General features: G+C 68.7%; 53 protein-coding genes and 8 pseudogenes (1 of these 61 only partly in view). 26 read left to right on the forward strand and 35 right to left on the reverse strand.

Going from position 1 to position 55458, the window contains the following annotated elements; translation table 11 throughout:
• Nucleotides 1-92: 92 nt before the first annotated feature.
• Nucleotides 93-1097: a serine hydrolase gene (locus ABZ192_RS36450; RefSeq protein ID WP_356928758.1), complete on the reverse strand. Its 1005-nt coding sequence runs from the start codon at nucleotides 1095-1097 to the stop codon at nucleotides 93-95.
• A 397-nt stretch (nucleotides 1098-1494) separates the two neighbouring features.
• Here ABZ192_RS36450 and ABZ192_RS36455 point away from each other — a divergent pair.
• Nucleotides 1495-1657, forward strand: a pseudogene (locus ABZ192_RS36455) (hydrophobic protein).
• A gap of 300 nt (nucleotides 1658-1957) precedes the next feature.
• On the opposite strand, the gene ABZ192_RS36460 reads toward ABZ192_RS36455, so the two are convergent.
• The 5 genes and pseudogenes from ABZ192_RS36460 to ABZ192_RS36480 all read right to left on the reverse strand — a co-directional run bounded on the left by ABZ192_RS36460 (nucleotide 1958) and on the right by ABZ192_RS36480 (nucleotide 5892).
• Nucleotides 1958-2977: a rod shape-determining protein gene (locus tag ABZ192_RS36460; RefSeq protein WP_356928759.1), complete on the reverse strand. Its 1020-nt coding sequence runs from the start codon at nucleotides 2975-2977 to the stop codon at nucleotides 1958-1960.
• A gap of 382 nt (nucleotides 2978-3359) precedes the next feature.
• Nucleotides 3360-3455: pseudogene (locus ABZ192_RS36465) on the reverse strand (ATP-binding protein); the annotation flags it as partial.
• Nucleotides 3454-3726 (reverse strand): annotated as a pseudogene (locus ABZ192_RS36470) (transposase); the annotation flags it as partial. The pseudogenes ABZ192_RS36465 and ABZ192_RS36470, both read right to left, overlap by 2 nt.
• Before the next feature lie 181 nt (nucleotides 3727-3907).
• Entirely contained in the window at nucleotides 3908-4597 is a 690-nt protein-coding gene (locus tag ABZ192_RS36475; RefSeq protein WP_356928760.1) for a response regulator transcription factor, read from the reverse strand.
• Nucleotides 4594-5892 (reverse strand): histidine kinase, encoded by a 1299-nt coding sequence (locus ABZ192_RS36480; protein ID WP_356928761.1) that lies wholly within the window; start codon nucleotides 5890-5892, stop codon nucleotides 4594-4596. Before ABZ192_RS36480 ends, ABZ192_RS36475 begins: the two co-directional genes overlap by 4 nt.
• A gap of 221 nt (nucleotides 5893-6113) precedes the next feature.
• On the opposite strand from ABZ192_RS36480, the gene ABZ192_RS36485 reads away from it, so the two are divergent.
• From ABZ192_RS36485 to ABZ192_RS36520, 8 genes are all read left to right on the forward strand, one after another.
• Nucleotides 6114-6806 carry an ABC transporter ATP-binding protein gene (locus ABZ192_RS36485; protein WP_356928762.1) on the forward strand — a complete coding sequence of 231 codons (693 nt, stop codon included), beginning with the start codon at nucleotides 6114-6116 and terminating at the stop codon, nucleotides 6804-6806.
• Nucleotides 6803-9223 (forward strand): FtsX-like permease family protein, encoded by a 2421-nt coding sequence (locus tag ABZ192_RS36490; RefSeq protein ID WP_356928763.1) that lies wholly within the window; start codon nucleotides 6803-6805, stop codon nucleotides 9221-9223. The genes ABZ192_RS36485 and ABZ192_RS36490 overlap by 4 nt, the downstream gene beginning before the upstream one ends.
• Before the next feature lie 342 nt (nucleotides 9224-9565).
• Complete coding sequence (locus ABZ192_RS36495; RefSeq protein ID WP_356928764.1) at nucleotides 9566-9754, forward strand: hypothetical protein; 189 nt, start codon at nucleotides 9566-9568, stop codon at nucleotides 9752-9754.
• A 106-nt stretch (nucleotides 9755-9860) separates the two neighbouring features.
• Nucleotides 9861-10013, forward strand: a complete 153-nt coding sequence (locus ABZ192_RS36500) for a hypothetical protein (protein WP_356928765.1) — start codon at nucleotides 9861-9863, stop codon at nucleotides 10011-10013.
• A gap of 86 nt (nucleotides 10014-10099) precedes the next feature.
• Nucleotides 10100-10300, forward strand: a complete 201-nt coding sequence (locus ABZ192_RS36505) for a class F sortase (protein ID WP_356928766.1) — start codon at nucleotides 10100-10102, stop codon at nucleotides 10298-10300.
• 26 nt (nucleotides 10301-10326) lie between these two features.
• Entirely contained in the window at nucleotides 10327-10650 is a 324-nt protein-coding gene (locus ABZ192_RS36510; protein WP_356928767.1) for a hypothetical protein, read from the forward strand.
• Between the two features lie 876 nt (nucleotides 10651-11526).
• Nucleotides 11527-13431 (forward strand): sensor domain-containing diguanylate cyclase, encoded by a 1905-nt coding sequence (locus ABZ192_RS36515; RefSeq protein WP_356928768.1) that lies wholly within the window; start codon nucleotides 11527-11529, stop codon nucleotides 13429-13431.
• A gap of 591 nt (nucleotides 13432-14022) precedes the next feature.
• Nucleotides 14023-14229, forward strand: coding sequence for a terminal protein Tpg-like protein (locus ABZ192_RS36520; protein ID WP_356928769.1), 207 nt, complete (start codon nucleotides 14023-14025; stop codon nucleotides 14227-14229).
• 244 nt (nucleotides 14230-14473) lie between these two features.
• Here the strand turns inward: ABZ192_RS36520 and ABZ192_RS36525 are convergent, their stop codons facing one another.
• Both ABZ192_RS36525 and ABZ192_RS36530 read right to left on the reverse strand, forming a co-directional pair.
• Nucleotides 14474-14683 carry a DUF2180 family protein gene (locus ABZ192_RS36525; RefSeq protein ID WP_306970188.1) on the reverse strand — a complete coding sequence of 70 codons (210 nt, stop codon included), beginning with the start codon at nucleotides 14681-14683 and terminating at the stop codon, nucleotides 14474-14476.
• A gap of 1367 nt (nucleotides 14684-16050) precedes the next feature.
• Nucleotides 16051-16503 (reverse strand): Lrp/AsnC family transcriptional regulator, encoded by a 453-nt coding sequence (locus ABZ192_RS36530; protein WP_086562847.1) that lies wholly within the window; start codon nucleotides 16501-16503, stop codon nucleotides 16051-16053.
• A 147-nt stretch (nucleotides 16504-16650) separates the two neighbouring features.
• Here ABZ192_RS36530 and ABZ192_RS36535 point away from each other — a divergent pair, with 147 nt between their 5' ends.
• Nucleotides 16651-17679: a DMT family transporter gene (locus tag ABZ192_RS36535; protein ID WP_356928770.1), complete on the forward strand. Its 1029-nt coding sequence runs from the start codon at nucleotides 16651-16653 to the stop codon at nucleotides 17677-17679.
• A 186-nt stretch (nucleotides 17680-17865) separates the two neighbouring features.
• On the opposite strand, the gene ABZ192_RS36540 is transcribed toward ABZ192_RS36535, so the two are convergent.
• The 4 genes from ABZ192_RS36540 to ABZ192_RS36555 all read right to left on the reverse strand — a co-directional run bounded on the left by ABZ192_RS36540 (nucleotide 17866) and on the right by ABZ192_RS36555 (nucleotide 20944).
• Nucleotides 17866-18210 (reverse strand): hypothetical protein, encoded by a 345-nt coding sequence (locus tag ABZ192_RS36540; protein ID WP_356928771.1) that lies wholly within the window; start codon nucleotides 18208-18210, stop codon nucleotides 17866-17868.
• A gap of 156 nt (nucleotides 18211-18366) precedes the next feature.
• A complete protein-coding gene (locus ABZ192_RS36545; RefSeq protein WP_356928772.1) occupies nucleotides 18367-19473 on the reverse strand; it encodes a terpene synthase family protein in 1107 nt (368 codons plus the stop codon).
• A complete protein-coding gene (locus tag ABZ192_RS36550) occupies nucleotides 19470-20342 on the reverse strand; it encodes an ABC transporter permease (RefSeq protein WP_356928773.1) in 873 nt (290 codons plus the stop codon). Before ABZ192_RS36550 ends, ABZ192_RS36545 begins: the two co-directional genes overlap by 4 nt.
• Entirely contained in the window at nucleotides 20339-20944 is a 606-nt protein-coding gene (locus tag ABZ192_RS36555) for an ABC transporter ATP-binding protein (protein WP_356928822.1), read from the reverse strand. Before ABZ192_RS36555 ends, ABZ192_RS36550 begins: the two co-directional genes overlap by 4 nt.
• Nucleotides 20945-22095: 1151 nt before the next feature.
• Here ABZ192_RS36555 and ABZ192_RS36560 point away from each other — a divergent pair.
• Nucleotides 22096-24570 carry a SpoIIE family protein phosphatase gene (locus tag ABZ192_RS36560; RefSeq protein WP_356928774.1) on the forward strand — a complete coding sequence of 825 codons (2475 nt, stop codon included), beginning with the start codon at nucleotides 22096-22098 and terminating at the stop codon, nucleotides 24568-24570.
• Between the two features lie 14 nt (nucleotides 24571-24584).
• Here the strand turns inward: ABZ192_RS36560 and ABZ192_RS36565 are convergent.
• Nucleotides 24585-24806, reverse strand: a pseudogene (locus ABZ192_RS36565) (LacI family DNA-binding transcriptional regulator); the annotation flags it as partial.
• A gap of 248 nt (nucleotides 24807-25054) precedes the next feature.
• On the opposite strand from ABZ192_RS36565, the gene ABZ192_RS36570 reads away from it, so the two are divergent.
• Both ABZ192_RS36570 and ABZ192_RS36575 read left to right on the forward strand, forming a co-directional pair.
• On the forward strand, nucleotides 25055-25309 hold the full coding sequence (locus ABZ192_RS36570; RefSeq protein WP_356928775.1) for a hypothetical protein: 255 nt from the start codon (nucleotides 25055-25057) through the stop codon (nucleotides 25307-25309).
• Between the two features lie 444 nt (nucleotides 25310-25753).
• The gene (locus tag ABZ192_RS36575; RefSeq protein WP_356928776.1) at nucleotides 25754-26020 is read left to right on the forward strand and encodes a peptidase inhibitor family I36 protein; all 267 of its coding nucleotides are present in this window, start codon (nucleotides 25754-25756) and stop codon (nucleotides 26018-26020) included.
• Between the two features lie 182 nt (nucleotides 26021-26202).
• Here the strand turns inward: ABZ192_RS36575 and ABZ192_RS36580 are convergent, their stop codons facing one another.
• Nucleotides 26203-26724: a hypothetical protein gene (locus ABZ192_RS36580; RefSeq protein ID WP_356928777.1), complete on the reverse strand. Its 522-nt coding sequence runs from the start codon at nucleotides 26722-26724 to the stop codon at nucleotides 26203-26205.
• A 399-nt stretch (nucleotides 26725-27123) separates the two neighbouring features.
• Between ABZ192_RS36580 and ABZ192_RS36585 the strand changes: the two genes are divergently transcribed.
• Entirely contained in the window at nucleotides 27124-27363 is a 240-nt protein-coding gene (locus ABZ192_RS36585; RefSeq protein WP_356928778.1) for a hypothetical protein, read from the forward strand.
• Here the strand turns inward: ABZ192_RS36585 and ABZ192_RS36590 are convergent.
• From ABZ192_RS36590 to ABZ192_RS36605, 4 genes and pseudogenes are all read right to left on the reverse strand, one after another.
• Nucleotides 27360-27683, reverse strand: coding sequence for a hypothetical protein (locus ABZ192_RS36590; RefSeq protein ID WP_356928779.1), 324 nt, complete (start codon nucleotides 27681-27683; stop codon nucleotides 27360-27362). The genes ABZ192_RS36585 and ABZ192_RS36590 overlap by 4 nt on opposite strands.
• Nucleotides 27684-28111: 428 nt before the next feature.
• Nucleotides 28112-28339, reverse strand: coding sequence for an integrase core domain-containing protein (locus ABZ192_RS36595; RefSeq protein ID WP_356928823.1), 228 nt, complete (start codon nucleotides 28337-28339; stop codon nucleotides 28112-28114).
• Nucleotides 28340-28366: 27 nt separating this feature from the next.
• Nucleotides 28367-28983 (reverse strand): annotated as a pseudogene (locus ABZ192_RS36600) (IS3 family transposase); the annotation flags it as partial.
• Complete coding sequence (locus ABZ192_RS36605) at nucleotides 28919-29278, reverse strand: transposase (protein ID WP_356928780.1); 360 nt, start codon at nucleotides 29276-29278, stop codon at nucleotides 28919-28921. The pseudogene ABZ192_RS36600 and the gene ABZ192_RS36605, both read right to left, overlap by 65 nt.
• 282 nt (nucleotides 29279-29560) lie before the next feature.
• On the opposite strand from ABZ192_RS36605, the gene ABZ192_RS36610 reads away from it, so the two are divergent.
• Nucleotides 29561-30781, forward strand: coding sequence for an IS110 family transposase (locus ABZ192_RS36610; RefSeq protein WP_356928781.1), 1221 nt, complete (start codon nucleotides 29561-29563; stop codon nucleotides 30779-30781).
• Nucleotides 30782-30801: 20 nt separating this feature from the next.
• Here ABZ192_RS36610 and ABZ192_RS36615 read toward each other — a convergent pair whose 3' ends face one another.
• Complete coding sequence (locus tag ABZ192_RS36615; protein ID WP_356928782.1) at nucleotides 30802-31458, reverse strand: maleylpyruvate isomerase family mycothiol-dependent enzyme; 657 nt, start codon at nucleotides 31456-31458, stop codon at nucleotides 30802-30804.
• 190 nt (nucleotides 31459-31648) lie between these two features.
• Here ABZ192_RS36615 and ABZ192_RS36620 point away from each other — a divergent pair, with 190 nt between their 5' ends.
• The gene (locus ABZ192_RS36620) at nucleotides 31649-33100 is read left to right on the forward strand and encodes a transposase (protein ID WP_356928783.1); all 1452 of its coding nucleotides are present in this window, start codon (nucleotides 31649-31651) and stop codon (nucleotides 33098-33100) included.
• Between the two features lie 370 nt (nucleotides 33101-33470).
• On the opposite strand, the gene ABZ192_RS36625 is transcribed toward ABZ192_RS36620, so the two are convergent.
• Entirely contained in the window at nucleotides 33471-33884 is a 414-nt protein-coding gene (locus ABZ192_RS36625; protein ID WP_356928784.1) for a hypothetical protein, read from the reverse strand.
• Between the two features lie 287 nt (nucleotides 33885-34171).
• Nucleotides 34172-34537 (reverse strand): hypothetical protein, encoded by a 366-nt coding sequence (locus ABZ192_RS36630; RefSeq protein ID WP_356928785.1) that lies wholly within the window; start codon nucleotides 34535-34537, stop codon nucleotides 34172-34174.
• Between the two features lie 289 nt (nucleotides 34538-34826).
• Here ABZ192_RS36630 and ABZ192_RS36635 point away from each other — a divergent pair, with 289 nt between their 5' ends.
• Complete coding sequence (locus ABZ192_RS36635) at nucleotides 34827-35027, forward strand: hypothetical protein (RefSeq protein WP_356928786.1); 201 nt, start codon at nucleotides 34827-34829, stop codon at nucleotides 35025-35027.
• A gap of 318 nt (nucleotides 35028-35345) precedes the next feature.
• On the opposite strand, the gene ABZ192_RS36640 is transcribed toward ABZ192_RS36635, so the two are convergent.
• The 3 genes and pseudogenes from ABZ192_RS36640 to ABZ192_RS36650 form a co-directional block, all read right to left on the reverse strand.
• Nucleotides 35346-36257 (reverse strand): aminoglycoside phosphotransferase family protein, encoded by a 912-nt coding sequence (locus ABZ192_RS36640; protein WP_356928787.1) that lies wholly within the window; start codon nucleotides 36255-36257, stop codon nucleotides 35346-35348.
• A gap of 105 nt (nucleotides 36258-36362) precedes the next feature.
• The gene (locus tag ABZ192_RS36645; protein ID WP_356928788.1) at nucleotides 36363-36719 is read right to left on the reverse strand and encodes a transposase; all 357 of its coding nucleotides are present in this window, start codon (nucleotides 36717-36719) and stop codon (nucleotides 36363-36365) included.
• 40 nt (nucleotides 36720-36759) lie between these two features.
• Nucleotides 36760-37098 (reverse strand): annotated as a pseudogene (locus ABZ192_RS36650) (helix-turn-helix domain-containing protein); the annotation flags it as partial.
• Between the two features lie 497 nt (nucleotides 37099-37595).
• Here ABZ192_RS36650 and ABZ192_RS36655 point away from each other — a divergent pair.
• From ABZ192_RS36655 to ABZ192_RS36665, 3 genes are read left to right on the forward strand one after another with little or no spacing between them, the layout of a single operon-like run.
• Nucleotides 37596-38510 carry a tyrosine-type recombinase/integrase gene (locus ABZ192_RS36655; protein ID WP_356928824.1) on the forward strand — a complete coding sequence of 305 codons (915 nt, stop codon included), beginning with the start codon at nucleotides 37596-37598 and terminating at the stop codon, nucleotides 38508-38510.
• Nucleotides 38401-38733 (forward strand): transposase, encoded by a 333-nt coding sequence (locus ABZ192_RS36660; protein WP_356928789.1) that lies wholly within the window; start codon nucleotides 38401-38403, stop codon nucleotides 38731-38733. The genes ABZ192_RS36655 and ABZ192_RS36660 overlap by 110 nt, the downstream gene beginning before the upstream one ends.
• Nucleotides 38730-39248: a DUF6262 family protein gene (locus ABZ192_RS36665; RefSeq protein ID WP_356928790.1), complete on the forward strand. Its 519-nt coding sequence runs from the start codon at nucleotides 38730-38732 to the stop codon at nucleotides 39246-39248. The genes ABZ192_RS36660 and ABZ192_RS36665 overlap by 4 nt, the downstream gene beginning before the upstream one ends.
• Before the next feature lie 921 nt (nucleotides 39249-40169).
• Here the strand turns inward: ABZ192_RS36665 and ABZ192_RS36670 are convergent.
• On the reverse strand, nucleotides 40170-40397 hold the full coding sequence (locus tag ABZ192_RS36670; protein ID WP_356928791.1) for a hypothetical protein: 228 nt from the start codon (nucleotides 40395-40397) through the stop codon (nucleotides 40170-40172).
• A 240-nt stretch (nucleotides 40398-40637) separates the two neighbouring features.
• Between ABZ192_RS36670 and ABZ192_RS36675 the strand changes: the two genes are divergently transcribed.
• Complete coding sequence (locus ABZ192_RS36675) at nucleotides 40638-41096, forward strand: N-acetyltransferase (protein WP_356928792.1); 459 nt, start codon at nucleotides 40638-40640, stop codon at nucleotides 41094-41096.
• 335 nt (nucleotides 41097-41431) lie between these two features.
• Here the strand turns inward: ABZ192_RS36675 and ABZ192_RS36680 are convergent, their stop codons facing one another.
• Together ABZ192_RS36680 and ABZ192_RS36685 are read right to left on the reverse strand one after the other, a co-directional pair.
• Nucleotides 41432-41608, reverse strand: coding sequence for a hypothetical protein (locus ABZ192_RS36680; RefSeq protein ID WP_356928793.1), 177 nt, complete (start codon nucleotides 41606-41608; stop codon nucleotides 41432-41434).
• A 418-nt stretch (nucleotides 41609-42026) separates the two neighbouring features.
• Nucleotides 42027-42506, reverse strand: coding sequence for an ATP-binding protein (locus tag ABZ192_RS36685; protein ID WP_356928794.1), 480 nt, complete (start codon nucleotides 42504-42506; stop codon nucleotides 42027-42029).
• Between the two features lie 162 nt (nucleotides 42507-42668).
• Between ABZ192_RS36685 and ABZ192_RS36690 the strand changes: the two genes are divergently transcribed.
• The gene (locus ABZ192_RS36690) at nucleotides 42669-43031 is read left to right on the forward strand and encodes an STAS domain-containing protein (RefSeq protein WP_356928795.1); all 363 of its coding nucleotides are present in this window, start codon (nucleotides 42669-42671) and stop codon (nucleotides 43029-43031) included.
• Between the two features lie 656 nt (nucleotides 43032-43687).
• Nucleotides 43688-43912: a DUF5133 domain-containing protein gene (locus ABZ192_RS36695; protein WP_356928825.1), complete on the forward strand. Its 225-nt coding sequence runs from the start codon at nucleotides 43688-43690 to the stop codon at nucleotides 43910-43912.
• A 72-nt stretch (nucleotides 43913-43984) separates the two neighbouring features.
• Here ABZ192_RS36695 and ABZ192_RS36700 read toward each other — a convergent pair.
• From ABZ192_RS36700 to ABZ192_RS36710, 3 genes and pseudogenes are all read right to left on the reverse strand, one after another.
• Nucleotides 43985-44434 (reverse strand): annotated as a pseudogene (locus tag ABZ192_RS36700) (GvpL/GvpF family gas vesicle protein); the annotation flags it as partial.
• Nucleotides 44431-44841: a gas vesicle protein GvpJ gene (gene gvpJ / locus ABZ192_RS36705; RefSeq protein WP_356928796.1), complete on the reverse strand. Its 411-nt coding sequence runs from the start codon at nucleotides 44839-44841 to the stop codon at nucleotides 44431-44433. The gene gvpJ and the pseudogene ABZ192_RS36700, both read right to left, overlap by 4 nt.
• Nucleotides 44842-44937: 96 nt before the next feature.
• Nucleotides 44938-45549: a TetR/AcrR family transcriptional regulator gene (locus ABZ192_RS36710; protein ID WP_356928797.1), complete on the reverse strand. Its 612-nt coding sequence runs from the start codon at nucleotides 45547-45549 to the stop codon at nucleotides 44938-44940.
• 112 nt (nucleotides 45550-45661) lie between these two features.
• Here ABZ192_RS36710 and ABZ192_RS36715 point away from each other — a divergent pair, with 112 nt between their 5' ends.
• Both ABZ192_RS36715 and ABZ192_RS36720 read left to right on the forward strand, forming a co-directional pair.
• Nucleotides 45662-46546, forward strand: coding sequence for an NAD(P)-dependent oxidoreductase (locus tag ABZ192_RS36715; protein WP_356928798.1), 885 nt, complete (start codon nucleotides 45662-45664; stop codon nucleotides 46544-46546).
• 68 nt (nucleotides 46547-46614) lie between these two features.
• A complete protein-coding gene (locus ABZ192_RS36720; RefSeq protein ID WP_356928799.1) occupies nucleotides 46615-47607 on the forward strand; it encodes an immunity 49 family protein in 993 nt (330 codons plus the stop codon).
• Nucleotides 47608-48283: 676 nt separating this feature from the next.
• On the opposite strand, the gene ABZ192_RS36725 is transcribed toward ABZ192_RS36720, so the two are convergent.
• Complete coding sequence (locus ABZ192_RS36725) at nucleotides 48284-49969, reverse strand: ribonuclease J (RefSeq protein WP_356928800.1); 1686 nt, start codon at nucleotides 49967-49969, stop codon at nucleotides 48284-48286.
• Nucleotides 49970-50671: 702 nt separating this feature from the next.
• The gene (locus ABZ192_RS36730) at nucleotides 50672-50938 is read right to left on the reverse strand and encodes a hypothetical protein (protein ID WP_356928801.1); all 267 of its coding nucleotides are present in this window, start codon (nucleotides 50936-50938) and stop codon (nucleotides 50672-50674) included.
• 109 nt (nucleotides 50939-51047) lie between these two features.
• Between ABZ192_RS36730 and ABZ192_RS36735 the strand changes: the two genes are divergently transcribed.
• Complete coding sequence (locus ABZ192_RS36735; RefSeq protein WP_356928826.1) at nucleotides 51048-51278, forward strand: e9imm peptide; 231 nt, start codon at nucleotides 51048-51050, stop codon at nucleotides 51276-51278.
• 130 nt (nucleotides 51279-51408) lie between these two features.
• On the opposite strand, the gene ABZ192_RS36740 is transcribed toward ABZ192_RS36735, so the two are convergent.
• The 3 genes and pseudogenes from ABZ192_RS36740 to ABZ192_RS36750 form a co-directional block, all read right to left on the reverse strand.
• Nucleotides 51409-51504 carry a DUF6207 family protein gene (locus ABZ192_RS36740; RefSeq protein WP_356928802.1) on the reverse strand — a complete coding sequence of 32 codons (96 nt, stop codon included), beginning with the start codon at nucleotides 51502-51504 and terminating at the stop codon, nucleotides 51409-51411.
• 74 nt (nucleotides 51505-51578) lie between these two features.
• A pseudogene (locus tag ABZ192_RS36745) lies at nucleotides 51579-51850 on the reverse strand (hypothetical protein).
• An 832-nt stretch (nucleotides 51851-52682) separates the two neighbouring features.
• Nucleotides 52683-55458, reverse strand: partial view of a CHAT domain-containing protein gene (locus tag ABZ192_RS36750; RefSeq protein ID WP_356928803.1) — the 3' portion only. The gene runs 752 nt beyond the window's last position; only the last 2776 of its 3528 coding nucleotides appear in the window; its start codon lies beyond the right edge, outside the window — the gene reads right to left on this strand; it ends in the stop codon at nucleotides 52683-52685.

Raw genomic sequence — 55458 nt, forward strand, 5'->3', positions numbered from 1 at the left:
GACAAGCGCGACTACATCTTCAACGGCACCCTGACCGTCACCGCGATCGTGATCTGGCTCCGCGACACCGTCCAAGAGCCATCAGAAACGGCCTAACGGAGCCCTACTGGCCTTCTGGCGCTTGTGCCAGTCGGCCTGTGACGGCCATGGCCGCTGGTCGCGTCGATCGCCGCTCTTACCGCCCGTTCGATCAGCGAGATGCCGCCCTGCTTCGACGCGTTGCCGCTGCTGAGGACCGAAACCAGGTACCGGTGCCCGTCCACCGTGACCAGTCCGATGCTGTTGATGACCCACAGCCCGGTTGTGGTCCGCTGCACCCAGCCGTTCTTGAGTGACCATTGGGAGGACACGGCCGACACCCCCCAGTCCTGGCCCTCCGCGATGTCGCCCATCAGCTCCCGGATGTAGGCCTGGGATTCCGGGTTCAGCCCTTCGCGCGTGCGGACGGAGTTCGCCGACGCGTAGGGGAAAACCGACTCCAGCAGCCGGATTTGGTCCTTGGCTGTCGTCTGTGTGAGGCCCCAGTGAACGCCGGGGCCGCCATGTGTCGAGGAAAGCCCCAGCTGTTCGTTCGCCGCGTCGAGGCCTTCTCCCTTACCAATCGCCCGCCACAGGAGGTTCGCCGCGTCGTTGTCGCTCGTTTTGATCATCGCCTCGGCGGCCTGCCGCTCCTCGGCTGTGAGTTCGCGGCCCTCATCCTGCGCCTGGAGCAACAACGCCGCGAGAATGTTCACCTTGCTGATGCTCGCCGTGTTGAACGACGCGTCGCCCTGGTAAGACGCGATCTTCCGGTCAGCACAGTTGAGGTCGCGCACGACCACAGCCAACCGGGTCTCATCGTCCCTCAGTACCGGCTCGAGCGCCCGCGCGAGAGCCGCGCCGAGATTTTCTGACGGTTGCCCCGCCAATGCGGCGGCTGGCGCCTGGCTGGGCGTGGGGGACGTCTGCACCTCGTCGAGCGTGCCGGTGGAAGAACATGCGGCGAGCGACGCCATGACCGCGGCGGTGGCGCAGGCCGCCAGTGCGTGCGGGCGCAAGGCGACGCAACGGGGTCTTCTGAGCTCCTCATACGCCGCGTTGCGCTGTCCATCGGGCATGGCGGGCAGACCTCGGTATTCCTGTGGAGGGAGAGGACAGTAGACCCGACAAATATGACATATCGGTCATGCGTGCAGTGATCAACAGCACGGCACGGCGTGTCGCTCCCGAGGAGTCCGCCATGTCCGCAACCGCTGCCTCATCTCCGCGACCATGCGCGCCGCACGCTCACGAAGCTCAGCAGGGTAGGGGGACGGACGTGCGGTGACTCGATCACCTCAGGGACTCGAGCCTCCATCGGACCCGGAGCGGTTCACAACGTCGGCGCCCACCCGAGAGAGGGACTTCAGCGGCCAGTCAGGATGCCCCAACCTGAAGATAAGAGACGAATAAACCCTGAGTGTGTGCGGCGGCGACGGCCGGGCAGACGGCGAGTCGGGGGCAGGTGATCATGTTCTGCTGCTGCTCGTTCTCCTGCTCGCCCTGATCCTCTTCGGTGCCGGATTCGCCCTGAAGCCCTGTGGTGGATCACCGTCATCGTCCTGGTGATCTGGCTGCTTGGCTTCGTCCCCGCTCCACCGGATCCAGCGGGAAGCGAGGCCGCTGGTACCGCTGGTAGACAGCACCGCGAACCGTCGACACGCGGCTTGGGGCCGTACCGAAGACGGTGTGGCCCCAAGCCGCGCTGACTGCCGCGAACCTCCACCGCGGCCAGACCGGCGGTGAAGGCCGCGGATGACGGGACCGCGTGCGCGGTCCCAGGAGGTGCTCGCCGCGCCCTGGGGAATCGCCTCGGCGGACCGTACCCGCTGGGCGGAGCGATCCCCTGTGACGCACTTGGCGACGCACTTGTCGCCACAAGGTGCTGTACACAATGACCCGATCACAACAGGACCAACGGCGGAATCGAAGTGTCGCCTCATCTTCGCGGCTGGGCGTCCAGCACCTGCTGGAGCGCCTCGAACTCCTCGACGCACTTTCCGGAGCCCAGCGCCACGCTGTCCAGCGGGTCCTCCGCGATGTGGACCGGCATGCCCGTCTCGCGGCGCAGCCGCTCGTCCAGGCCGCGCAGCAGCGCTCCGCCCCCGGTCAGAACGATTCCCCGGTCCATGATGTCGCCGGACAGCTCCGGCGGGCACTTGTCGAGGGTGGTCTTGACGGCGTGGACGATGGCGTTGACCGGCTCCTCGATCGCCTCGCGTACTTCGGCCGCGGAGATGACGACGGTCTTCGGCTGCCCGGAGACGAGGTCCTGGCCGCGCATTTCGGTGTGCTCGTCGGAGTCGAGGTCGTACGCCGAACCGATCGCGATCTTGACCTTTTCGGCCGTGCGCTCACCCAGCAGCAGCGAGTACTCCTTCTTGACGTGCTGGACGATCGCGTTGTCCAGTTCGTCGCCCGCCACACCGATGGACTGGGCGATGACGATGCCGCCGCAGGAAATGACCGCCACGTCCGTGGTGCCGCCGCCGACGTCGACCACCATGTTGCCCGTGGCCTCGTGGACCGGCAGGCCCGATCCGATGGCCGCGGCCATCGGCTCCTCGATGATGTGCACCCGACGGGCGCCGGCCTGGGACGACGCCTCGATGACGGCACGGCGCTCGACACCGGTGATGCCCGAGGGCACACAGACCACGACCCGCGGACGAGCCAGATACCGCCGCTTGTGGATCTTCAGGATGAAGTAGCGCAGCATCCGCCCCGTGATCTCGAAGTCGGCGATCACGCCGTCCTTCAGCGGACGCACGACAACGATGTTGCCGGGCGTGCGCCCGATCATCTTCTTCGCTTCGGCGCCCACCGCGAGGATGCCGCCAGTGTTGGTGTTGACTGCGACGACGGACGGCTCGTTGAGCACGATCCCACAACCACTGACGTACACCAGCGTGTTGGCGGTCCCGAGGTCGACAGCCATGTCACGGCCGATGAACGACATTGAGTTCCCCATCAGGACTCGTCTGCCCTTTCCACGATTTCTGCAGGGCCTTTCGGTCGGCGAGGCGGGTGCTGTTGCTCTCGCCCACTCGCCCTCCACATCACCGGACCGTATCGGCGTGCCCACCGCGGCGAGCCGCTCCCACGCCGCCTGCCCCACTTGTCACCTCAGCGGCTGATCAGCCCAGGTCTGGGCATGGGGGGGCGTGGTCAGGCACTCTTCGGCAGTGCTGCTCGCGCGTCGCAGGCCGACCAGAGCGTGCCTGCCCTGTCTTTCGGACCCGGCCGGGGCCTCCTCGCGGCTCGAGGGGGGTCGCGAACGGCCCGGCACGCAGCCACAGCCGTGCGCCTCGCCCGGGTCGTCCATGGGTGATGCCGCCGGCGATGCGTTTGCCGACCGGCTCCCGCTGCGCTGCGAAGCCCTGGGCGACGGCCATGACGATCTCCAGGCCGTGTTGCCCGACCGGTCCCGCGTCGGAAGTCCAGGCGGTCCGCCGCCCGTAACCGGTCCAGCAGCACCTGCTGGAGCTCCTCCCACACCCCGGCCTCCTGCAACTCGGCCAGCCGCCGCCAGCAGGTAGGCCCCGAGCCGAAGCCCAACTCCTGCGGCAGGTACTCCCACTGGATCCCGGTGTACAGGACGAACAGCACGCCCTGCAGCGTCCTGCGGTCATCGATCCGCTTGCGCCCCGGGTACCGGAACCGCCGCTCATGATTCGGCAACAGCTGCACGATCAGGGCGAGATACAGGGTGGCCCCTGCATACGCGGAGGCCGCCAGCCAACTTGCGGATGCGGGCGGCGGCGGACCTGACCCTCTCCTTCAACAGAAGGTGCTGGTTGTCGATCGCATGCCCGGATGGCCGTGGCTTTGCACGTTGAGGTAGATCTCGTCGATCAGGTCGAGGTCCCCGTAGCAGCCCTCGACCAGTTCAACCAGGCGCCTCGCCCGGGGCGATCAGCCCCGTCTCGTAGGCGAAGACGACGGCCTGGACGCGGTCGCGCAGGTCCAGCTTCGAGAGGATACGGCCGACGTGGCTCTTGACCGTGGTCGGGCTGAGGAACAGCCGGGAGGCGAGTTCGGCATTGCTGAGGCCCGTCGCGAGCAGGCGGAGCACCTCGAGCTCGCGCGGGGTCAGGCCGGACAGATCGCGGTGCGGGGCGATGGTCTGCGGTTCGTCGTGACGGGCGAAGCGCTCGATCAACCGGCGAGTGATCGTGGGCGCGAGGAGAGCGTCGCCCGTCTGCACCAGGCGTAAGGCGGAGACCAGATGTTCGGGGGTGACGTCCTTGAGCAGGAAGCCGCTGGCGCCGGCCGTGAGCGCGGCGTAGACGTAGTGGTCGAGGTCGTATGTGGTGAGGATGATGACCCGCGTTTCGGCCGGGCCGGCGTCGCCGATGATGCGCCTGGTGGCCTCGATGCCGTCCATCTCCGGCATGCGGATGTCCATGAGGACGACGTCGGGCCGCGTACGGCGAACCGCTGCGACAGCCTCGGCCCCGTCGGCGGCCTCAGCCGTCACGTCGATGCCGTCCGCAGCCAAGATCATCTTGAAACCGGTGCGTACGAGGGCTTGATCATCGGCGATGACGGCGCGCAGAGGTGCCCGGTCCGCGGTCATACCGCGCTCCGTGGGATGCGGGCCGTCACCCGGTAGCCGTCGGTCGGCATCGGTCCGGCCGTCAGCTCACCCTGGTAGACGGCCAACCGCTCGCGCAGCCCCATGTGGCCACGGCCGTTGCTCTGCACCGGCGGGGAATCCTCAGTGCCGCCGGTGTCCGTGATCTCGATCTCCAGACAGGCGTCGGTGTAACCAATGGCGACGGACGCCTGCGCACCGCGCGCATGTTTGATCGTGTTGGTCAGCGCCTCCTGTACGACGCGATACGCCGCGAGGTCCACCCCCGGTGGCAGAGGATCCGGCGGCAACGACACCCCGACGCTCACGGGCGTACCGGCGGCGCGTACTCGTGCGACGAGCGCGTCGAGCTGTGCGAGTCCCGGCTGGGGCTCCAGGCCCTCGGGCTTCTCGTGGTCCGGGGCGGCCAGCAGGCCCATCACGTGGCGGAGTTCGGCCATGGCGGCCCGACCGCCCGCCTCGACGGCCAGTAGTGCCTCCTTCGACTGCTCGGGCGCCATGTCCATCACCTTGCGGGCCGCGCCGGCCTGGATCACCATCACGCTCACATTGTGGGTCACGACGTCGTGCAGTTCGGCGGCAATGCGGGCACGCTCCTCCTCGACGGCGCGGCGCGTGGCCTCCTCCTGAGCGGCCTGCAGTTCTGTCACCCGGTCCCGGCTGGAGGCCAGCCGCAGTTGCAGAAAGCGGACGAGGCTGGCCAGCATCCCTGCCACCAGGAGCACGAATCCCGGGCTGGACCATCCCGGGAGCACGGGTTCCGCGTTGCGGAAAGCGAAACCGGACAGCGCGGCGGCGATCACCAGGACGGCGATCGCCGCTATCCGGTAACGGCTGTATACGACGGCGCTGTAGGCGCCGATGACACAGGCCAGGACGGTGATCCAGGAGGCTGAGCTGCCGATGGCCAGTGCTGCGCCCAGCACCACCACGAACAAGGTCAGCGGATACCGGCGCCGGGCCGCCAGCGGCAGCGTCGACAGGACGACCAGGGCCCAGGGCACGGAGGAGGGTTCTTCCTCCACGGGCACCTGACCAGGGTCGGGCGGCGAGGGAGGGGCCGGGACCCCGGTCCCGACATCCACCGTAGGGGGGTTGATGTTCACCGGCCCGTCGCCGGGATAGCGCACCGCCACGAACAGGGCAATGACGGTCAGTACGAACGCCAGCACCACATCGGCGCGCACCGCTCGCGGGGACAGCGGGGAGGCCTTCGCCTCCGGGCGTAGCGCGTCGACGAGGTGCTGATGCCGGCTACGCCGGTCTTCCGTCTCCATCCGTGCATTGTGCTGCGCTCTCCGCCCGGCCCGCGTCCACCTGTCCGGCCAGGGCATTGCCCTGGAGTCCTCCTTCTCAGGGATGACTCCGCGGCCGAATCCTCCGCAGGAAGGACCTGATGTTGGTTCCGCGGCCGACGCGCCCCATACGCGGCACCTCTAGGTTCGCAGGACCGGCAAACGGCATGTGCCTCTCGCGACCGCAAGGACGGACGACTGCTATGCATCAAGTGATCGAACTGAAGGGTGTGGCGAAGCGCTACGACAGCGCCGGCGCGCCGGTGCTCGGACCGCTCACGCTCAGCGTCGCCAAGGGTGAGGCCCTTGCCGTCACGGGCCCTTCCGGCAGCGGCAAGTCCACGCTGCTGAACCTTGTCGCCGGCCTGGACAAGCCGACCGATGGCGCCGTGACCGTGGCCGGGCGACGGATCGACCGGTTGAGCGAGCACGCCCTCGCCAAGTTCCGTCGCGAGCACATCGGCATGGCCTTTCAGTTCTTCAATCTTCTCGACGACCTCACCGTCACCGACAACATCCAGCTCCCGGCCCAGCTGACCGGGACCAGTCGGCGCAAGGCCGCGGCCCGCGCGGGTGAGCTCATGGAGATGCTGGGGATCCAGAGGCATGCCCGCGCCTACCCTGGCCGATTGTCCGGAGGTGAACGCCAACGGGTCGCAGTCGCCCGGGCGTTGGTCAACCGGCCCGCGCTGCTGCTCGCCGACGAGCCCACTGGTGCGCTCGACACCGCCTCGGGCCACGACGTCCGCGATCTGCTGATGGATCTGCACCGCGCCGGACAGACCATCGTGCTGGTGACACATGACCTGACGCTGGCGGAGGCGTGCGCGAGCCGCACTGTTCACCTGGTCGACGGTCATGTCGCCCTCGACTCTTACGCGCAGGCCGTCCGATGAGCCTGTTCGGTACCGGCGCGCTGGGCCGGGTCGTACGTTCCGGCGTCGACCGACGGCGGGTGCAGACCGTGGTGATCGCCGTGGCCACGATGATGGCCGCGGCCTCGGCCGTGGTCGCCGGGTCGCTGATGGTCGCCTCGGCCGCGCCCTTCGACAAGGCCTTCAAGGAGCAGCAGGGCTCGCACATCACCGCGCAGTTCGATTCGGCCAAGACGAGCGCGGCGCAGCTGGCGAGGACCGGGAAGCTGCCCGGCGTCGCCGCGAGCGCGGGACCGTACCCGTCCACGGCGGTCCGCCCGGTGGACCGGTCGGGCTTCCAGCTGCCGACGCTGACCCTGGTAGGGCGGTCCGGTCCTGACGGCGCCGTGGACCGGGTGGATCTGAAGGCGGGCCGGTGGGCGCGGGAGCCCGGCGAGATCGTGCTCGACGCGTCGTTCGAGGGGCCCGCCATCGGGATCGGTACCCCCATGAAGACGTCGAACGCCGAGGACGCCCCGACTCTTTCGATCGTCGGCTTCGCCGTGTCGGCCAGCAGGACCGCCGACGCCTGGGCGGCCCCCGCGCAGGTAGACGCGCTGGGATCGAAGGGCGATCCGGTCTCGAGTCAGATGCTCTACCGCTTCGACTCCGCGAGCACGAAGCAGCAGATCCTCGCCCACCGGAAGATGCTCGCCACCTCCGTGGGGTCCGGAGCGCTCCTCGGGACCCAGTCCTGGCTGGACACCAAGCGCGCCGCTGATCAGGGTGCGGCGGCGACCGTCCCGTTCATGATGGCCTTCGGCTCGCTCGGCATCGTGATGTCGGTGATCATCGTCAGCAGCGTGATCAGTGGCGCGGTCGGCACCAGCCTGCGCAGGATCGGCATCCTCAAGGCCATCGGCTTCACTCCGCGCGAGGTCGTACGCGCCTACGTGGCCCAGGCGCTGATCCCGGCCGTCGTCGGCATCGCCCTGGGTGTCGTCCTGGGCAACCTCCTGGCAGTGCCGCTGGTGTCCGACACCGAGTCGGTGTACGGCGGCGTCTCGCTCTCGGTGGCCTGGTGGGTGGACGTTGCCGTGCCCGCCGCCGCCCTGGTCGTCGTGGAGCTCGCGGCGCTGATTCCCGCGTTGCGGGCCGGCAGGCTGCGCACGGTCGAGGCCATCGCGGTCGGCCGGGCGCCGCGCACGGGGCGCGGCCAGTGGGCGCACCGGGCGATGGGGATGCTGCCGCTGCCGCGGCCGGTGACCTACGGTCTCGCCACCCCCTTCACACGTCCGGTTCGTACCCTCGCGATGCTGCTCGCGGTGGCGTTCGGCACCGTCGCGGCGACGTTCGCGGTGGGGCTGACCTCGTCCCTGAACGCGATCGGCACCTCGCAGGACCCCGAGAACCGTGCCGCGGTCACGGTCACGACGACCAAGGCGATCGAAGTCGCTCCCCCGCCGCCGCCTCCTGTGGGGGGCGACGCGGGAGATCCGCCTCCCGTGGAGAACAGCGCTGGTGGCACGTCCAAGAAGCCCAAGGCCGCCGATCCGGCGAAGGTGCGGTCCGTCATCACGTCGCAGCCGGGCACGGAGTCCTACTACGGCAAGGCCCAGACCGAGGTCGCCGTGGCCGGGGTCTCAGGATCGATCCAGGCCAGCCTCTACGAGGGCGATTCGCGCCCCGGCAGCTACGAGATGCTCTCCGGGCACTGGATCACCGGCAAGGGACAGGTCGTGGTGCCCTCACGCTTCCTGGAAAGGACCAGCACCAAGCTCGGTGACACGGTGCGGGTGACCTACGAGAAGGAGACCGCGAACCTGCGGATCGTGGGCGAGTCCTTCGACACGTCGGGCAGCCGACTGGAGATCCACGCGGACATGGCCGCCTTCACGTTGGCCGAGCCCAGCACCTTCCTCGTCGAGACGAAGTCCGGCGTCTCCGCCGACGAGTACGCCCAGAAGGTCGCCGCGGTCGTACAGCCGCTGGGGGGCGACGCCACGACCGGCTCCGAGTCGGGGCAGGACGGCGTCATCCTCATCATGGCCGCGATGGCGGTGCTGCTCACCCTCATGCTGATCATCGTGGCCGGTCTCGGCGTACTCAACTCCGTGGCCCTCGACACCCGGGAACGCATCCACGACCTGGGGGTCTGCAAGGCGATCGGCATGTCGCCGCGGCAGATCCTGAGCCTCGTACTCGCATCGGTGGCCGTGATCGGTGTGATCGGCGGGCTGCTCGGCGTCCCTGCGGGGTACGCGCTGCACCACGTCGTCATGCCGGTGATGGGGCGTGCCGTGGGCACCAGCCTGCCGTCGCTTGTCCTCGATGTGTACGGGCCTTCGCAGCTGCTCCTGCTGGGGCTCGGCGGGGTCGTGATCGCGATGCTGGGCGCGCTGATCCCGGCAGGCTGGGCCGCCAAGGCGCGTACGGCCACGGCGCTGCGCACCGAGTAGCGTCCGGCGGAGCGCGAGCTGCTGGGGCGGATCCGCCAGGTCCGCGGGTCGGGCCGCCCGTACAGGCATAGGTGCCGGTGTCCCCGTCCAGGCAGGTCCTCTTGAGAGGGAGTCGAAAGGCCCGGACGGGGGGGTGGCAGGGAAGCGTTGCGGAATATCGGCGGCGAGACCGAGTGTGGGGCAGGCGCTCCGACCCGGCTCCGCCGCCACACAGATCCGGCCCCTGCCCATCCGCTCACCGAGTGGATCGCGTGCGCTGGCACCATCGCCGTTGGCGGCGTTACCGAGGTCCACCCGTCCCACGGTGACAGCAGCGTCACCCTTGACCTGGTCGATCCGCGTGTGACCGAGGCTCGCCCGCCGATGGAGAAGGGGCAGCGCCTGCTGATCGTGGTGCCCGAGCGTACCGACCAGGAGGCGTCCACGTTTGAAGGCGCCCGACTGACCCAGTACCGGTCAACGATCACGAAGGCACTCGACAAAGCCGAGCGCGAGACATGCCCCTCGCCGTGGAACCGTACCGGCCAATAACGTCGGAGCCCGGCCAGCCGACACAGGAACAGTCTGCTGCACCGAACGTGCGCAACGCATCCTGCGGTTGAGATGGGCGGCAGGGCCGTCGAGGGATGCCACGTCTTTGAGCAGGGCTCCGCTGGTAACGGATCTGCGCCTATCAGCGGAGCCGCGCCCAACGAGCATCACCGTCACGGCCACCTCCGACGGCTACCACCGCTACCACTTCACCCACATCACCACCGCCACCGCCACCGCCTACATCGACCGCACGTGACCGCCCCGCCCGGCGGCGAATGGCGCCGCTGCGTCTTATCTGTGAGGAGTCCTACAGCTGAGGTGCGGCGGGCGGGGGCGGGACCGGTGCACTACCGCGTCGTCTCGCGCGTCACCGTACCGAAGGAGGAGCTGCCTTCCTCGGTGTTCCGTCGGTCCGGTGCCCCCGTCCTGACGCTGATCACCTGCGCGCCGCCGTTCGTCCCCGAGCGGGGCGGCTATCTGTCCAACCTCGTCGTCACGGCGGAGCCCGCCGAGTCGCGGGGGCCGGGGAACGGGAGGGCGTAGCGGTCCACGTAGAGCCCGCGCACCTGGTGGAACCGGCGCTGCGGAACACCCCGCCGACCGACGACGCCGAGGCCATGCGACATGTCGAGCGGTGCGACCGCTGCCGCGACGAGCTGCGGATGATGACCCGCGTGGTGACCGCCGCCCGCAGCGCCGAGCTGGAGGACATGCCGGCCGCACCTCCGGAGCTGGTCTGGCAGCGCATGGCACAGGGCCTGTCACGCGAGTCCGCCCCACCGCCCCACCGCCCCACCGCCCCCGAGGAGCCTCGGCCCCAGCGCAAAGCGGAAGCTCCTCGCCGTACTCGCCCTCGTCGTGGTCGCCGGCGGCGCTCGCCCGCCACGCGTTGAAGCGAGATGTCCGATGCAGAGCCAGCCGACCTCGAAACGAGGTGGTGCTTACCTGACCGTCGTGCCAGCCGCGCGTCTTGAGGGAGTCTGGCGCCGTGGAAATACCGTTGCCGGAACAGCATCACCTTCGATCGAATGCCTCCATGACTCATGACGGCCCGGCGGACCACAGAGCAGAACCGGCGCTTTTGGGATGACGAGGCGGCTGCGTGGCACGGGCCGCTCGCCCGTGATCACCGGGCGCAGATGGAACCGTCCTGGGGATTGTGGGCCACCACTGAGTCGCAGGGCTCGTCGTGGAAGACCTGATGGAGATTCAGGCATCCCAGACTGCGCGGGACTACGAAGAAGTTTCCGCTGACTGGGCCCAGCAATGGCCCAGCGAGGAGATCTGGAAAGCTCGGCTCGCAGGCTGACGGCTCCGCAGGCACCGTGTATCGCCTTACTCACCCCCCCCGGAGCACCTCGATGCTCCCACCGCAAGCCCTCAGGTGGTGCCGACTTCAGCCCGTCCGCCACTGAACCCGCGCCGGCCGCAGCCTGAAGAGGCGCGGCACTGTCCCGGACCCACACCGAGTCGGAGTGCTCAGACAGCTTCGGCAGCGGACCTCCAACTGGCAGGGTGTCAGCCTCTGGGAGCTCGTCCGTTTTTCAGGTGAACTTACCGCTTTCATGAGGAAAGGCGCTGGACATCCTCCTACGCTCTTATCCGGCACGAGCAGTACAAACACGGTGTGCCTGCCCTTTTGGGCTCGATGACCGTCGGGGGTTCGCATGAGGCCGACACAGGCCGGTTGGTGGGGCTCGTTGCACGCCGTTCGTATCGGCTGGTCATCGGCGGCATGTGGGTGGGGCAAGGCTATGGGGCTGGGATGCGTGCTTGCCGCCACGCTGAGCGCGAGCGCGACGGCGGTGCTGTTCATCCCGGTCGGCGTAGGAGTGCCGGCTGCGCATGGTCTGGCTGCCCTGTCCCTGCTTGGGCGTGCCAGGACGGTTGCCGGAAGGGTGCGTCTTCGCCTCGCGCTCTTTGCGGGTTCTTTGGCAGCGGGTGGCCTTCACCACCTCGTTGTCAGCCAACTCCCTTCCTCGCGAGGGGGGCCCACTGGTGGATTCCACGTCGCCCTCCAGGTGCTGGCGGTCACCGGAATCGTCCTGTGTCTGGTGGTCGCGATCGCCGGGCTGGTGATCGCGGTTGCGGACCGCGGGGCGACGCTGGTCTGGCTGCGGCGAGTCCTGGACGGATGGATGATCGCCGGCTCCCTGCTCACACTGGGCTGGGTGCTGCTGCTGCATCGTGCCGACCAGAGCGACGACGCCTTCGGGTCGTTGCAGGATCTGGCACGCGTGGCGACGGACATCCTGGTCTTCGGACTTCTGGTGGCACTGCGCTATTCCCTGAAGCGTCCTGAGCGCACAGCGACAACGGTAGCCGCCTTGGCTCTCATCGTGTTGACCGCAGGCGACATGCTGCGCATCCTCGTGCCGGCCTCCGGCACCTGGTACGGCATCCCTTGCGCGGCGGTCTGCTCGATCACTGGCCTGCTCCTCATCACCGTGGCCCCATGGCTGCCCGGAGGCACCAGCGTCGCGGACGTCGACCAGCGCATCATGCCTGTTGTCGGGGTCGTGGCCGCTTTCGTGCCCGTGGCCATCTGCGTCCTGGCCTTGACAGCTCACACCATGGTCGGAGGCCGCACCGACATGGTCCTGCTGGTACTGGCGGGTTTGCTGCCCATCTCGCTCGGTATCCGGCAGGGCCTCATCCACGCCGATCACCTGCGTATCACTCGCGAAACCACCACCCGGGAGGCGCTTTACCGCGCCTTGGTCGACGGCACTCGGGACGTGATCACCATCGTCAGCCTGGACGGCCGCGTGCTCTACGTCAGTCCTGCCGCCCACCACGTCTTCGGCTACCGGCCTGAGGACCTGCTGGGTGCCCGTCTGCCCCTGTACTGCCACCCTGACGACCTGACGCCGCTGATGCAGGCGGTCGAGGCACTTCGGCAGGAAGCCGCATCAGGCATCCGCGGTCCGGGCCGCCGCGTGTCCTGCCGGGTCCGCCACGCCGACGGACGTTGGCGCCACGTCGAATCGACGGTCAGCCACCACACCGAGGGAGTGATCTTCAGCAGTCGCGATGTGACCGACCGGGTCGCCCAGCAGGAACAGCTCGAGCATCTGGCCTTCCACGACGCGCTCACCGGACTGCCCAACCGGGCCCTGTTCGCCGACCGAGTCGCGCATGCCCTGCGGAAGCGGACCACGCGCACAGCCCCGCCCACAGTGCTCTTCATGGACCTGGACGGCTTCAAGGCTGTCAACGACTCGGCCGGACACGCGGTGGGCGACGCTCTCCTTATTCACGCCGCCCGCCGGATCCAGGCATCCGTACGGGCTGAAGACACCGTGGCCCGCCTCGGTGGTGACGAGTTCGCAGCCCTCCTGGAGGGAGAGGCCGGGGCACACCCCGCGCGTACCCAAGACGTCGCCGAACGCATCCTGTCTGCCCTGACACAGCCATACCAGATCGCAGGCAAAGAGGCACTCGTCTCGGCCTCCATCGGCATGGCGGTAGCCCTCCCGGACGTCACACCGGACGAACTCCTCCACCAAGCAGATGAAGCCATGTACGAGGCCAAGAGAGCAGGCAAAGGCCGCATCCGCACGCACCTCCCCCAGCCCCGCCAACCCCGCAACAGTCCGTCACCCGAGGCCCGCCAGACCGCCATGCCCCTCCATGCGTCAGACGAACCGGCTGCGCACGGTCTCGGGCAGTAACCCCGTGCCGCCGGTACCCCAAACCCAGAAATGCCACTCCGGGACAACAACTCTCCGCCATCGGCATGCGCTGGGCATAACCCGCTCCATGACCGGCGATCTCCCGCGACTCGTAGCCGACCCTGTTGGTGCTGTCACGGGACTGCCGGAACCGGCGGTCAGGGGCGGACGGTGCGGGAGGACTGTAGCCCAGGGCCGCAGGATGCCGGCCTGTCGACTGGCCGCAGGGAGAGGCGGACGTGGGGCTTATCGAGCAGGGGCTGGAGCAGGTGTTGCACACCCGGCCTACCCCCTTGAGCATCGAGGCTCGCCTCCGGTTTCTGCTGGCAACGCATCGGTATTCCACCCGGAGGTGGCCGCAGTCCTTGGGGTGTCGCAGCGCACCGTGCAGAGGTGGGTGATGAAGAAGTCCGGAGCGCGTCGCCCGCCGGGTCCGCTGCGTGTCCGGTGATCGAGGAAGCGGTCCTTGTTCGGTGGCAGCCCCGGATACGGGCCCGCCGGCGCACCCAGGCCGAAACGGAGGGCTTCGTCTTCCACACCAGAGCGCGATTCGGGTTCGCTGCTGCAGCCGGCTCCTCGGACGATCCGCGGGTGCGGCGGTTCACCCAGTACCTGCCGCGAGAGGCAGCCCAGGAGCCGTTCACCGCCCGGGACGCCGGCGCAGGCGAGCAGGAGCAGCAGTTAGTGATCCTGGCTCGCGCGCTGAGGCATCCCTGCTTCCGCGACGGGGGCCGTCGCGCCCACTGTCTGCACATCGCCTTCAGCGACCTCGAGTTCGCCGACTTCTCGATCGGCTGAGGCCTGCCTGGCCGTCTCGGCCAGGCGCAGCAGGAGTGCACGGTTGCCTGGCGCGGCGAAGAATTCCCCAGGTGTCGCCCGTGGCCGGGCCTCCAGCATGGCGCACCGAGCCGTGTCCGCAGCTGAGGCCCGGACGCCGCGCCAGTGATCCGGGACGGCGTCCGGGCGGCCAAGAGCGCGTGCTCGGGACGGACAGCGCGCCATCGCCCGGCCTAGGGCGGGTGTGATAAGCGCACCATGCGGGTCAGTGCGCCGTCTCGGCCATGTCGCAGGTGTGGCACACCACTCTGCGCGCCGGGATGCGGCCGTACGAAGCGCCCATGCCGATCGGGCGGGTGACCTGTGCCTGTCGTACGCGGGCGTGGTTCTCGCAGGTGGCCAAGCCGCAGCGCGAGCACACACCGATACCAGTGGTGTCGCTGCGCGCCTCCTGGAGGCAGTCATAGCACCTCATGTCCAACTCCGATGTCAGTAGGGCCGGGTGCGGCGGCCAACACGAACAAACCCGTACAAGCCACACACACCTACTCGAGGAGCTTGAAAACTAAACCCAAGGTTAGACTTTGTCAAACCTAGGATCCGATCGATCGTGCGGAGGTAACTGCGCCTGCCTGCTGATCCCGCTGCTGCCGGTCGAGGACAGCACGGCGGCGGGTATCTGCTCCCCGCTTGAAGGCGGCAACCGAGCGAGAGCACCCGGTGAGCGCAGCCATGTCACGCGGTCTGTACTCCGGCCCTCCGGATCCGGCGCTGTCACCTCGTCGCTCAGCACCTGGCCGACGTCGCAGCCGACGTTGCAGCAGTGGCGGCCGCGCTACCGGTCCTCCCCGCGTCCTGCGCGCGCAGGACGGTCAGCCGGGTGACGGGAAGGGCGGTGATCCAGGCGGTGGCGGCTTCCCAGCCAGGCTGACGGCCGCCAGGGAAGCGGTCTGGAAGCAGGGGCGACTTTTCCAGGGCGGCCAGAAGGTCGTGGGCGAGGCCGTTTCGCTGGTGGTGCCCGGGCCGGGGTGCGCCTGGCGTCTGAAGGCCCAGCGCAGCAGCTCTTGGTCGGCGCAGTGGCGGCCGGTGCGGGCCAGGGCGGCTCGGGTACGGGCGGTCAACTGGGCCCAGGCGCGGAAGTTGCCGTGTGCGGCGTGGCTGTCGGCGAAGGTGTGTCGTCGGGGTCTCGGTTCTGGTGGTCGCGGCCGGTTCCCAGATTGGGAACCGGCCGGTGGCGAAGACTTCGGGCGTGGTGAGGAAGACCGAAGCTGAAGCAGCCGAAGGACAGCCTGGGCAACGTGGTCGGTGAGGTTGCAGCGTTGGGCGCGAAGTTGTGGCAGTACCTGAGCGAGCGCAGACGCCGGACAGCTGAAGGTGATCGAGGACGGCCGGGCCGCCGGCCTGCCGTGACACCACTTCACAAAGGCCCTGGGCGTGATTTCCAAACAGCGCGCCCACCAGAAGGCGCGGCGGCTGAAGGCCGAGCAGCTCCGGGACCCAGGCGAGCGCCGCACCCCCGAGGTCGCCCGCGAACACGAGGACCGCGCCGGCCCGAGCAGCGGGCGAGCGAGCCTGATGCTCGCGCAGGAGCGCTGTTTCCCCGTCGCCCGGCAGATCAGCCGGCTGCTCCTTGAACATCGCGATGCTGCTGTCCTCCGGCGGGCGATGTCTCGGACGGTTGCTCAGGAGTGGGAGCGCCGCGGTCTGCTGGTCCGGGGCTTCCCGGGCAGCGGCCTGCGGGGAGCCGTGGGACGCCCCGAGGCGAACGACCCGCTGATTGCGGCGGCCAAGGAGGCCACACCGCGGGCCCGTGCCCCACCGCGAGCGGGGTCCGCGCCGGTGTCATGCCGGGCCGATGACCTTCTTGCGCATGTGCCCATAAACCACCGACGTCCGTACGTCGGCGAGTTCCGGGCGCTTCGCCAGCTTCTCCAGGACCACTGCGTGCAGATGGTCGGTGTCCCGGACGGCGACGTGCACGAGGAAGTCGTCGTTCCCGGTGAGGACGAAGATCGAGATGACCTCGGGCATCCCCTCCAAGAAGGTCTGGAAGGCCTCGATCACCGCACGTGTCGGTGGGCGGACCCGTACGGCGATCACCGCCTGCAACCCGCGGCCGATCGCCGCGAGGTCCGCCTCGGCATGAAATCCCGTCAGGATGCCGCTCCTGCGCAGTGACCGGATTCGCTCCAGGCACGTGGACGGGGCGATACCGAGTTCCTGGGCCATGTCCCGGTTGGTGCGCCGACCGTCCTCCTGGAGCATCCGCACCAACGCCGAATCTAGTTCGTCCACGCTTGCCTCACCCCGCCGGATTCCGAAGGTAGTTCGGACTCTTCGCATCATGTTCGTTGATCTTGTTAGCCTCCAGCCTAGTTGGCCGATATTTGTTCGGTCACAGTGCGGTAGGCGGCAGTGGGTGGCAGAGAGGGGCGACTTGCTATGCGCAAACGAGGACCCACGGTGTGGGCGGTGTGTGCGGTCATGGCGGCCGCGCTGTTCTGGAGCAGTTCGTACGCGGTGACCAAGCAGGTGCTGGAGGATGTCGGCCCGCTCAGTATCGGCGCCATCAGGTTCACCCTCGCGGCGTTACTCCTGGGCGTGATTGTACGACTGAGCAAGCACCGCCCGGCCCGTCCGGACCCCCGGCAGCGGCGGCAGCTCTACCTGAGCGGGTTCCTCGGCATCACCGTGTACTTCATCCTTGAAAACGTCGGCGTCGACCTGTCCACGGCATCCGACGCGTCGCTGATCGTGGCCACGTACCCGCTGATGACGATGCTGGTGGAACTGGTCGTCTTCCGCACCCGGATGCCGCTGCCGCGTGTGACGGGCGTGCTGCTGGCCACCGTCGGCGCCTTCCTCGTCGTACGCAACGGGGCCGAGGTCGGCGGCAGTTCACGCTGGCTGGGGGACATCCTGCTGCTGCTCGGCGGGCTGGCCTGGGCCGGCTACAACGTCCTCGGCAAGCGCGCGAGCGCCGGCCAGGACGCCGCGAGCGTCACCTACTACCAGACCCTGGCGGGCGCGGCCGGCTTCCTGCTCGCGTCCCTGCCGGAGGCCGACGACTGGCGGACGCCGGACACGACCGCCTCATCACTGCTGGTCTACCTGGCCGTGGCGTGCTCGGTCGGCGGCTTCCTGCTCTACAACTACGGCCTGCGCAGGATGGCGTCGAGCGTCGCGGTCAACATCCTCAACCTGGTACCGGTCTTCGGCGTCATCGGCGCCGTCGTGATCAACGGCGAGTCGATCCGGCTCGCCCAGGTGACGGGCGGCGTGATCATCATCGCCGGGGTGGCGCTGGGCATGATCGAGCAAGGACAGGAGACCACGGCGAACCCGGACGCGAGAGAAAGCGAGCCTTCCGGGACTACGACCGCTCGGACCACGGCAGAAGCGGGGCCCGAGCCGGACGAACCCGAAGCGGCTGTACCGACCGCACATGGAGTGATCGACCGGGCCCGGTAACGGCCAGGGGGTGACGCTGCGCCAGTCTCCGGTGGTGCAGGCGGCGCCGTAGGTGATGGGCGGACGCGACGGCGCACGCAGCGACATGCCCATCCGGTGATCCCCACGGACCGCCGCATACAACTCGCGGTGCCTGATGTTGGATTACCTCCCAAGAGACCTGTCCGGACTGGCTGCAGCCGAGCTTCACCTGAACTGGCGATACCACGGCACCTGTTGCCAGTAGGGCATGGCGTCGGCCATGGAGAAGTGGGGCCGGGCGTGCGGTTCATCAACACGGGTTTCCTGACGAGCCGGAGGCCAACGCCTGACCGCCCCTTCATCCTTTTCCGCCGCCAGGAAGGCGCCGCCGAAGACGGCCCGCGCATCGTCCGCATCCGGCAGCCGACGCGGTACGGGCAAGAGCGAGCTGCGACAGCTGAGCAAGGCGCCGGGCGCCGACGGAAGAAGAGCGCCGCCTGACCCCGCGCCGCGCACGATGCCGTGGACCCTGCCGGAGCCGATGCTGAGCTCCCGGTACCCGATCCCCATCTGAGGCCCGGTTGGGCCGCAGAGCCAAGGTGCGACGGGTTCCGGGCTCTCGAAGACGACTCAAAGCACCACCGGTCGATGCGTCTCTTGGTTCTGGCTACCCTGCCCGCAGAGCGGGCGTTCGGCGGGTCGTCGGCCGACCAGGTCGGGGGGAAATCAGCAGTGGTCCCACCACCAGGAGATGCTCGGGTAGGGCAGGGGACTGGTGTCGGTGGTCGACAGTGAGGGTGCCCAGCAGGCGGGTGTCTTGACGACGTCTTCCAGGGCGATGCGTTGTGGGGCTGACGGGTTGTAGCGCCTGGCACACAGGGTGGCTTCGGTGTTGACGATGATGAACTGACCGAGTCGCTCGATGAGGTACTGCAGGGGCGTGCTGGCCGAGGGCATCAGGCGCTCGCGCAGGCGGAGGAAGAGAAGCATCATGCGGTCGCGTATCTCGGTCGCCGCGCCGACGGCCTGGTCGAAGGTGATCCCGCGAGCCGCTTGCAGGACGCTGACGGTATTTGGGGAAGTCTGGCCTTCTGCTTTCTCCTTGCGGTAGGAGAAGACATCGTTTTCCACTCCGCCGATCAGGGCTGTGCATTGGATGAGGGCCTGGACTGCCGGTGCGTTCCATTCCTCGTCCGGGATGGAGGCAGGCCCGCACAGCCCGATCAACGCCGAGTAGGTGGAGCCGCCGACGTCGTGAATGCGCAGGGCGAGGTATTCGTCTTCGTTGGGTTCGTCCAGGTGAAGCTTGTGCACGCCGCTGGTGAGAATGTGCCTGACGCCGGTGGTCAGACGAGCCACCTGGGTCGGTGTGCACTCCGCGCGCAGTTGCTCCATAGCGTCATGTACTGACGCGATGAGAGGGCTCTCGTTCTTCGGTACTCGGTATCCCGGAGATTCCAGAACATGCGTGATCTGGGCCACGAGACGGATGATTTCGCTGGTCCGGCTCCGGGCTTCTGCGTGATCGAGCACTTCGTCATCGATGACGAGCGCCCACTCCATCAGGCAACCGATGCCATGGAGCACTGCCTTGCTGGTCTCTGGGGTGGAGAACCTTCCAAGGCACCAGGCCAGGACAGTCCCGGGAATGGAATAGTGGGGTTCGGGGCTCAGTTCAGGAAACCCGTACGACTCCTTCCACGCTTGAACCGAGGCCGCGACGTCCATGGGGACGTGAGAAATCTGCGGCATCGGCAGGGGGTAGTGGAAGCGCGGCTCACCTCCCCACTGAGCCGGAATCGATGTCTGGTCCACATCTGATGTGCTGCTCATGCATGCTCCTTCGTCGGTCCGGAGTCCTGTAGGCGAGGGCCGGAATGCGTGCCCGTACTGCGATCGGCCGGCGACAGAGCTGGTGCCATCCGGCCGTGACGGCTTGGTTGAGGCAGGGCGTTGCGGGTGCGGTGGTGGAAGGCCAGGAGACCTAGGAGTGCGGTGGCGGCGAACCACAGCAGCTGCAGAGCGAGGTATGCGGGCACCGGGGTCGTGGAGAACCCGGCCGCGGTGGAGGCTTGGACGGAGCCGTAGGTGGGCAGCCAGCGTGTCAGCGGGCTGTCGGCGCCGGCGCTGATGACCGGGTTTTGCAGGGTGACGTCGATGACGCTCGTCATCACCATGGCGAACATGCCCTCGACCTCGCGGCTCAACAGGGATCCGAAGACCACGCCGAGAGCGCCGTAGGTCAGTGCGGCGCAGAACAATGCGGCGGCAAGCAAGTAGGGCTGCTTCGGTGTCCAGGCGATGCACATGGCCGCGGTGGCGTAGGCGGCGAGGAGCGCGGAAGCCAGGATCAAAGAGGCGGCCTTGGCCAGGACGAGATGGGTGCGCGGGTAGCCGGCCATGGCCAGGCGCCGGTCAAAGCGCCCGCCGGTGAAGGTGACGGCGAACATCATGAAGCCAGTGACCAGGGTGACGCAGTTGACGGCGCCGGTGATCTGGGTGAGCTGGTTACCGGCAGGCGCCAGCTTCTCTCCGGTGGATACCAGACGAAAGGGCGCGGCTTTGTCGAGCATCGTCAGGTAGATCAGGCCGACCCATGTGGGAATGAAGAAAACGACCAGCAGCATGGCGAACCGGTTGCGGGCATGCTCGATCAGGTCGTACCGGGTGGCTGTGGTGAACAGGTTCAGGTGTGTCCTCATGCCGGTGCCCCCGTTTCCAGGCGCAGCGTGCCCGCCTCCAGGCGCCACAGCTCATCAAGGCGTTCGGTGTCGTAGGCCAGATGGGAGACCACCAGGACGGAGCGGCCGGCGTCGCGCAGTTGGGCGGCCAATTCCCAGAACCGCTGGTAGGTGTCCCAGTCGAAACCCTGGTACGGCTCGTCCAGCAGCACAACCTGCGGATCGTGCATGAGCGCGAGCGTGAGATTCAGCTTCTGCCGGGTGCCGCCGCTGAGCACCCCGGCGCGCACGTCGGCGTACTGGGCGAACTGCAGAGCCTCCATGACCTTCTCGGCATGACACAGGTCGGCAAGCGCGAAGGCCGTCTTGAAGAACTCCAGGTGCTGCCAGACGGTCAGGGCGTCGTTGAGGACCACATCCTGCGGACAGTAGCCATAACGCCCCCGGTGACGCACCGCGCCACAATCGGCACGCAGTTCACCGGCCAGGATCTTCAACAGAGTTGTCTTGCCCGCGCCGTTCTCGCCGACGATCCCGGCCAGCACACCAGGCCTCAGGTCCAAGTCGATCCCCCGCAGGACCGCATGCCGACGATAGGCGTGATGCACCCCCCTTACCTCCAACGCGCCGCCCCCAGCCCATCCAGTGAGTACTGTCGCCATGTCATACGGAAATTTGACGGCACGGACACGACCAGACCCACAGCCTCATCCCCAAACCGCCCAAAACGGTGAAACAGAGGCACGGCGTAGTTCGATCCGTCGCGTGACTGCACCTGTGTGAAGACCAGCTCGGCCACGAATGCCTGTCTGCTGTGGGCCGCAGTCTGCCCACGCGCCCAGACAAGGGGCCGGATTCGCGGTGCCGGGCACGTCTGCAGGCACATAGAGCGCCTGACCGCGAGCGAACCGGCTCGTGCTTCACGGCCGGACTGCCCCCCGACGTCCCCCTCCTCACACCCCGGTCGCCGTAACGGCCGGCGCGCAGAACCGGCGGGCGCCCCCATCCCCGCCGCGCCCGCGCTGCCCATCCCTCACTTCTGGACAAGGTGTGCTGGTGGAGGTAGCTCGGGAGCGTGAGCTTCACCTGGTGGCCGGCCACACCAACTTCGAGGTGTGGGCAGGGAGCGTGCTCGAGGTCGAGCCGAAGTAGGTCTTCGAGCTGCTCCAGGACGCGGCCCGTATCCGGGCGATCAGCGAGTTGGGGCCCGATCTCGCGCAGCACCTGACTCGGGCCTCGGCTCGCAAGGTGATGGCAAAGGCGATCGCCCGCCAGATGTCACTGGGTAGTCCCGGCAACGGCAAGGAGCCGTGGCTTCCGGTCGATGATCAGATGGATCTTCGACCTGCCTGCCCCACGTCGACCTCCGCATCCTGGACTGCGGGCGCAGGCGGTGACGTGCACGAGCGGTCGGCGCGTGATGTGGAGGGCATGGCCCGTGACCTGGACGCTGCCGGAACCGATGCTGAGTTCGCCCGTGCCGGAGCCCCGCTTGTGCCCCCGGCTGGGCCGCAGAGCTGGAGTGGGACGGCTTCCGGGCACGCCGGACGTCCCCTTTGCCGGTGGAGATCAAGACGTGGGCGGGAAGGGGGCGGCCTTCGTGCCGTCGGCGTCGACGCCCTTCCAGCCCGGCCCGTCCCCGAGGTCCGTCGCCCGCCTGGCCGCTGCGGCCGGTTGAGCGCCGTGTCCCGCGGCGGGATGCTGGAGGCAGCACCCCGTGACGGGGGACGCAGTGCTGTGCCTTGGCGCGGCAGGAACGAGGTCGGGATACTCCATGGACAACGAGCCCGACACGACCACAGGAGCAAGGGGAGTAGCCGCACCCGACGACTTCGCGGTCGTCATCGACGCCCGCGGAGCCGTCACGATGTGGAGCGCCGGAGCCGTGCGACTGCTCGGCTACGAGCGTGAGGAAGTGGTGGGTCGGCTGGCCGCCGGCCTGCTCGCCGCGAGGCTGCCCTTCGCGATGCGGCGCCACCTGGCCGCCAGGGAACCGTGGACGAGCGACGTGGTGCTGCGTAACCGGCACGGAGACCGAGTCACCGTGCAGATCCGGGGCACGCCGCTGGCGGACATGTACGGCGCCACTCACTGGATCGTCACCCCGGCGGCGGTGACGTACGCCTCCAGGCCGACCGATGCGGAGGTGGCGGCGCTGTGGGACCTCACGCTCGCGCAGCTCCCGTTGCCCGTGGCCGTCTACGACAGCGAGGCGCGGTTCGTCACCTGCAACCAGGTGATGAGCCGTGCCATGGGGCTGACGCCGGAGGAGATGAGGGGTCGGACGTTGTGGGAGATCTATCCCACCCCGCCCATGGACGAGATCGACCGTCTTCAACACCACGTCGTGCGCACCGGTGAGATGATCTTCCGCGAGAATCAGCCGTTCCGGGCCTCGGGCGAAGTCCGCGATCACGCCTGGTCGCTCTTCCTCTCCCCGCTCAAGGACCAGGCGGGCGCGGTGTCGGGGATGTCGGCGCTGGTGATCGACATCACCGAGCAGTACTGGGCCCGGCGTCGCCTCGCCGTGCTGAACGACGCCAGCGAGCGCATCGGCAGCACGCTCGATGTGACCCGGACAGCAGAGGAACTGGCCGAGGTGGCGGTGACCGGGTTCGCCGACTTCGCCTCCGTCGACCTGCTGGAGTCGGTCGTCCAGGGACGCGAGCCACAACCGGTACCCCCCGGAACGCCGGTCGTCTGCCGCCGTACCGCGAAACGGTCGGTGCTCCGGGGATGTCCGGAATCCGTCGTTCCGACAGGTGACACCGACGTCTACCCTCCCGGCTCCCCACCGGCGCAGGCCTTGATCACCGGTCGGGCCAGCCACTACGGCGCGGGCGATCCGCTGCTGCGCGCATGGTCGACGGCCTCCCCGGCCCGCGCCGAGAGCATGCGGCGATTCAAGATCCATTCGGTGATGATGGTGCCACTGAGAGCGCGGGGCGTCACCCTGGGTGTGATGCAGCTTCTGCGGCACCGCACTGCGGATCCCTTCGTCCAGGACGATCTGACGCTCGCCGATGAGATCGCCGCCAGGGCGGCCGTGAGCATCGACAACGCCCGTCGCTACACCCGCGAGCACCGGACCGCGCTCACCCTCCAGCGCAGCCTGCTGCCCGAGCGGCTGCCGGGGACGGATGCGGTGGACCTCGCCTACCGGTACCTCCCCGCCGGTTCGGGGGACGAGATCGGCGGAGACTGGTTCGACGTGATCGCCCTGTCCGGGGGGCGGGTCGCGCTGGTGGTCGGCGACGTAGTGGGCCACGGCGTGCACGCCTCGGCCACGATGGGCCGCCTGCGCACCGCGGTACGCACCCTCGCCGACGCCGACTTCGCGCCCGACGAGCTGCTCACACGCCTGGACGACCTGGTCATCCGCCTCGACCGGGAGGAAGGCCCGGATACGCGAGGGCAGGCGGAGGAGGCCTTGGGGGAGGTAGGCGCCACCTGCCTCTACGCCGTCTACGATCCCGTCACCGGCCGCTGCGACCTGGCACGGGCCGGGCACCCACCGCCCGTACTGGTGACCTCCGACGGCACCGTCCAAGTGCTGGACCTGCCCCCCGGGCCGCCTCTCGGCCTGGGCGGACTGCCCTTCGAGGCCGCCCGGGTCGACGTGGGCGAGGGCAGCCTGCTCGCCCTCTACACCGACGGCCTGATCGAGTCCCCCGACCGCGACATCGACGTCGGACTCGACCTGCTGCGCGAAGCGCTGCGCCGCCCGGCCGCCGACCTGGAGGAAACCTGCGACGAAGTGCTGCGCAAGGTACTGCCCGACCCCCCTGCCGACGACATCGTCCTGCTCCTGGCCCGCACCTCCACTCTCAGCGCGGACCAGGTACACACCTGGCAGCTGCCCATGGATCCCGCGGCCGTCGCCGGGGCCCGCAAGGTGGCGGCCGAGCAGCTGGACACCTGGGGGCTGGGCGAGCTCGAGTTCGCCACCGAGTTGATCGTCAGCGAGCTGGTCACCAACGCCATCCGGTACGGCAACAGCCCCGTCGAGCTGCGGCTCATCCGCGCCGACGCACTCATCTGCGAAGTCTCCGACGGCAGCAGCACCGCCCCGCACCTGCGGCAGGCCCGCATCTTCGACGAGGGCGGACGCGGCCTGCTGCTCGTCGCCCAGGTCGCCGAGCGCTGGGGCAGTCGTCAGACCTCCGTCGGCAAGACGATCTGGACGGAACAGCCACTGCCGGAAGAACGTATGCGCGAACGCGATAGCCGGCCCGGTGCGAGCGGCTGACGCACACCGGCGCCGCCGGTGTAGTGGTTCCCGGCCGGCGGGAAGACCAGACCGACGGTGTTGGTCCGGCCGTTCGCCAAGGCCCGCGCACTCGCGTTGGGCCGGTAGCCCAGCTCGTCGATGACCGGCTGGATCCTCTGACGGGTGTCCTCGGACACAGGACGTTTCCCGCTCGAGGCGTAGGACACGGTGCTCCGCGAGACACCGGCCCGTTTGGCAATCTCGCCGCTGTTCACGGGCCGCCCTTGGTGAAGTGGTCGAACCGGTTCCCCCTGCATCCAGGGACAATCGGTCAGATGCCGCCAGGCGCGGCTCCTGGGGCTCTCACCCAGCAGCGGCGCAAGCAGTCCCCAGCAGTCACCAGGTCATAGGAGCATTCCACGCGGCTGTGCTGCATCCGGGTGGACCCTTACGCCGACCGCAACCGGCTTCCCCGCGCGCAAAGTCCCCCTCTGCAACCCCAAGCTTTGAGAGGAGCCTGTCCATGGCCCATACCACCACGCCTGACCGGCCGTCCTGGGCACACGACGACTTCCTGCTGCCGCCGCCCAACCCCGCCCAGCGCCTCAACCTCACCCTCGCCCCGCGGGATGTGCACCGCCTGGAACTCCACGCGGCACTGACCACCGCCGGAGTCGCCCCCATGCCGGGTGACCGCGAGGCCATCGACCATCTCAGCACGCTGCCCGACTACGTCCACACCGCACTGCACCGCTGGCTCACCCACACCACCCAATAACCAGCCCACCCGGGAAGCGATCGCCGACACACCTGGTGCGGCCCGCCGGAAAGGGCGAGCCGCCGGGCACCGGCCGGCCCGCCGCACCGAGGCTCTGGGCGAACCGACTCTCCCTGACCGTCTCCCACGCCTCCCGGAGAGCCTGCTGGGCGCCTCGCCGCGCGCGGCCTCCACGCCCTGTACGCCGCGCGCTCCCCGGGCGGCGCCGGGTCGGCTCGCGGTACTCCTTCAGCGATGTCCCCAGCAGGCCCCGGGCTACGGCCCTTGCCCTGGCTCTCCGCGAGCTTGGCCAGTTGCCTGCAGCGTGCTGATGTACTGCGCGAACCAGTATGTGTAGTGCGTGACAAGAATGTGGTGCATGCCCGGGGCCGTCGCCGCCCTGGCCTCCTGCCCATGGCCCCTCCGACTACCGCGTCCAGCGAGGTCAGCGCGACGCGGGCTGCGATGGACCGCCAATCCGGTCACGTGTGCATCCAGCCCGAGATCAACTTCGGTGGTCAGCCGTGGGTGAGGCGCGCGGTGGACGTCAGCGCGAAGGACCTCCCCTCCGCGATCCGTGACCACGGCAGTTCCATCCGCAACAACTCCGACCGCACCGCCCGCGTGTATGAGAAGCGCAACCACAGCGGTCGGTGGGCGTGCGTAACCGCCGCGGCGGCTCCATCCACGACCTGCACGGGCTCCAACCGCAACGACCAGACCGCTCCGTGAAAATCAACCGCAACGACTCCGGCTCAACCACCCGCAGCACAAGCCGGACCCAAGCCGCTCCGCCCCGGGCCCGCCCGTCGGTATGGCCCAGCGGCCCAGCCATGCCCCGCACGTCGGCCGCCAGGCCGTGATCCGCCGGTAGCTGAGGATCACTGCACGAAGCGAGCCCCCCCGGTTCGTGATTAGGCGGCATCGTGGATGACGAGCTTGAACTCGGCGAGGGTCAACAGACGCGAGCTGGCGTCGTTGTGCGTGACACGGAGCGCAACCGGGGTGCCCGGATCGACGAAGAGGCCGTGGTTCTTGACGTAGAACTGGCCGCCGGGTGTCGGCGTGCGGTGCTCGGTCGCCGTGGTGTCGTAGGGATGGGGCGTCAGGCCCAGCGGGTCACGTACATACTGGTCGCGCAGCTCGCTGTAGCCGCCCGTGCCGCCGGCGGCCTCCCACTGGATCATCGCGTGCAGGTGGCCCCAGCCGGCTTTGGACGGCCAGATCAAGCCGCTACGGTCGTCCGTCGCCCAGTCACTCACCCCGTAGCCGTCCGGCTGGACGGCTTGGTGCATTCCGAATCGGTCCGTCGACTCCGCCGCTCCGAAGGGGAAACGGACGATCTTGTACGCGGTCCCCGGCGGGATCAGCTGCGGCGTATCAACCTTGAGAGAGCAGACCTGCACGCCGGGCGCAACGCCACCATCCGTAGCCATAGTTCACCACTGCCCGCGGCCGGCCGGCGCCATGCCCACGCCGGAGTGCCGCGATGGCCACGCGCCTCCTCAGGAACCCTGCACTGACCAGCACGCGGTAACGCACCACACAGCAGCCCCTGTGGGCCATCCGACCCAGGCCCCCGGCCAGGACCATGGGTCACGTCCGCGGAGGTGTCATGCAGGAGGCGCAGAGCAAGGCGCTGCGCTGGCGCAGGAACGCCTGGTGGTGGTTTCTGGCCGTCGGCGCCGCAGTGATCATCGTTTCGTCGTGGTCACCGCGACCTACGTCACCTGCTCTCCCCGGTGCTTGCGGCGTGCTCCACGGTGTCGATTGTCGTCGGCGTCCGGTGGCACCGGCCGCGCCCGAGCCGGTCCTGGTACCTGTTCGCTGCCGGCATGGGGCTGTTCACGGTGGCGGACGTCATCTTCGGCTTCTTCCAGGCCGCGGGCACGCTGGTGCCGTTCCCGTCACCGGCCGACGTGCTGTATCTGGCGGCCTACCGGTGCTTCGCCGCCGGCTTGGTCAGCCTGATGGCGGCATGGGGCAGCGGCGGGCGATGGGGGGCCGTGCTGGATGCGGGGATCATCACACTGGGGATGTCCACCGTGGCATGGGCGTTCATCGTCATGCCCTAGTTGCGGGTGGTGAAGCGGAGTTCGATGAGGCCCGTACGGCCCTCATCGTCGAGACGGACCCAATTCTCCATGGTCTCTGGTGGATAGCTCGCATCCAGATGTCCCGATCGGGCGACAGGCAGCCCGAATTCGGGATCCATCAGCGCGCTGACCAGCTCCTGCTTCTGATAGCGGACACCGGAGCGGTGGATGATGTCCAGGCACCATCGCACCGGCCCGCTGCCGTCATAGCCCTTGATGCCCAGCCCCTTGTAGCCGGTGACAGCGTCAGCGGCTGTGAGTGTGTGGAAGAGGCCGATGCCGTAGGAGTCCGCTTGCACTCCAGGCGCCAGATCGGAACTGTCTGGTCCACTCGCCCTGTATTCCACTGCTGCTCGAAGGACAGCTCTTCCACTGACCACTTCTCTGGCCCGCGCCACAGGGCCTCCACCCGAGGTCCGCAGCGTGCTCGAGGCTCTCTGTCTCCGTGCGCTTCCAGATCTTCGGGTCCGGCCCGGTTAGCCAGGCGGAGGTGCGTTGGCCAGCGATGTGCAGCTCGACGCCCCTGCGCGTGCGCTGCCGGATCCATAGTCCCGGCATGCCGTGGACTTCGCCGCCTGGTTCGTAGGAAAGGAGCAGCCATGTCAGCAGCCTTCTGGCGCGCTGCTCGTTCTCAACGACCAGCTCGATCGTGTCGGGCTGTGGACGGACGCACCGGATCCCGAAGGGTGAGCTTGTTCCGCTTTGACGGACACCATTGGTGTGGTGGTCAGGCTGCGAGTACGGTCTCGTATTCGGCGGGACTGCGGTAGCCGAGGCTGCTGTGCAGACGGTGCAAGTTGTGCCAGCCCTCGATGTAATCGAAGATCGCGGTTCGCGCGGCGGCCCGGCTGGGCCAGGAGCTCGTGTCGAGCAACTCCCTCTTGATGGTGGCGAAGAACGACTCGGCGAGTGCGTTGTCCCAGCACTGTCCGGTGCGGCCGACCGACAGACGCACCCCCAACTGGTCTGCCAGTGCGGCGAATTGCTGGCTGGTGTACTGACAGCCGCGATCCGAGTGGAAGATCACCGGCCGGGCGGGACGGCGCTTGCGGCAGGCGGCCGTGAGGGCGTCGGCGACCAGATCGGTCCGCAGGCGGTCGCCGACGCCCAGCCGACCACGCGACGGGACGCGATGTCGATGACGGTGGCCAGATAGAGCCAGCCCTCCTCCGTGGCGATGTAAGTGATGTCGCCGCACCAGCGGGTATCCAGGCCGGCGGGGTCGGGCTGGAAGTCCCGGACGACGAGATCGGGCCGCAGGGCAGCCCGTGGATCGCAGATCGTCGTCAGGTGCCGTCGTCTGCGGTGTCGGCCCTGCAGGCCGGCAGCCCGCATCAGCCGCGCGACACGTCGGCGGCCGCATCCGGCGCCTTCCCGCTTGAGCACGGCATGGACGCGCGGGGCGCCATAGGTTCCCCGCGATCTCGTGTGGACGTCCGCGATCTGTTCCGCCAGCACGGCGTCACGGACCGCGCGGGGACCAGGCTTGGCAGCGCGGCGGGCATAGAAGGCGGTCCAGGAGACCTTCAACAGCTCACAGGCTCGATTGACCCTGTGACCTGCACGCTTCTCCGCCTCGATGAACGGGTGCACCGTCACCGGGTCTCCTTCGCGAAGAAAGCCGTAGCCCGCCTGAGGATGTCGACGTCCTCACGCAGACGGCGGTTCTCCCGCCGCAGTGCGGCCAGTCCTCGCGTTCGCCGCTGGTCAGGCCGTCCCGCTCACCCGCATCGACCTCGGCCTGCTTCACCCAGTCACGCACCGCCGTCTCGGTCAGATCGAAGTCCTTGGCGATCTGACCGACCGAACGGTCACCGCGTCGGCACAGCTCGACGATCTCCGCCTTGGACTCCGGCGTGAACGAGCGACGAGGGCGAGGCTTCTTCTTCCCCATGCTCTCCATGATGGACATCCTCCCGGGACTGAACCCCTGATCTCGGATGTCCGTCAAAGCGGATCAAGCCCACAGCTTGTCCTACCTTCCGAGCGTGGGTCTGAGCTGGTCATTCGTAAGATCGGCGGACCCAGGGGTTTTTGGGTATGGCTGTGCGCTTGTCGCCGTTGGATGGCTCAAAGAACTTGGCCGCCCGGAGCCCCGCGACGACTCGACCGCTAATTGGGATACGCGACTCGATCGCTGTGTAGGACAACGTCGGCGAGGTCGTCTGCGGGATCGATGTGTGACGACGAGCTGGCGGAGGTGACCGTGCCCCAGATCTGGGCCGGAGTGGACATCGGCAAGGAACACCACCACTGCGTAGTGGTCGACGAGCGCGGTGAACGCCTCCTTTCACGCCGAGTCTTCAACGACGAACCGGCCCTGCTGGAACTGATCGCCGACGTACTTGCCCTCTCCGAGGACGCCCTGTGGGCGGTGGACGTCAACCACGGTGGCGCTGCCCTGCTCATCGGCCTCCTGCTCAGCCACGAGCAGCCGATGGTCTACATCACCGGCCTGGCCGTGCACCAGGCGTCGACGGCCTACCGCGGCCAGGGCAAGACGGACGAGAAGGACGCGTTCGTGATCGCCGACCAGGCACGCATGCGCCAGCACCTTGGTCCCCTGCGGCCCGGCGACGAGATAGCCGTCGACCTGCGCACCCTGACCGCCCGCCGCCTCGATCTGGTCAACGACCGGACCCGTCAGACCAACCGGCTGCGGGCTCAACTGCTGGAGTTCTTCCCAGCGTTGGAGCGCATGCTGAACCTGAACAAGAAGGGGCCGGTCGTCCTGCTGACCGGCTACCAGGCGCCGGCAGCGATCCGCCGCAGCGGGGCCAGGCGGATCGGAACCTGGCTGAGGAACCGCAAGGTGAAGAACGCCGCCGGGCTCGCCGAGACAGCCGTCGAGGCGGCCAGGGCCCAGCACACCGCACTGCCGGGAGAGACCCTCGCAGCCGCCATGGTCGCCCGCATCGCCAAGGGCGTGCTGGCCCTCGACGAGGAGATCGCCGAACTCGACGCGCTCATCGAGGCCCGGTTCAACGAGCACCGACACGCAACGGTGATCCGGAGCCTGCCCGGCATGGGCACCCTCCTCGGCGCCGAGTTCATCGCCGCCACCGGTGGCGACCTGGAGGCTTTCGGCACGGCCGACCGCCTCGCGTCCTTCGCGGGCCTCTCACCCGTGCCCCGGGACTCCGGCCGCGTCAGCGGCAACATGCGTCGCCCGCGCCGCTACCATCGCGGCCTGCTCCGGGCCTTCTACCTCTCCGCGATGGCCAGTCTGAGAACCTGCTCCGCCTCCCAGGCGTACTACGGGCGCAAGCGAAATGAGGGCAAGGGACACAAGCAGGCCCTGCTCGCTCTGGCCCGCCGACGAGCCAACGTCTTGTGGGCCATGCTCCGCGACGGAGAGTGTTACGAGGCCCTACCAACCGTCACGGCACCGGCTTGACATCGTCATTGGGAAGTTCTTTAACCTGAGCGCAGTCGGGCACGCAGGACTGCCGCACCGTCCCCTTCAAGGTCCTCGCAGGCCGCTGCGCGGCCGGCCATCCCCATCACCAGCGAGAGGGTCGGCCCCCGGAGCAGATCCCCCGAGCCGGTGGTGAACGGTCCGTCTGTGGCCTCGAGCCGCAAGCCCGCGATTGCAGTCTTGCTCGCGACGGTGAAATCGCGGCTGGCGAAGAACCGGGCCACGGCAGTCGTGGTGGCCACCGGGGGTGTCCGCACAAGACCCAATGGCCGACGGATGTCCTCGCTGTGGACGACTATTTCGCCCAGCCAGGCCGCAGTATGTCCTGTCGGCCCGGCGGGCCCGGCGACAACCGCGCGAAATCGCCGCAAGGTCTCTTCAGGTGTAGCACCACGGTGCTTTGCGAGCCGTCGGTCGTTGTGCAGATCGGGGTTGAACCGTGCGGCCAGCATGCTCAGCAGCCAGCGCCACATCCTCGTGCTGGCACCTGCCGTCAGGTGGGCTACGACCTGCTCCACGGTCCAGCGTTCACACAGTGATGCTTTCGCCCATTGGGCTTCGCTGAGCTCGGCGAGGTCTTGAGCGAGCGCCAACCGCTCGACGTGGATCGCCCGTTCCAGAGCTCTCCGAGTTTCCAAAGCGTGTGGTTCAGCCATAGGGCAGCCTCCAGAGATCGGGTGTGCTGCCTCAGACTCCTATCGCCGCCCAAACTCATCGACTGCACCCGCGTGGCGCAGCCTGTTCGACCTTCCCCTGTCGAAACGGTCTCGAACCAAGCCGCTCACCTGGGCATTCTCCTGACGCTGAGGCGGCCTTCGTTTGATCATGTACCTCGATCAAGGTGCGGTGAACGAGACGAAGGTCGTGAGGGTGGGTCTGCTGCCTGAAGCTGCGGTAGGACAAGCGTCACGCTTCCGGGACGAGTTATACGCGTGTCTGACCGGACGTGGTGATGAGCTCTTGGAGCTGGCGGACGCGGTGCTGTGTGCGCCGCCCGGCGCGGTGCGCTCGGCAGTCGTGCTGACGCTCCTGCCCGAACACCGCCGTGGACACGGTGCGATGTACGACGGCCTCAACCAGGGCCGGATTGACACCGACCGGCTGCGGTCGTCGCTGGCTGGCCTGTCGCTGCCCCGCTTCGCTGCCCCGCTTCCCGGACGGGCGCCTGGTCCTGGCCGTCGATGTGTCGCCGTGGCTGCGGTCGGACGCGCCGTGCTCGCCGGACCCACTTTCTGCCACGTCTACGGGCGGGCGAAGACGGCCTCGCAGTTCATCCCCGGCTGGCCGTACTCGTTCGTCGCCGTGCTGGAGATGGGCGCCACCTCGTGGACGCAGATCCTGGACACGGTCCGTCTGGGACCGGCCGATGACGCCACCGCGGTTACCGCCGCCCAGCTCCGCGGCGTTGTCGAACGGCTCGTCGCGGCGGGGCAGTGGGCGCCGGGTGAATCGGACATCGTCATCGTGGCGGACGCCGGCTACGGCGTGACCCGTCTGGCCTGGGTGTTGCGGGATCTGCCCGTTGAGCTGGTCGGCCGTGTTCGCGGTGACCGTGTGATGCGGCCGCGCGTCTACGACCCGAAGGGCGGCCGCCCGCCGAGGCACGGCCCGGACTTCCGCTTCACCAGGCCCGAGACCTGGCCCGAGCCCGCCGTCACCACTCGCACCGCCACCGCGAACTACGGCAAGGCGACCGCGCAGGCGTGGGACTGGGTCCCCCCGCGTCTGCCCCATCGAGCCGCCTGGCTGGACCACGAGGGCGAACTCCCGCTGGTCGAAGGCACGCTGATCCGGCTCGAGGTTGAGCACCTGTCGAAGGACCGGGCGGCCCCGGCGGTGTGGTTGTGGTCCTCGAAGACCGGCACCGACGACGCGGACGTCAACCGGGCCTGGCAGGCATTCCTGCGACGCTTCGATCTGGAACCCACGTCCGCCTGTTCAAGCAGACGCTGGGCTGGACGCGCCCCGGCTGCGAGAACCGGAAGCGGCCGACCGGTGGACGTGGCTGATCACCGCCGCCTACACCCAGCTCAGACTCGCCCGCCTGATCACTCTCGATCTGCGACACCCGTGGGAGAAGCCGACGCACCACACCGGCTCACTCCCGCGCGGGTGCGGCGCACGTTTCGGAACCTCCGCCAACACATGCCCTGCCCCGCCAGAGCACCAAAACCGCACCGGCCCGGCCCCGGGCGACCGCCCGGCACCCTGAATAAGCACCGGGCACCCCGCTATGACGTGGGCAAAACCGTCCGCCGCGAGAAGACCGTTACCGCCCTACAACGGTTGGAAGATTAAAGAACAAGGTTAACCAGCCCCCCCACCCGGGAAGCGGTCACCGCCACACACCTGGTGAACGCCTAGCCCGCCGGTAAGGGCGAGCCGCCGGGCACCGGCTGGCCCACCGCACCGAGGCGCCTCGCCGCGCACCGGCCTCCACGCCCTGGTACGCGGCGCGTTCCTCGGGCAGGCGCCGGGTCAGCTCGCCTTCCACGCGGTGATCACCGGCTCCATCAACACCCAGTGCTCGTCCGATAAGTCGCTCGGGTACGGCTTGCGTTCACTCACCCGGTCACATCACAGATCACCAAGCGCGGACCGGCGGATTCTGCCCCGCAGCCACACCATCAGGCGGCAACAGATCCATTCAAGGAGTCACGAAACCCAGCTAAGGGTGTGATTCACCCAAGCCGGGCGCCCCAAGACGGTTGAAGCCGGCGAGGCGCGGCGAGATGACGAAGGGGAAGGATTCGCCATCAGGGGTCTTGAGGGCCGCCACGATGTCATGGTCCGGTGCACCGAATATCTCGAAGTGCTGCACACTGCAGTGCTCCATCACCTCGCGGATGTACGGATCCGACAGCCGCCAGTGGGCGCGGATGGCATCGGAGTCGCGATAGAGCTGGAAGCTGTGCGCCAGCATCCGCTCCTCGTCGATGAAGACCTCGACCATGAGCTGAGGGCCGTGCTCTTGAGCGAATGCCACCGCCTGCGCGATGGCTCGCCGGAAACCGTCGAGGTGACCACCCGTGATGCGCATGGTGTTACGGAAGAGAATGGTGCTGCTCTTTGTGATCTCCATGCGCCGAGTGTTGCGCCTCAACCAAGGTTGAGGTCAAGGGTGCAGCTCAGCCGGGGAACCAGCGACGACGCTGAGGCTGCTGCTGAAGCCCTGGCGGGCCGCCTCGCGCTCTTCTCCGGCACGGAGGACCGAACAGCACCTCCCGCCCGAAGCCTAACGATGACATGTGGGTGCTCCTGGTGAGAGGTGCTGGTCATGCCACAGATACTTGAAGAAGCGATCGGCCCGCGCGTCCGGCCAGCCGTGACGCTCGTGAACCCCTGAGCTGTCGAAACCCAAACAGGCACTCAGCGGTCGGTACGGATGCCCCGGAAGCCCGGACCGAGCCCCCGACGCCTGGGCAGCCTGTGCTCCTGGCCGCGCGCTACGGGCGCCGACGCCGCGCTGTCCCGCCCGGGCGCCTGGTCGTCCACGGTGATACCCAGGCGCCGACGCGCCTGGGCGGTGGCAGTCGCCACCGCGGCAAGGGCCTGTGCGAGGTCCTCGCCGGCGCCGCCAAGGGTCTCGGTGAGGGTGTCAACCGCGTCAAGGACGTCCTCGGCGGCCACCGTGCTCCCGTCCGGGCCCGCGAGGTCCGCGAGGTGACATGCACTCTCGACCGTCTGCTCGGCGGCCTTCTCTACTCCGGGCCCGGCCTGCGCCGACAACTCCATGACCACACAAGGACCTTTCCGCTCGCAAGGAACCGGCGAGCGGCGTCACGCGGGAAGATCGCCCAGCCCGCCTGAGCCAGTGCTCGGGTCATGCACTCGCACTCGAACGGCGGCCGACCAGCGTGGAAGGCATGGTGCGTGACGTGGACGCTGAGGGAGCCGATGCTGCGGTCTGCCCGAGCTGCTGGTCGCAGAGATCATCTTCGGTCTGCAGGAGAGGACGCGGTCCGGGGCCAAGACCAAGGACCACTCGCTCAGGCCCCTGTGTGACACGGTCCGTCGCCAGCAGGTGGGATCGATCAGCGAGATCGACCTCACGGGTTTGACCCGGCTGCAGTGCCAGCTGGTGGCCGCCTTCACGACCAGTATCGACCGGCTCGGCGCGACGCCGGAGACCGAACGCCTCAAGGACGTGTGGGACTTGGTCGTCTTCGGGATGGTCGGTCACCTCCGGTTCAGTGACATTACTGAGTTCGGCTCTTCAGGGTGACGATGATGGGCCGATGGAGACGCGCCTGGCGCGGCGTTCAGTCCGCCTCGGCCTGGCCGAGGTGCGCCTTGCGATGGTGACTGGACCAGCCTAGGCTCTTGCGGTGTGCGACCTCGCCGCCGAGCTGCTCACTCCCTGCTGGAGGGCGCGGCAGGACGTAGGTGGACCACCGCGTCAGGTTTGATACCCGGGACTTCAGGCAGCGGCCCTCACGCGCGGTTCGAGTGATGGGATGCCCGAATTCCCCAGAGTCTGCTCGATTCCGCACTTGATTGAGCGCTGAACGATGAGGCTGGCGTCGGCCCGGACCGTCTTGGCTCAGCCCAGCGTGCCCATCAGGGCGGTGACGTAGGCATCCAGTCGCTCCTCCACGGCTCGCGTCGTCAGCTCTGTCCTCCCTGCCTCCCGCCATGGCTGCGACACCGACTGCACTTCTTCTGAGGCGGCCATCCCGTCCCGTACGAGCCAGTACAGCCGCTCGCTCGCGGCCGCGGCCAGCACCCCGCCGGCCTCCTCATACGCCTCGGGGAACCGCAGACCCCACTCCGGTCCGTGCAGCAGTGCGAGATTGACGGAGCAGTGCGCTACATCGAGATCCGCCGGGCCCCAGGAGGTCGATGCCCAGTCGACGACGCCGGTGATCCGGGCACCTGCCGGCCTTGAGGGCGGCACGTCGAACAGCACATTGCCGGGCTGGAAGTCCCGGTGCAGGAATCGCCCTTCATAGGGCGGCGCGGGCTTGCGGATCACGTCGATCGCCGCGGCCCATACCGTCGCGTCGGCGCCCTTCGGAGTCACGACGGTGTCGGCGGTCGTCAACGTCACGTACTTCCGTGGCCGCTCAGCGGGTCGCAACGCGTGGATCGCCACGAGTTGACGGGCCAGCAAAGGGACGCGCGTCTCCAGTCCCTCATCGTTGAGGACCGGTCGGCCCGCCAGATGTGTCATAAGGAGCGATGGATACTCGCAGTGCGCGGCGGTCAGATCAACCGCGACCAGTTCAGGAGCCGGCACACTGGTCCCCGGGAGCAGGGTCAGGGCACCGGCCTCCCTGCTCAGCCCGTCCTCGGCGTGCTCCACGTAGTACGGGTTGACGTAGGTCCGCAGCACCAGGTCACGGGTGCCTCCGTCCCGCGTGCCGATGGTCAGCCTCCGCATTTCGGCGGTGATGCCGCCGTGCAGCGCCTCGGTTCTGATGATCCGTTCGCCGACCTCCAGGTGCCGGTTCACCCAAGCCAGTGTCAACGGTCGGACAGCCGCCGCCTCATCGTGGATGTTCACCGTGCCACCTCATCATCCGGACGGCGGAACCCGCGAATGTTTACTGACTTCGGCTTAGGGTCCGTCCGGTCTGTCGAGAGCGAGCCCTGTCCCGGCTAGGAATCCGCCGAGGAGGCGGTGCCGGTACTGCAGCGCCTTGAGCCGCTTACGGAGCAGAGTCTCCAACTCGCTGAGGGTGCGGGCGGCCAGGTTGGCCAGGCTCCGCTTGATGTGTGCCCACAGGCCCTCCACCGGGTTGAGGTCGGGCGCATACCCGGGCAGCAGGACCACTGTCAGCCAGTCCCGCTCGGCCACGAGTGCCTTCATCGTCTTGGAGATGTGGGTGCTCAGCCGGTCCCACACCACGATCAGCGGGGCCTTCAGCAGGTGGTGGGCGCCATCCAGCAGGCGGATGTAGTCCGTCTCGCCCAAGCCGAGTCACCCCGGAGACGCTGGAGGAGATGTGAAACTTCCGCCCGATCAGCGTGCGTACCCTTGCTGCGGTCCACACCTGGTCGTCCGCCCAGCCGTGCGCGGCCGGCCCCTCGTCGAGCCACCTCGCGAGCTTGGCCTGCAGGTGGGGGCCGAGCCGGCAGTCGTGGCCGGAAGGGCCTCTGGAACGCAGCGCCTCGCGCCCGCCCGTCCCCCAGGTGCGGCGCCACCGGTAGACCGACTTCTCACTCACCCGTAACTCCCGGGCGATGTAGGGGACTTCAACGCCCGCCTCGAAGAGGTCAACGGCCCGCATCCGTACCTCTTCCCGGCGCCTGCGCTGCTCGGCGGTTAGCCCGCCCCCGTCCGGATACCGCATGCCTCCGGCGTACCAGCCCGGACGGACCGCGTCACCGGTCCCGACACAAATCCAGACCCCGAAACGCCGAAGTCAGTAGCCAGCCCTGGCTGCGTGAAGCGGCGAAGGCATGGGCGGTTGAGGAACTGCCACAGCATCGCGGTAAGCGCGCACACATCACGGTCCAGCGCGGCATCAAGAGCCTGGCGAAGTTCTCGGAGAGCCTGCGGCTGCAGCGCCACGATCACGGCATGGACCTCCGCCGCCTGGGCCGGTCGGACCTCGTCGCCTTCCTTCACCGACAGGCGTTCTTGCAGCAGGAGGGCGCCCTGTCCGCGGACGGGCGCTACAAGCGGATCACCAGGTTCCGACGGGTCCTGCGTCGCATGCGTTCCCTGGGTCTCACCGGCCCCGGCCAGCCTCTGGACGGGCTGCCCGGTGATGTGGTCCTCAGAGAGGAGGACATCCCCGATGAGGCAGAGGAGTCCGAGGCTGGCAAGGACCTCCCCCAGGAGGTCATGCGGCAGCTCTGCTCCCAGCTGGACGCACTCGATGCCATCGCGCCCGCGCACATCAGGATCGCAGTGGAACTGATCATCGACACGGGGCGCCGACCGCAGGAGATCAGCTATCTGCGCTGGGACTGCCTCGATGCTGATGAGGACGGCCAGCCCGTCCTCATCTACGACAACTACAAGTCCCACCGCCTTCGCCGGCGCCTGCCCATCGCCGCGGCGACCGCCGCGTTGATCACCCAGCAGCAGGAGAGCGTGCGAAGGCGCTTCCCGAACACATCCACGAAGGACCTGGCGCTGCTGCCCACGCAGATGCGCAATCCCCACGGCATCAAGACGATCAGCGAGGACCTGCTCGCCCAGCGGCACCGCACCTGGCTCAACGGACTGTCCGACCTCTACGTCAACGTCGTCGTGGAAACTGACGGGCGGCGCGCAAATCAGCAGATCCCGTTCGACAAGGCGCGCGTCTTCCTCTACGCCTACCGGCACAGCTACGCCCAGCGGCACGCTGATGCCGGCGTCGCACCCGACGTGCTCAAGGAGCTGATGGACCACCCTCAGCTCAGCACGACACAGGGCTATACCGGGTGGGCCAGCAACGACGGCGGGAGGCCGTCGAGCGGGTCACGGCCATGCAGTTCGACCGGCGCGGCCGCCGGATCTGACGCCAGGCCCAACTCGTCCTGGACTGCGAGCACGCGCGGCGGGCGGTCGGCGAGGTCGCCGTTCCCTACGGTTTGTGCACCGAGCCGGCCAACGTCGCCGCCGGCGGCCCGGCCACGACTGCCCCGTCCGTTTCCGCTGCGTGGGCTGCGGCCACTTCCGCACCGACGTCTCCTACCTGCCCGACCTGGAGTCCTACCTCGCCGACCTGCTGCGCAGCCGCGAACGCCTGGCCGCCTTCAGTGCCGATGACTGGGCCAAGGGCGAGGCCATGCCGTCGGACGAGGAGATCACCCGCGTCCGCCGCCTCATCAGCCGCGTCCGCGCCGACCTCGATGAGCTCACCGACGAGGACCGCGCCCAGATCCAGCAAGCCGTCCAGGTCGTCCGCCGCACCCGCCAGGTCGTCTCTCTCGGCCTGCCCAGAGTCCGACAACCCCTACCCGATCTGCGTCCCGAAAGGCCCACCGCGTGACCAGCCCGATGATCGAGGGGAAGCGGGCCGACTCCGCCCGCCGCCGCGAACGCGTCCTCCAGGCACTCGAAGCGGCTCTGAGCAGCGGTGAGGACATCACCGTGTCCGGACTCGCCCGGGCCGCCCGTGTCGACCGCACCTTCCTCTATCGCCACCGCGACCTGCTCGAACGTGTCCACACCGCGGCAACGACCCCCAGCGAGCAGAGCAGGACAGCGGCCGTGACCAGGACCTCGCTCCAGACCGACCTCGCCAACGCCCTGGAACGGAACACGCGTCTGACGGTCCGCGTTCGGCAGTTGGAGAAGCGGCTGTCCGAGGAACGGGGCGCGACAGTTTGGGCCGAATCCGGCCTGGGCACCCCGACGGACCTCGACCAACTCCAGCGCCGCATCATGCTGCTTGAGCAACAAGTAGCCGACTTATGTGGCGAGCTGGAGGAACGGAGCGAGGAGCTAGAGGCTGCTCGCTCCGCCAACCGGGAACTCACCCGATCCCTCAACCAACGCTTGTAACTACTCGTAGATTCCCAAACGAGCCGCTTCGGCAAACTGATTCCTAGCGGTACCTATATGACTCAATTGACTCTGCTGAATCGATTGGTACTGCCCCCAAAGCGACTCGCTCCTCCCATCCACTTCTAGGCGTATCAGTAGGTGATAGAGACGTCCCCGGTATTTCCTGGTTCAGGAGCTCCCCGAGTTCGACCCTGTATGCCCTTACGGTCTCTACATCCAAGGGCGGGCTGTTTTCGGTGTCGAAAAGCCCGAGTGATCGTTGAGCGTATTGCTCAATTTCACCAGTGATAGCTGAGGCGAGTACGATTAGCGCCACATAGCAAGCACGCCGAGACTCCCGGCGTAATTGGGCAACACTGGCCACCCTTTGCCCCCTGGCCGAAACGAAAGCCGCACCTATCGCGCCTGCGGCACCCGCAAGCGCGCCAGCAACTGCGGCAACGGCTCCAACAATGGCGACACCTCCAGCATCCACGACAGAAGTGTCCATGAGACGTGAACCGCAGGCAGAGGGATCGGCTAATGATCACCGGCTGATCGCTGCTGGCCCCATGGCCCTCACATGGGGCTGCTCGGCCGCCGCTCAGCCCACGCCCTCCGACGCTGCCCGGGCTTCGCCTCAGGATGAGTCGCTCGTTTCGTCACTCACGCCGACCAACCACCATCCGAACCAGCGATAGCGCCACACCTGCTGGGTGCTCCGGCGCGTACTCGACGGCGGTCAGCCAGATTGCCGCGTCGCTACCGCCGATCTTCACCGGGGACCCGTTCTCCTTAACCTCATAGAACCTGCAAGGAGGCAGAACATTCATCTCGCGCTGCAGCCCTTCGCGTAGGGCTTTTTCGCTGGTGGGCAGCACTTCGATGGTCCGGTCTTGTCTCGCCAGTGCTCCTGGAAACCTTTCAGGTCCAGTGGCGTCAGGGACCCCCGGGGCCAGGCGCGGCATTGTGGAGGCTCTGCAGGGCGGCACGAACCTTCTCGCACTGCTCGCGATACGGGACTGCACGCTCGGCTGTGAGTTCCTCCAGCACCACCCACGGCACGGCCACCCTGTCGACGCCAGATGTGCGGATGGTTCTCAGCAGGTCAGTGCTGACGCTGTCGAGCGCGAAGCTGCGAAGGAGGCTCGTGTCGAGAATGATCAATGCGTGACTCCTGGTGCTCAGGACTCTCGTGTCGAGGATCTCAACTCAACGTGCAGGAGCGCACCAGGAACGTAGAAGAATCGGGCCCGCATTCGGGGCGCGCAGCCCGGAGATCGTGGATGGGCGGCACCGGCTGCCCGCATCCGCAGCGAGAAGGGCATCCGGTGGGGCGTCCCGTGGCGCGAGCGGCCTGATCAATCCAGGTGCAGCCCGTGAGCCCTGCCTCATAGCCTCGGCCCCATGACTGACCATGCCCTCGTCCCCGACGACTTCGTCGTCCCCGCGGACCTGATCACCCCGCAGTTCCGGCTGGAGCCTCTGGGACCCCAGCACAACGCCGCCGACCACGCCGCCTGGACCAGCAGCATCGAGCACATCCGTGCGACCCCGGGCTTCCAGGACCGAGAATGGCCTCCCGCGGACGGGATGGCCCTGGAGGCGAACCTCGTCGACCTCCAGCGTCACGCGGACGACTTCGCTCAGCGCCGCGGATTCACCTACACCGTCATCGAGTCCGCCAGTGACGAGGTGATCGGTTGCGTCTACATTTATCCCTCCCGCAGCGACGGCCATGGCACCGACGTCCGCTCCTGGGTCCGCGCCGACAGAGCCGAGCTGGACGCACCCTTGCAAGCGGCCGTCACGACCTGGCTGTCCACGAACTGGCCCCTCGGAACCCTCAACTATCAGCCCCGCTGACAACCATGTGGTCTCTCAGCGACCAGCCACGCCGACCTCTGCGGGACGCCTGGCCTTCGAATGCCCCGTCCGCCGGATGGAACGAACACACCTTCCCGGCGAACCTTCCCGGTCACAGCGGCTTTGCCCGTAACGTCGGCCAGTGGACTGTGACCTGATTCGCGCACCTGAGAGCTGTCCCGTAACCCACGAGGCTGAGGGTCATGCCGTGTCAGCGTCGATGCCGATGGCACCGGCAGAGCGGAGCGAACGCCCGAGGCCTTCGATGAGCATGCGGGGGTGTCGCCGCCACCACCACTGGTCGGGGCCGGGCAGCTTGTGCCTGGACCCTTAGGTCAGGCGGCCGGCCCCGGATGGCGGGCCGTCCTCTTCACGTCCGCCTCGACCTGGTGCCGCACGGCCTGCGCGATGGCGTATGCGCTGACCGCCGCCTGAACCTCGACGACAGCCTCGACCCAGGCCTTCCAGGCGGCGTGCCAGGCAATGCGCCGGTCCTCGGTCCACTCGCTCACCGCTGTTCGGCCCTATTCGGCTTGGAGCAGCTGGACCTGGGCGTGTGCCTCATCGGCGGTGCGCTGCAGTGTCACGAGGTCATCGAAAGTGGGGACCACGTGCCGGACCCTAAGGTGGATGAGAAGCCGCCCGGCGTGGCGCCGCGCCCTCGATTGCCGTCCGCACCCGATGCGCCCGGTCCGGCTCCCCGCCCTACTCGCGTTCGGCATGCGCCACAAGTCTTCGGGGCCACGGCGGCGACGTCGTCCGGGTTGGCGAAGACGCTGTGGAGCAGGGTGACGGGGCTTCGAGGAGGCCATCGCGGGGTTCTGGGGTTGGAGCTTGTTGTTGGACCAGCCGGTCTTGTCATGCCAGGTGAGCGTGACACCGCCCCGGGCGCGGGTGCGACTGACATCCCAGGTAAGGACTTGGCAGACGCTACACAGGATTGCGCCCGGCGAGGTCACCGCCGGGGTCATCCAGCAAGGCGACGCGGGCGGTGATGCGCTTGCCGACCGGCTCCCGCTGCGCTTCGAAGCCCTGCGCGACGGCCACGACGATCTCCAGACCGTGCTGGCCCACCCGTCCGGCGTCGGCGGCCCTGGCCACTGGCAGTACCGGATCGCAGTCCCACACCACGATCTCGACCGCGTCGCCGGTGACGCGCAGGTCCATCAGCACCGGGCCGGGTGCGTATTTGCGGGCGTTGGTGACCAGCTCGCTGACCACCAGCTGGGTGAGGTCCATGGCGCGCTGCGATATGGGCAGGCCATGGTCAGCCTGAACCCGGGTGAGGAAGTCAGCGGCGAGGTGGCGGGCGCGGGCGATGCACGTGCCGTCGCCTTCCAGGGCCACCGTGGTCTGTATGGCCTGCTCATCCGGGGCCGCGCCGTCCTCACTCACCGACACTGGCTCCATCGCGGCCCGCCTTTAATGCCCCGTTCACACCCCCGCGCGTACCCGCCCACGTGCGGCACACGCCTTACCCCCGGCGCCAAGGCATTGCGCGCACTACGCCGGGGCAGCAGTCCAGGTGAACGTCTTGACGTGCCAGTATGACCGACATGCCTTAAGGAACCCATGACGGACGCCGAGAAGACCCAGCAGCCCCGAGGGCTGTCGGTCGAGGTCACCGCCACCGACGGCATCCGCGTGCTGACCCTGGTCGGCGAGATCGACCACCACACCGGCGCCCCGCTCAGGCAGGCCCTGGACGTCTCCGACACCGCCCGGCCCCGCATCGTGATCGACATGCGGCAGGTCACCTTCATGGACTCCAGCGGCATCAACATCCTCATCGCCGCTCACCAGGCCGTCACCGCGGCAGGCGGCTGGCTCCGCCTGGTCGGCCCCGCCGGATCTGTGATGCGCACCCTGCAGATCGTCGGTGTCGACGCCCTCATCGACTGCCGCCCCACCCTGCGTGAGGCACTCACCAACTGACCAGCCCCTCGGGCGCCTGCACGCGCTGAAGTCCGCCAGGACGGCTTGGGGCCAGGACAGCCCCATCCAGCCCCAAGGAATGCGCGTACCGCGGCGGCCGCGAGGACCTGGCTGCTTTCCGGTCGCGGGGTCCTCACACCCGTCGTACACAGGGTGTATGAGCGACAGCGGCGTGAAGAGAGCCACGCCGGACTGATCACCTGACCCATCACGAGGGGGCTACATCGTGCCACTGGTCATCGTGGAACCGCCGGTTCCCGGAGAAAGCGGTCGACAAGTCATCGTGCGCTGCCCGGAGGCAGAACGGTGCATCGGTACCGCTCACTCGGACCAAGAGCTCCTCCGGCTCCTGGAAAAGGTCGGGCTGACCGGCTACGAGAACGACCTCGATCTCCCTGGCGCAGTCGAATGGCAGGAGCTGGGTCCGCACCTATGGGAGCGCCCGAGCTAGCCAGAATCCCTACAGCGCCCACAGGAGCTGCTGAGCAGGCGCTTATCGGTGCCTACGGTGGCGAAAGCCAACAATCGGGCTTCCGGTCCCATACGTCGCCCCTGACCCGGCGGTCCCTCGATCTCCGGGTGCGGCGGGCGCCAAGGGTTGCGACCGTAGGAGTGAAGGAGGGAGGTCCGAACGGGCGAGGACGGAGGCAGCCCGCATGCTCACACCACATCCTTCGCTCCTGCGGGAACTCGTCGAACGCTGCGAGACGCTCAGGCAGCGCGCGGCGTCCAGCGGCAGTGAGAAGACCAAACGCCAGCTCGAGGACGCCTCCTACACGCTGTGCGTGGTCACCGGAACCCGTCAGTTGGACACAGCGCTGTACGTTGCCCGCCAGCACCTGGCCGACGCTATGCGACGCGAGCAGCCTCTCCATCGCTGAGCAGGTGCCCTTCACCGGTAGGGCGACCTCGGTGGCGCAGGAGGTGAGGGGCGCGACCCGTCGGGTGCACGGGCGGCGGCCTGCGCGGCGGCGACTTCGGCGGGTTTCCTCGGCCAGCGCGCGGATGTCCTCATTCTGCGCCATCACCAGACGGAGCACAGCCTCTTCGTTGTGGCTGGCTTTGATGTTGTACTCAGCCATGCCGTCCAGATCCTGCAGTCGCTGCAGGTAGTGGGCCGCATGCTCGGTGAGGATCGCCATCACCGCCTCATCGACGGGGGCGAGGTTGCCGAATCACATCGGTAGCACGACTCCGCCTTCGCTGGCCTTGGCGAGCACGTCCTGGTGTGCCAGCAGGTCGCGGCGCTTGGGGCGCAGGTTGTCGGGTGCGTCGCTGACGATGGCGGCCAAGTCGCTGGCGCGCAGGACGCGCACCGGATGCGGTGGTTCGCCGATGCCGTCGGTGTGGTGCGACATGGAGGGGTGTGAGGCGTGAGCGATGCCGTAGACGTAGGTGCTCACCGCTCCTCCTCGCCACGACGGCGGGGTCGTGCGCCCTCCGTTTCCCTTTCCTGGCCGCGAGCCTGCTGGAACGCGTCCGAAAGGGCCTCCGCTGCTCCGGACAGGACCCCTTTGCTCTTGGCCTGGCCCCCCGATTGCCCAAGTTGGCCACTGACCACCTCGGGCAGCCCGGCTGACTTGCGCGGGCCCGCCTCGAGATCCAGACGGTTGCACGCCTCGGCAAAGCGCAGATACGTGTCCACGCTCGCCACCACAACCCGCACATCGATCTTGAGGATCTCGATCCCGACGAGGGAGACCCGGACGAACGCGTCGATCACCAGTCCACGGTCCAGCACCAGCTCCAGCACGTCATACAGACCGCTGGAACCTCCTCCGCCACCGCCCTGAGCCGAAACCACACTCACTCTGACCAGCTCCCTTACCGCGCCCGCGGACGCTCGCCGGGTCCAGGCAGCCGCCACACCGGATCCCAGCACGCCCAACGCGGGCGAGTAACCCCGCTACACGGCACCAAACCGACAAGAGCTGTCGACGCTCGCGTCCAGCAGCGGTCCGAGTTCCCGCACGACGGTCGTCAGGGCCCGGTCGTCGCGTTCGGCGCGGGCGATCAGCAGGGCGCCCTCTAGGGTGCTGATCATGAGCGTCGCGAGTGGTTCAGCCCGGGCCGCCGGGATTCCCATGTCCGTCAGCGCCTCGGCGACCGGGCGCGTCCAGTGGGCGAACGCCGCCGCGGTCGCCGCGCGGGTGGAGTCGGTGGACTGTGCGCAGTCCACGGCCGCCGCGGCCACCGGGCAGCCGCTCTCGAAGCCGGTTCTGGCGAATTCCTCCGTCCACTGCCGGACCATCGCGGCGAACAGCCGGCTCGGGGTCGGCTCCGCCATCGACGCGAGGAAGCGGGCGATCCGCTGGGCGGCGTACCGGCCGGCCCACTCCACCGCCTCGTTGACGAGCTGCTCCTTGCCGCCGGGGAAGTAGTGCTGGAGGGAGCCGCGCGGCGCCCGCGCGTGCGCGGCGACGTCGCGCATGCCGGTCGCGGTGACCCCGTCCCGCCGGATCAGCTGGGCCGCGCTGAACACCATCCGCTCGCGTGGCCCGCGCTCGGACACCGCCATCGTGACCTCCATCTCGACACATCGGTACTCACTCTATGACCGGCGTCATAAAGCGCGCTACTATGACAGCTGTCATGGCTCGTGACGACGCCTCGCACGGAGGGCGGTCCCCATGGACGTCGGCTTCATCGGTCTGGGGGTGATGGGTCAGCCGATGGCCCTCCGGCTGGCCCGGGCCGGCACCCCGCTGCTGGTCTGGAACCGCACGGCCGCCCGCACGGCTCCGCTGCGCGCGGCCGGCGCCGAGGTGGCGGAGGATCCCGCCGAGGTGTTCGCGCGGACGGACGCCGTGATCCTCATGCTGGCCGACGACCTCGCGATCGACTCCACGCTGGGCCGCGGCACACCGGACTTCGCGGCGCGCGTCGCCGGACGCGTCGTGGTCCACATGGGGACGACGTCGCCCGAATATTCGCGCGCGCTCGAGGCCGACGTGCGCGCGGCGGGCGGGCGCTATGTCGAGGCGCCGGTCTCCGGGTCCAGGGTGCCCGCGGAGAACGGGCAGTTGGTGGCGATGCTGGCCGGGGACACGTCGGCCGTGGAGGTCGTACGGCCGCTGCTGGCACCCCTATGCCGGGGGACGTTCGTTTGCGGCCCCGCGCCGAACGCCCTGCTGATGAAGCTCTCGGTCAACCTGTTCCTGATCACGCTGGTGACCGGGCTGTCCGAGGCCTACCACTTCGCCGACCGGCACGGGCTTGACCGCCGGCTCTTCCTGGACGTCCTGGAAGCGGGCCCCATGGCCAGCGGGGTGTCCCATATGAAGGCGCCGAAGTTGTACGCCCGCGACTTCACGGTGCAGGCGGCGGCCCACGACGTGCTGAAGAACAACCAGCTGATCGCCGAGGCCGCCCGCAAGACGGGGATCGCCTCGCCGCTGCTCGACGTCTGCCACGCCCTGTTCGAGGAGACCGTGACGCTGGGCCACGGCCACGAGGACATGGTGGCCGTCCTGCGCGCGATCGAGTCACGCACCCAGGACGGCCTACAGGGTTAGCTAGTGCTGTCAGTGCCCGTTGATAACGTGCTTCGTCCAGTCGTCGAGTTCATGAAGGGACGGGGTACGTGCGGAATGTGACGTGCCATCAAGTCAGCGAGCAGCGGTTGGCCGAGGCGCTCGACGACATCGGCGGGCGGGCCTACACGCGGTGGCACTCGCTGCGGTACGGCAGCATTTCGCCGACGCTGATCCGGGCCATGGCGGACGAACTGCTCGACCATGTCGCCGCGCGAACAGTGACGGAGCCGGGGCTCGACGCTGCGGCCGGCACGGTCGCCGTCACCGCCGCGGAGTGTGTGCATGGAGTGCTGAGCATCATGTGCTTCCCGAGCGGGGACCAGGAACTCCGGTTCCCCCTCGTCGGAGAGCGGATCAGCACGGACCCGGACGACGACGAGTTCGGGGACGGGCCCATCACCTTCCGGGACGTCGTCAAGGAGGCGCCTACCGCGCGGACTTGGCTCGACATGTTCGAGATGTGTGTCGTCAGCGGGCATGTGTGGGACTGGGAGCGGGTCACGGGGTTGCTCCTGCGCGGCGACTACGCGCCCGCCATCCGTGACGGCGTGCCCTACAACCGGTACACCTCCGTCTCCGACCCCGCCGACCTCGCCGCCATGGACGCCCTGTGCCCCTATCTCACCGAGGCGGCCGGGCATCTGCCCCGTGACTGGCCGACGGTTCCGCTGCGCAAGCCGAGCGCCGGGGAGCGCGCGGAGGCCGCCCGGCGGCTCGACGAGGTCGGCGACGCGCTGAGCGCGGACCAGCGGCTGCTCCGTGTACTCCTCGACGACGACCAGCACGCCTTCGAGGACGCCCTCGTCGCCCGGCTGGTCGCGTACCGGGAGAGCGTCAAGGCCGATGCCGGTGATCCCGCGCCCCGGTCCCTCCTCCCCCTCGGCACCCTCGCTCTGGCCTGTCTCGCCGTCCAGGTCCATGGGTGGGAACTCGGTGTCCGGTCCGGGTATCTGCCGTACGGTCTGCTGGGATCGCCGGACGCGCCGCGCCGGGCGGCGGAGGGGAACCGGAACAACTTGGGCTGCTGGGCCGCCAAATAGGCCACCCGGGGTGCGGAAGTGGGTCTGGCCCGACATCCAGGACATCGTCGTGGAGACGGACTCGTCCCCACCGAGGCAGCGCGTACGTCTGTGCGATAGCCACGGACGGAAGACCACTCTGCCCCACGTCGGCGAACGCCATCTGCCGGACCTCCACGCCCTGCGACCCCGGTAGCCCCGACGGCGCCGAGCCTCAGTCCGTGTGTCTTTCGCGTTGATCCGAAAGACACGGCCCAGGCGGTTTCACATGGGTCGCGCCGAGCCCCAAGAGCCGTTGCCGCGGATCCGTGGTCTTCACGTCCGCGCCCAGGTCACCACCCCCGCCCACCCGGCGACAGCTGATCGACGTGCTCAGCCAAGCTCAGCGCGACGGCGCGCTGGCCGGCGGGCCGGATCCGGCGGAGGCGGCCCGGCTGCTGGCCCTCAGCCACGGGCTGGGCACCGTGTCCTGGTCGGCCATCGGTCCGCCGAAGCAGCCATGGCCATCCTGCGCGCCCACATCGACCAGCTCTTCGACGACCGTCTCGTACGGTCGCTCCCCGGTCGCATGTCGAAGTGACGAGTGACGAGTGACGGCGGGTGATCAAAGCGCAGCCCGCTCGCGTGTAGGTGTCGTGGTTAGTAGGTGGTGTCTGTCCGTTCTGAATGAGGCGGGGAGCCGGAGCGCTGCCCCCGGTCAGGCGTCGATGATGACGGGGATGATCAGTGGCCTGCGGCGGTGGGTGCGGAACGCCCAGTTGGCCACGGCTCGGGCGATGAGCTGTTCGAGCTGGTGGGCGTCGCCGACGCCTTCCTCGGCGGCGGTGGCCAGGGTCTTCTCGATGACGGGGATGACCGGCTCGAAGGTGGTCTCGTCGTGGACGAAGCCGCGGGCCAGGAAGTCGGGGGCCTCTGCCAGGGCGCCGGTGTCGGCGTCGACGATGGCCACGACGGTGATGACGCCCTCCTGGGCGAGGGTGACCCGGTCCTTGAGGGACGCTTCCGTGGCGCCACCAACTTCCATGCCGTCCACGTAGACGTTGCCCGCGGGCACTTTTCCGGTGATGGAGGCGCGGCCGTCGACGAGGTCGACGACGACGCCGTCCTCGGCGATGACGACCCGGTCGGGGTCGACGCCGGTGCGGATGGCGAGGTCGGCGTTGGCTCGCAGGTGGCGCCATTCACCGTGCACGGGCATGACGTTGCGGGGTTTGACGATGTTGTAGCAGTAGACGAGTTCGCCGGCGCTGGCGTGGCCGGAGACGTGCACCTTGGCGTTGCCCTTGTGGACGACGTGGGCGCCCCACCGGGTGAGTCCGTTGATCACCCGGTAGATGGCGTTCTCGTTGCCGGGGATGAGGGAGCTGGCGAGCAGGACGGTGTCGCCCTTGCCGATGCGGATCTGGTGGTCGCGGTTGGCCATCCGTGACAGCGCGGCCATCGGTTCGCCCTGGGAGCCGGTGCACACCAGAGTGATCTTGTGGTCAGGGAGCTTCTCCAGCTCCTTCGTGCTCACGACCAGGCCGGACGGGACCTTCAGGTAACCCAGGTCGCGGGCGATGCCCATGTTGCGGACCATCGACCGGCCGACGAAGGCGACCTTGCGGCCGTGCTGATGGGCGGCGTCCAGGACCTGCTGGATGCGGTGCACATGGCTGGCGAAGCTGGAGACGATGACCCGGCGCGGCGCGGTGCGCATCACCTGCTCGATCGCCGGGTTCAGCTCACGCTCGGAGGTGGTGAAGCCGGGGACCTCGGCGTTCGTGGAATCGGTGAGGAACAGGTCCACGCCCTCCTCGCCGAGGCGGGCGAAGGCACGCAGATCGGTGATGCGGTCGTCCAGGGGGAACTGGTCCATCTTGAAGTCGCCGGTGTGCAACACCATCCCGGCGCCGGTCCGCAGGGCCACCGCGAGGCTGTCCGGAATGGAGTGGTTGACGGCCACGAACTCGCAGTCGAAGGGGCCGAAGCCGCGCCGGTCGCCCTCGCGCACGCGCACCGTGCGGGGCCGGATGCCGTGTTCCTTGAGCTTGGCCTCGATGAAGGCGAGGGTGAGCTTGGAGCCGACGAGAGGGATGTCCCTCCGCTCGCGCAGCAGATAGGGCACGCCGCCGATGTGGTCCTCGTGGCCGTGGGTGAGGACGACGGCCACGATGTCGTCGAGGCGGTCCCGGATGGAGGTGAAGTCGGGCAGAATCACGTCCACGCCGGGCTGGGTCTCTTCGGGGAACAGCACACCGCAGTCCACGATCAGCAACTTGCCGGCATGCTCGAACACGGTCATGTTCCGGCCGATCTCGCCCAGACCGCCCAGGGCGGTGACCCTCAGTCCTCCGTCGGGCAGTGATGGGGCGGCCTTGAGTTCTGGGTGCGGATGGCTCATACCCTCACGTTATCGAAGAGTCTGGCGGGACGATCCGCTGCCTGCATGCTGGAGGCGACGAGCGGCGCCGGGCGCCTCGGTCGCGGCGGGGGCAGGGCAGGGAGTGGCAGAGGAGGTAGCGCCCGCCAAGGGCGAGGCGCACCCCGGGCGTACTGGACGCCGGCTGCGGCGGGCCCTCGCCGTGGTCACCGGTCTCGGTGGCCTCCTCCTGGTGCGCCTCGACGCTGGTCCACTCCGTGTACACACCGCTCGCCTCGTCGGCCAGTAGGTGCGGCGCGTGCTCGTGAAGGACATCCAGCCAGGCTGCGGCCGAGCCGGAGCGGACGAAGTACGCCTCGGCGCGCGGGTCCGCCCGACTGGCAGCTCCTTCGCCTCCACGGCCCCTGGGTGCTCGTGGGCGGCAAGCTCAAGGACGCGGGCCGCACGGCGTGGATGACGTGTGCCTGGCGGTGCGCGAGCAGGTCGATCGCCAGTGACACCAGCATCCACAGCCACAGCTTCCTGTCTCGCCCGTCACCCCGACCCGCCCTCGGGCCCTCCTGGCACCCCGGGGGCGGCTGGAGAGGTGTCGGTGCGCTTGTGACCTCGCGTACGCCTCTGCACCACACAGTGACAGCATCGCGCGCTCACCCTCCCGAGCGAAGCACCCGGAACGGCCGGTGCAGGTCGGCCGCGCGGGGAGGGCCCCGTGCGGTGGCTCATTCAGTAGGTCAGGGAGGGGCTATCGTCGTAGGCGGGGATCTGAGACTGGACGTTGAAGGTGATCGATCCCGCCTTCTCGAACCGCATGATGAACTTCATGAAGTCACCGCCCCTGATCACTTCGCGCACGTTCCGCAGCACCAGGTGGGACTTGCTCGGCTCCAGCTCCACGAGCTGGTTCGCAGACAGGTCTACCCCGCCCGTGAGCGGCTTGCCGCCGGAGTCGACGATGTTTACCGCGGCCGCATTCGGCGTGCCGGCGCCCACGAGCCTGGCGGCTTCGCCGCCCTTGTTGCAGAAGCCACACATATGCGGGGAGGTCCGCTCCCGGCTGCAAGGGCTCGCCTCGTGGATCCGACACGTGCGCGCGGACGTGATGAGTGCTGGGGAGATGAGTCGCTCGGATGCCGCCGCGCTCCTGCAGCGGATCATGAACGCGGATGACGCCTCGGACGACGAGGTGGACGGCTGGCTGGACAGACTGGACAGAGCCCTGGCATGCCCGTCTGGTCATGTCAGCGACTTGATCTTCCGGCCGCCGGAGCGGGAGCTTTCGGCTGACGAGGTAGTCGATCAGGCTCTGGCATACCGGCCGATTCCTTTATGAGGCCGCGCCGACCACGGCGGCCGCGGTGACCTGCTGACGCAAGCCAGATAGCAGCGCAGCCGTACGCCGGGCTCCCCGCATCCCGCGTCGTCGGCCCCGCTGTCGCCGTTGCCCACCGGTCGGCGAGCAGCTACTGGAAGGCGAGCGTGGTGTCGTCATCGCCGGCCGCGACATCGACGACGAGCAGGCCCGGCTCGCTCACCTGCGTCTCGTTGATCGGGTCCATGTACGGCACTACGCCCGGTCACTCTGGGAGAGTTCCGCCGCTGCCGTGTCTTCACCCGACCGAGTGGCGGGCCGTCAGGGGCTGTCGCCGCCCCAGTCCCACCGGGACGGGTCGCCGGGCGCGGGTCGTACAGCGCCCGGCCCCCGGGGCCGAACTGCCCGAGCTCCGTGGCGAGGGAGACACCGTCGTCGATCTCCTCCGGCCCCCGGCCGGTGATGTCGAGCAGCAATCCGTCCAGCGGACCGCCCACCAGTTCCGCGTAGCGTCGCCCCGGCTTCGGGCCCGGGTGGTCGTGGTCGGCTCCGTAGATCCGGCCGCGCAGCAGCTGCTCATCGTCGCTGTCCATGTCCATACGCTTCAGCCTCGCAGCCGCCACCGACAACGAGGGCTTGCCCAGGCGGCCCTGGGCAAGCCCTTGCGCGCTGCCGGGGGTGGCTTGGCCGGGTCAGCTGCGCCGGCGTCCGAGCCAACCGCCGGCCTTCGAGGCCTGTGCGCCGCCTCCGCCTCCTGGCGCTCCTGCTCCTGGCGCTCGCGTTCGGCCTGTTCGTCTGCTCCGCTTCGAGCGCCCGGGCCTTGCAGTCGTCGCACAGGTGCGGATGGCTGTCCCCGCGGCCCCAGTCGACCCTGGTGCCGGCGCTCCATCGGTCGTCGGTGAACTTCTGCCCGCAGTCCCCGCACAGCGGACGCTGAGCCTCGCGTTCGGCTGCTTCCTGCGATCGGCGGCGCCGCGCCTCTTCGGCACGGCGGGCAAGGGCGGCGTCCCGGCGGGGATTGCCGATCGCATCCCGGAGGTTCTGTCGGTCGGCGACCTTCTCCATCAGGTCTTGGCGCATGCGTGCCTGGTCGACGATGACGAGCGCATCCTTCGCAGTTGTCTTGCCCTGGCCGCGATGGGCGGCCGGCCGAACCTGGTGAAGGTTCGGCCGGCCGCGCGTGCGCACCGGGGCGGTGCGGGACATCGTTGGTGCGCACGAAGCTGTCAGAGTCGTCACCACAGTCAGGCGTTGGAGAGCGCGTCCCGGACACGGCGCGCCGCGCGGCGGCGCTGCCGATCCCATTCTGGTCGTCTCGACGAAGGAGCGGCTGATGTCCATGCCGCTCGCGTCGAAGTCGCCCGACAGCACCAGCACGGCCGGGCGACCCTCCGCCTTGGCTCTCGCCTTCACTCTTGCTTGTCATCAGGCGCCCGCGTGGACGTGTGCGGCCCACACCGACGGCAGGTTCGGGTACTTCGCCCTGAGCTGCCTGACCGTGCGATGGACCGCCGCCGACGCGCACAACGCACCGGATCGGTCCGCGATCAACTCGCCGTAGAGCTGCTGGCTGAAGGCCGGCGCCACCGCGTCGTCGACGCGCCAGAGCGTGCCGACCACCTGGGAGAAACCGGCTATCTGAAAAGCCGCCAACGGGTGGATCGCCTCGTCGGACAGGCGCGCAGTGGTGCGGGCCGTGTCGCAGGCCGACAGGAACGCGAATTCCGCGTTCCGCAGGCGCAGCCGGGAAAGGTCCAGCACCCGAAGCGGCGCGCGGTCGTGGTCGTGCAGCGCGAGGTGGCTGTCCGAAGGGTTGTCCGGGTCGCTGTACCCGTGGCAGGCGAAGTGCGCCCAGCCACTGGCCGGCAAGGCGTCGAGAACGGCGTCACGAGTCGCGTCCGCGCCGACCAGGACCGTGGTGCCGGGTATGAGAGCGGCCAGGTGGTCGGCTTCGGCCTGTGCGCCGGGCAGGTCCGGGGCGTCCGGAGTGTGCGGCATCGCGACCACCAGCAGCCGCGGCTCGCCCTGGTCGTCGCGGCGGCCCGCGCGGGCGTGACCCAGGGCGCGGATCGTCGGCGTCGTCGAGGAGACGACGCGGTCGAGGAGCACAGGTCCGCCGTCGCGGTGATGGCCCGCCGCGTGCAGGGGGAGCAGGCTGAGCGGCCCGACCGGGGCCCACCAGATCCTTGGCCACGGACCGTCCGCCGAGGGTTCCGCCGTCAGCCCCAGTTCGCCGAGCACAGGGCCCACGATGGTGTCCCACAGCCACTCGAGCGTGTCATGGATCGCCTGCTCGGCGGCCAGCCGCCCCTTCGTGAACGCGGTGTGCAGCGCGCGTACGCGGTGGCTCACGGTCTCTTCGCTCAGCCGGTCCAGCGCGCGTGACCGGACCCCGTCCGGAGTGATGATCAGCGCGTCACACCGGTGCCGGCTGACGTTGACGTACACGATCGGGCCCTCGTGTGCCTGCGCGGTGAGGTCGGTGAGCAGCGGGGGCCGTAGGAACCGCTCCATCCCGGGCAGCGCGCGGATCCGGTCGGTCACCGCGTCGAGCTCGTCGGCGAGGGCCACGCGGTCGCTTGTGGTGTCGGTTTCGAACTCCGCGGTGAGCGTCTGGAAGCGTTCGGCCAGCTCGGGTGCCCGCTCGTGCAGGTCGGAAAGATCGCCGCGGCTGTCGAGTGCCTGGGCGGCGAGCACGCAGCGCCCGGATTCGAGCAGGGTCACCGCGCTCACCTCGTCGCCGGCGGCCAGCGCGCACGCGGCCGCGTCGGCGGCGACCCCGGCGAACCGACCGAGCCAGTACTGGGCGTCCTCGCGGCCCAGGCGACGCCCGGCGAGCCGGGGCAGCAGCCGGACCGCGGCGGCGTACCCCTCGGCGGCCACGTCGAACTGCCCGGCCTCGGCGGCCAGATCGCCCCACCGGTCCGCCGCTTCCGCCCGGCTCTCCGCCGGCGATCCGGCAGACGCCGCGGCCTCCCGGTAGCAGTCGAGTGCCTCGGTCAGCGCGTCGCCGTCGCCGAGGTGCCGGAAGCCGAGCGCCAGGACGTTGGCGACGAGGGTCAGTAAGCCCGCCCGGGAATAGGCGTCCTGCTCGGGCCTTTGCACCGCACTCCGGGCCAGGCCGACCGCCTCGGCGAGGAGTTGCGGATCCGGCGGCTCCCGTCGCGCGGCGGCGGGAGCGACGGGGTTCGTGCACCAGTCGCCGAGCGCGGCGGCCAGGCTCGCGGTGTACCCGGGCCAGTGCGGGCTGTCCTGCGGAGTCGCGGCCACGGACGCGCGGCGCGCGGCGATCGCGTCCCGCAACGCGTTCCGGTCGCCGAACTTCTCGTAGGCCATCCCCAGGACACCGCCGAGATTGGCCAGCCGCACTGCCCGGCCCGGGTCGTCGTCCGCCGTCACGTCCGCGGCCGCGCGGTGCGCGCCGATCGCCTCGTCGAGCACGCTCGCCTCGCCCGTCCTGGTGAACAAGTCGGACAGCATGGCGCCAAGGTTGGAGAGCCGCTGGGCCTGCCCGGCGACCAGGTTCGCGCCGAGGCGGACGGACTCCCTCGCGCGGTCGACCGCCTCCGACAGCACCTGCAGTTCGCCGGTCACCTCGAACCGTTTGTGCAACACTACGGCGAGGATCCCGAGCGAACGCGGGTGGTCACCCTGCCCGGCGGTGGCCTCTGTGGCCTCGGCGGCACGGCGAGCGACGTCGATCGCTTCCATGACGTGGGCCAGGTCTCCGGTCGCGTGGAACAACGCGTTCAGGTTGACGGCGAGGTTGCCCATGAACTGGACGCGCAGCGGATGGCCCGCCGACGTGCACGCGACCGCCTCCCGCTCGATGATGACGGCCTGCGCGAGCGCGGCGCGGTCCCCGAACGCTTCACCCCGGGTGGCCAGCGCCGTGGCGAAGTGGTCCAGCCGCACGCCGCGGCGGGGATGCCCGGCGGGGGTGGCGGCCGCCGCCGAACGTCCGAGCTCGAGCGCCCGCTCGAGCAGGGTCGAGTCCCGGGTCTGCTCGAACTCGGCGGCGTACCGGCCGCACATTTCGGCTTCGGTGTCGGCGCGTTCCCAGCCACGGTCCGATTGCGGGCCCTCGCCGGTGAGCGCGGCCCAGTCGCGTTCCGTGGTCGTCAGCTCGACGAGGTTCTGCGAGTGCCGCGGATCGGTGACCGGGGTGTGGGCCACCAACGTCTGCCGGACCCGAAGCAGT

This window comes from Streptomyces sp. NPDC006235 (assembly GCF_040613735.1).
GTDB lineage: Bacteria > Actinomycetota > Actinomycetes > Streptomycetales > Streptomycetaceae > Streptomyces.

Bases quoted from the DNA above. Each gene is read 5' to 3' on its own strand.
- ABZ192_RS36450 (WP_356928758.1), bottom strand. From the start codon at position 1,097: ATGCCCGATGGACAGCGCAACGCGGCGTATGAGGAGCTCAGAAGACCC.
- ABZ192_RS36460 (WP_356928759.1), bottom strand. From the start codon at position 2,977: ATGTCGTTCATCGGCCGTGACATGGCTGTCGACCTCGGGACCGCCAAC.
- ABZ192_RS36475 (WP_356928760.1), bottom strand. From the start codon at position 4,597: ATGACCGCGGACCGGGCACCTCTGCGCGCCGTCATCGCCGATGATCAA.
- ABZ192_RS36480 (WP_356928761.1), bottom strand. From the start codon at position 5,892: ATGGAGACGGAAGACCGGCGTAGCCGGCATCAGCACCTCGTCGACGCG.
- ABZ192_RS36485 (WP_356928762.1), top strand. From the start codon at position 6,114: ATGCATCAAGTGATCGAACTGAAGGGTGTGGCGAAGCGCTACGACAGC.
- ABZ192_RS36490 (WP_356928763.1), top strand. From the start codon at position 6,803: ATGAGCCTGTTCGGTACCGGCGCGCTGGGCCGGGTCGTACGTTCCGGC.
- ABZ192_RS36525 (WP_306970188.1), bottom strand. From the start codon at position 14,683: ATGAGGTGCTATGACTGCCTCCAGGAGGCGCGCAGCGACACCACTGGT.
- ABZ192_RS36535 (WP_356928770.1), top strand. From the start codon at position 16,651: ATGCGCAAACGAGGACCCACGGTGTGGGCGGTGTGTGCGGTCATGGCG.
- ABZ192_RS36540 (WP_356928771.1), bottom strand. From the start codon at position 18,210: ATGGGGATCGGGTACCGGGAGCTCAGCATCGGCTCCGGCAGGGTCCAC.
- ABZ192_RS36545 (WP_356928772.1), bottom strand. From the start codon at position 19,473: ATGAGCAGCACATCAGATGTGGACCAGACATCGATTCCGGCTCAGTGG.
- ABZ192_RS36550 (WP_356928773.1), bottom strand. From the start codon at position 20,342: ATGAGGACACACCTGAACCTGTTCACCACAGCCACCCGGTACGACCTG.
- ABZ192_RS36560 (WP_356928774.1), top strand. From the start codon at position 22,096: ATGGACAACGAGCCCGACACGACCACAGGAGCAAGGGGAGTAGCCGCA.
- ABZ192_RS36570 (WP_356928775.1), top strand. From the start codon at position 25,055: ATGGCCCATACCACCACGCCTGACCGGCCGTCCTGGGCACACGACGAC.
- ABZ192_RS36575 (WP_356928776.1), top strand. From the start codon at position 25,754: ATGGACCGCCAATCCGGTCACGTGTGCATCCAGCCCGAGATCAACTTC.
- ABZ192_RS36580 (WP_356928777.1), bottom strand. From the start codon at position 26,724: ATGGCTACGGATGGTGGCGTTGCGCCCGGCGTGCAGGTCTGCTCTCTC.
- ABZ192_RS36585 (WP_356928778.1), top strand. From the start codon at position 27,124: ATGGGGCTGTTCACGGTGGCGGACGTCATCTTCGGCTTCTTCCAGGCC.
- ABZ192_RS36605 (WP_356928780.1), bottom strand. From the start codon at position 29,278: ATGGGGAAGAAGAAGCCTCGCCCTCGTCGCTCGTTCACGCCGGAGTCC.
- ABZ192_RS36610 (WP_356928781.1), top strand. From the start codon at position 29,561: ATGTGTGACGACGAGCTGGCGGAGGTGACCGTGCCCCAGATCTGGGCC.
- ABZ192_RS36615 (WP_356928782.1), bottom strand. From the start codon at position 31,458: ATGGCTGAACCACACGCTTTGGAAACTCGGAGAGCTCTGGAACGGGCG.
- ABZ192_RS36625 (WP_356928784.1), bottom strand. From the start codon at position 33,884: ATGGAGATCACAAAGAGCAGCACCATTCTCTTCCGTAACACCATGCGC.
- ABZ192_RS36630 (WP_356928785.1), bottom strand. From the start codon at position 34,537: ATGGAGTTGTCGGCGCAGGCCGGGCCCGGAGTAGAGAAGGCCGCCGAG.
- ABZ192_RS36655 (WP_356928824.1), top strand. From the start codon at position 37,596: ATGCGGCAGCTCTGCTCCCAGCTGGACGCACTCGATGCCATCGCGCCC.
- ABZ192_RS36675 (WP_356928792.1), top strand. From the start codon at position 40,638: ATGACTGACCATGCCCTCGTCCCCGACGACTTCGTCGTCCCCGCGGAC.
- ABZ192_RS36685 (WP_356928794.1), bottom strand. From the start codon at position 42,506: ATGGAGCCAGTGTCGGTGAGTGAGGACGGCGCGGCCCCGGATGAGCAG.
- ABZ192_RS36690 (WP_356928795.1), top strand. From the start codon at position 42,669: ATGACGGACGCCGAGAAGACCCAGCAGCCCCGAGGGCTGTCGGTCGAG.
- ABZ192_RS36695 (WP_356928825.1), top strand. From the start codon at position 43,688: ATGCTCACACCACATCCTTCGCTCCTGCGGGAACTCGTCGAACGCTGC.
- ABZ192_RS36710 (WP_356928797.1), bottom strand. From the start codon at position 45,549: ATGGCGGTGTCCGAGCGCGGGCCACGCGAGCGGATGGTGTTCAGCGCG.
- ABZ192_RS36715 (WP_356928798.1), top strand. From the start codon at position 45,662: ATGGACGTCGGCTTCATCGGTCTGGGGGTGATGGGTCAGCCGATGGCC.
- ABZ192_RS36725 (WP_356928800.1), bottom strand. From the start codon at position 49,969: ATGAGCCATCCGCACCCAGAACTCAAGGCCGCCCCATCACTGCCCGAC.
- ABZ192_RS36735 (WP_356928826.1), top strand. From the start codon at position 51,048: ATGAGTGCTGGGGAGATGAGTCGCTCGGATGCCGCCGCGCTCCTGCAG.
- ABZ192_RS36740 (WP_356928802.1), bottom strand. From the start codon at position 51,504: ATGGACCCGATCAACGAGACGCAGGTGAGCGAGCCGGGCCTGCTCGTC.